This is a genomic window from Aeromonas sp. QDB17 (assembly GCF_027705305.1).
Taxonomy (GTDB): domain Bacteria; phylum Pseudomonadota; class Gammaproteobacteria; order Enterobacterales; family Aeromonadaceae; genus Aeromonas; species Aeromonas caviae.
Genome location: NZ_JAPDBP010000016.1, coordinates 1 through 56,304 on the forward strand (window position 1 = coordinate 1; position 56,304 = coordinate 56,304).

The 56,304-nt window shown below is 62.7% G+C and carries 53 protein-coding genes, 1 tRNA gene and 1 rRNA gene (1 of these 55 only partly in view); 28 read left to right on the top strand and 27 right to left on the bottom strand.

What is annotated here, in order from left to right; genetic code table 11:
- Positions 1-117 precede the first annotated feature (117 nt).
- The 9 genes from OKC41_RS13930 (at position 118) to OKC41_RS13970 (ending at position 10,115) form a co-directional block, all read left to right on the top strand.
- Positions 118-193: transfer RNA gene (locus tag OKC41_RS13930), tRNA-Thr, on the top strand.
- Between the two features lie 22 nt (positions 194-215).
- Positions 216-330 (top strand): 5S ribosomal RNA (rrf, locus tag OKC41_RS13935).
- A gap of 164 nt (positions 331-494) precedes the next feature.
- Positions 495-1,460, top strand: coding sequence for a transcriptional regulator EbgR (gene ebgR / locus OKC41_RS13940; protein ID WP_042015195.1), 966 nt, complete (start codon positions 495-497; stop codon positions 1,458-1,460).
- Positions 1,461-1,780: 320 nt separating this feature from the next.
- Positions 1,781-4,855 carry a beta-galactosidase subunit alpha gene (gene ebgA / locus OKC41_RS13945; RefSeq protein WP_270672099.1) on the top strand — a complete coding sequence of 1,025 codons (3,075 nt, stop codon included), beginning with the start codon at positions 1,781-1,783 and terminating at the stop codon, positions 4,853-4,855.
- The gene (locus OKC41_RS13950) at positions 4,852-5,307 is read left to right on the top strand and encodes a beta-galactosidase subunit beta (RefSeq protein WP_270672100.1); all 456 of its coding nucleotides are present in this window, start codon (positions 4,852-4,854) and stop codon (positions 5,305-5,307) included. The genes ebgA and OKC41_RS13950 overlap by 4 nt, the downstream gene beginning before the upstream one ends.
- 103 nt (positions 5,308-5,410) lie before the next feature.
- Positions 5,411-6,856, top strand: a complete 1,446-nt coding sequence (locus OKC41_RS13955; RefSeq protein WP_270672101.1) for an amino acid permease — start codon at positions 5,411-5,413, stop codon at positions 6,854-6,856.
- A 62-nt stretch (positions 6,857-6,918) separates the two neighbouring features.
- Positions 6,919-7,257 (top strand): tRNA-binding protein, encoded by a 339-nt coding sequence (locus OKC41_RS13960; RefSeq protein ID WP_043153594.1) that lies wholly within the window; start codon positions 6,919-6,921, stop codon positions 7,255-7,257.
- 167 nt (positions 7,258-7,424) lie between these two features.
- On the top strand, positions 7,425-8,870 hold the full coding sequence (locus OKC41_RS13965) for an amino acid permease (protein ID WP_270672102.1): 1,446 nt from the start codon (positions 7,425-7,427) through the stop codon (positions 8,868-8,870).
- Positions 8,871-9,143: 273 nt separating this feature from the next.
- Complete coding sequence (locus tag OKC41_RS13970) at positions 9,144-10,115, top strand: bile acid:sodium symporter family protein (protein ID WP_270672103.1); 972 nt, start codon at positions 9,144-9,146, stop codon at positions 10,113-10,115.
- A 59-nt stretch (positions 10,116-10,174) separates the two neighbouring features.
- Here OKC41_RS13970 and ovoA read toward each other — a convergent pair whose 3' ends face one another.
- On the bottom strand, positions 10,175-12,322 hold the full coding sequence (gene ovoA, locus OKC41_RS13975) for a 5-histidylcysteine sulfoxide synthase (protein WP_270672104.1): 2,148 nt from the start codon (positions 12,320-12,322) through the stop codon (positions 10,175-10,177).
- A gap of 298 nt (positions 12,323-12,620) precedes the next feature.
- Between ovoA and OKC41_RS13980 the strand changes: the two genes are divergently transcribed.
- Positions 12,621-13,343, top strand: coding sequence for a DUF2807 domain-containing protein (locus OKC41_RS13980; RefSeq protein ID WP_270672105.1), 723 nt, complete (start codon positions 12,621-12,623; stop codon positions 13,341-13,343).
- Between the two features lie 71 nt (positions 13,344-13,414).
- Here OKC41_RS13980 and OKC41_RS13985 read toward each other — a convergent pair whose 3' ends face one another.
- The 3 genes from OKC41_RS13985 to OKC41_RS13995 all read right to left on the bottom strand — a co-directional run bounded on the left by OKC41_RS13985 (position 13,415) and on the right by OKC41_RS13995 (position 16,012).
- Entirely contained in the window at positions 13,415-13,921 is a 507-nt protein-coding gene (locus OKC41_RS13985; RefSeq protein WP_270672106.1) for a DinB family protein, read from the bottom strand.
- A 63-nt stretch (positions 13,922-13,984) separates the two neighbouring features.
- A complete protein-coding gene (fghA, locus tag OKC41_RS13990; protein WP_201936085.1) occupies positions 13,985-14,833 on the bottom strand; it encodes an S-formylglutathione hydrolase in 849 nt (282 codons plus the stop codon).
- Positions 14,834-14,884: 51 nt separating this feature from the next.
- Entirely contained in the window at positions 14,885-16,012 is a 1,128-nt protein-coding gene (locus tag OKC41_RS13995; RefSeq protein WP_041212135.1) for an S-(hydroxymethyl)glutathione dehydrogenase/class III alcohol dehydrogenase, read from the bottom strand.
- 118 nt (positions 16,013-16,130) lie between these two features.
- Here OKC41_RS13995 and OKC41_RS14000 point away from each other — a divergent pair, with 118 nt between their 5' ends.
- Positions 16,131-17,036: a LysR substrate-binding domain-containing protein gene (locus OKC41_RS14000; RefSeq protein WP_039039541.1), complete on the top strand. Its 906-nt coding sequence runs from the start codon at positions 16,131-16,133 to the stop codon at positions 17,034-17,036.
- 63 nt (positions 17,037-17,099) lie between these two features.
- Here the strand turns inward: OKC41_RS14000 and OKC41_RS14005 are convergent, their stop codons facing one another.
- The 4 genes from OKC41_RS14005 to OKC41_RS14020 all read right to left on the bottom strand — a co-directional run bounded on the left by OKC41_RS14005 (position 17,100) and on the right by OKC41_RS14020 (position 21,939).
- Positions 17,100-18,065: an ABC transporter permease gene (locus tag OKC41_RS14005; protein WP_109112063.1), complete on the bottom strand. Its 966-nt coding sequence runs from the start codon at positions 18,063-18,065 to the stop codon at positions 17,100-17,102.
- A gap of 2 nt (positions 18,066-18,067) precedes the next feature.
- On the bottom strand, positions 18,068-19,186 hold the full coding sequence (locus OKC41_RS14010) for an ABC transporter permease (RefSeq protein ID WP_201895210.1): 1,119 nt from the start codon (positions 19,184-19,186) through the stop codon (positions 18,068-18,070).
- Between the two features lie 79 nt (positions 19,187-19,265).
- The gene (locus tag OKC41_RS14015) at positions 19,266-20,843 is read right to left on the bottom strand and encodes an ABC transporter ATP-binding protein (RefSeq protein WP_049637040.1); all 1,578 of its coding nucleotides are present in this window, start codon (positions 20,841-20,843) and stop codon (positions 19,266-19,268) included.
- Positions 20,844-20,940: 97 nt separating this feature from the next.
- A complete protein-coding gene (locus tag OKC41_RS14020; RefSeq protein WP_041212138.1) occupies positions 20,941-21,939 on the bottom strand; it encodes a BMP family protein in 999 nt (332 codons plus the stop codon).
- Positions 21,940-22,351: 412 nt separating this feature from the next.
- Here OKC41_RS14020 and uvrD point away from each other — a divergent pair, with 412 nt between their 5' ends.
- Together uvrD and OKC41_RS14030 are read left to right on the top strand one after the other, a co-directional pair.
- Positions 22,352-24,523, top strand: coding sequence for a DNA helicase II (uvrD, locus tag OKC41_RS14025; RefSeq protein WP_201895209.1), 2,172 nt, complete (start codon positions 22,352-22,354; stop codon positions 24,521-24,523).
- Positions 24,524-24,703: 180 nt separating this feature from the next.
- Positions 24,704-25,663: a hypothetical protein gene (locus OKC41_RS14030; protein ID WP_201895208.1), complete on the top strand. Its 960-nt coding sequence runs from the start codon at positions 24,704-24,706 to the stop codon at positions 25,661-25,663.
- Positions 25,664-25,755: 92 nt separating this feature from the next.
- On the opposite strand, the gene OKC41_RS14035 is transcribed toward OKC41_RS14030, so the two are convergent.
- The 3 genes from OKC41_RS14035 to OKC41_RS14045 all read right to left on the bottom strand — a co-directional run bounded on the left by OKC41_RS14035 (position 25,756) and on the right by OKC41_RS14045 (position 28,440).
- Complete coding sequence (locus tag OKC41_RS14035; protein WP_201895207.1) at positions 25,756-26,286, bottom strand: transposase; 531 nt, start codon at positions 26,284-26,286, stop codon at positions 25,756-25,758.
- Positions 26,287-26,482: 196 nt separating this feature from the next.
- On the bottom strand, positions 26,483-27,376 hold the full coding sequence (locus OKC41_RS14040; protein ID WP_201895206.1) for a LysR family transcriptional regulator: 894 nt from the start codon (positions 27,374-27,376) through the stop codon (positions 26,483-26,485).
- Positions 27,377-27,654: 278 nt separating this feature from the next.
- On the bottom strand, positions 27,655-28,440 hold the full coding sequence (locus OKC41_RS14045; protein WP_201895205.1) for a hypothetical protein: 786 nt from the start codon (positions 28,438-28,440) through the stop codon (positions 27,655-27,657).
- A gap of 237 nt (positions 28,441-28,677) precedes the next feature.
- Between OKC41_RS14045 and OKC41_RS14050 the strand changes: the two genes are divergently transcribed.
- Complete coding sequence (locus OKC41_RS14050; RefSeq protein WP_201895204.1) at positions 28,678-29,019, top strand: SH3 domain-containing protein; 342 nt, start codon at positions 28,678-28,680, stop codon at positions 29,017-29,019.
- Between the two features lie 104 nt (positions 29,020-29,123).
- Here OKC41_RS14050 and ydfZ read toward each other — a convergent pair whose 3' ends face one another.
- On the bottom strand, positions 29,124-29,321 hold the full coding sequence (ydfZ, locus tag OKC41_RS14055) for a putative selenium delivery protein YdfZ (RefSeq protein ID WP_010672483.1): 198 nt from the start codon (positions 29,319-29,321) through the stop codon (positions 29,124-29,126).
- A 290-nt stretch (positions 29,322-29,611) separates the two neighbouring features.
- Between ydfZ and OKC41_RS14060 the strand changes: the two genes are divergently transcribed.
- Entirely contained in the window at positions 29,612-30,112 is a 501-nt protein-coding gene (locus OKC41_RS14060; RefSeq protein ID WP_041212145.1) for a DUF1993 domain-containing protein, read from the top strand.
- A 60-nt stretch (positions 30,113-30,172) separates the two neighbouring features.
- Here the strand turns inward: OKC41_RS14060 and OKC41_RS14065 are convergent, their stop codons facing one another.
- The 3 genes from OKC41_RS14065 to OKC41_RS14075 form a co-directional block, all read right to left on the bottom strand.
- Entirely contained in the window at positions 30,173-30,829 is a 657-nt protein-coding gene (locus tag OKC41_RS14065; protein WP_201895203.1) for a DUF3313 domain-containing protein, read from the bottom strand.
- Between the two features lie 126 nt (positions 30,830-30,955).
- The gene (locus OKC41_RS14070) at positions 30,956-31,405 is read right to left on the bottom strand and encodes an SRPBCC family protein (RefSeq protein WP_103259322.1); all 450 of its coding nucleotides are present in this window, start codon (positions 31,403-31,405) and stop codon (positions 30,956-30,958) included.
- 92 nt (positions 31,406-31,497) lie between these two features.
- On the bottom strand, positions 31,498-32,445 hold the full coding sequence (locus OKC41_RS14075; protein WP_201895202.1) for a LysR family transcriptional regulator: 948 nt from the start codon (positions 32,443-32,445) through the stop codon (positions 31,498-31,500).
- Between the two features lie 104 nt (positions 32,446-32,549).
- On the opposite strand from OKC41_RS14075, the gene eamB reads away from it, so the two are divergent.
- A complete protein-coding gene (eamB, locus tag OKC41_RS14080; RefSeq protein WP_200163855.1) occupies positions 32,550-33,137 on the top strand; it encodes a cysteine/O-acetylserine transporter in 588 nt (195 codons plus the stop codon).
- Between the two features lie 143 nt (positions 33,138-33,280).
- Entirely contained in the window at positions 33,281-33,946 is a 666-nt protein-coding gene (locus tag OKC41_RS14085) for a chromophore lyase CpcT/CpeT (protein ID WP_201895201.1), read from the top strand.
- 53 nt (positions 33,947-33,999) lie between these two features.
- On the opposite strand, the gene OKC41_RS14090 is transcribed toward OKC41_RS14085, so the two are convergent.
- The 6 genes from OKC41_RS14090 to OKC41_RS14115 form a co-directional block, all read right to left on the bottom strand.
- Positions 34,000-34,638 (bottom strand): LysE family translocator, encoded by a 639-nt coding sequence (locus OKC41_RS14090; RefSeq protein ID WP_270672107.1) that lies wholly within the window; start codon positions 34,636-34,638, stop codon positions 34,000-34,002.
- Positions 34,639-34,723: 85 nt separating this feature from the next.
- Complete coding sequence (locus tag OKC41_RS14095) at positions 34,724-35,527, bottom strand: AraC family transcriptional regulator (protein ID WP_041214099.1); 804 nt, start codon at positions 35,525-35,527, stop codon at positions 34,724-34,726.
- A gap of 56 nt (positions 35,528-35,583) precedes the next feature.
- Positions 35,584-36,480, bottom strand: a complete 897-nt coding sequence (gene rarD, locus OKC41_RS14100) for an EamA family transporter RarD (RefSeq protein WP_010672490.1) — start codon at positions 36,478-36,480, stop codon at positions 35,584-35,586.
- A gap of 122 nt (positions 36,481-36,602) precedes the next feature.
- Entirely contained in the window at positions 36,603-36,776 is a 174-nt protein-coding gene (locus OKC41_RS14105) for a hypothetical protein (RefSeq protein WP_010672491.1), read from the bottom strand.
- Positions 36,777-36,900: 124 nt separating this feature from the next.
- Positions 36,901-38,397, bottom strand: a complete 1,497-nt coding sequence (locus OKC41_RS14110; RefSeq protein WP_270672108.1) for an aldehyde dehydrogenase — start codon at positions 38,395-38,397, stop codon at positions 36,901-36,903.
- Positions 38,398-38,647: 250 nt separating this feature from the next.
- On the bottom strand, positions 38,648-39,190 hold the full coding sequence (locus OKC41_RS14115; RefSeq protein WP_010672493.1) for a cupin domain-containing protein: 543 nt from the start codon (positions 39,188-39,190) through the stop codon (positions 38,648-38,650).
- Positions 39,191-39,361: 171 nt separating this feature from the next.
- Between OKC41_RS14115 and OKC41_RS14120 the strand changes: the two genes are divergently transcribed.
- From OKC41_RS14120 to OKC41_RS14145, 6 genes are all read left to right on the top strand, one after another.
- Positions 39,362-40,690 carry an aspartate aminotransferase family protein gene (locus tag OKC41_RS14120; protein WP_201895198.1) on the top strand — a complete coding sequence of 443 codons (1,329 nt, stop codon included), beginning with the start codon at positions 39,362-39,364 and terminating at the stop codon, positions 40,688-40,690.
- 98 nt (positions 40,691-40,788) lie between these two features.
- Positions 40,789-42,285 carry a CoA-acylating methylmalonate-semialdehyde dehydrogenase gene (locus tag OKC41_RS14125; RefSeq protein WP_053288836.1) on the top strand — a complete coding sequence of 499 codons (1,497 nt, stop codon included), beginning with the start codon at positions 40,789-40,791 and terminating at the stop codon, positions 42,283-42,285.
- Between the two features lie 83 nt (positions 42,286-42,368).
- Positions 42,369-43,097 carry a glutamine amidotransferase gene (locus tag OKC41_RS14130; protein WP_010672496.1) on the top strand — a complete coding sequence of 243 codons (729 nt, stop codon included), beginning with the start codon at positions 42,369-42,371 and terminating at the stop codon, positions 43,095-43,097.
- A gap of 153 nt (positions 43,098-43,250) precedes the next feature.
- Complete coding sequence (locus OKC41_RS14135; RefSeq protein ID WP_029313477.1) at positions 43,251-44,222, top strand: LysR substrate-binding domain-containing protein; 972 nt, start codon at positions 43,251-43,253, stop codon at positions 44,220-44,222.
- A gap of 60 nt (positions 44,223-44,282) precedes the next feature.
- Positions 44,283-45,122, top strand: a complete 840-nt coding sequence (locus OKC41_RS14140; protein ID WP_041212154.1) for a PfkB family carbohydrate kinase — start codon at positions 44,283-44,285, stop codon at positions 45,120-45,122.
- A 275-nt stretch (positions 45,123-45,397) separates the two neighbouring features.
- On the top strand, positions 45,398-45,850 hold the full coding sequence (locus OKC41_RS14145; protein WP_010672499.1) for an Rrf2 family transcriptional regulator: 453 nt from the start codon (positions 45,398-45,400) through the stop codon (positions 45,848-45,850).
- Between the two features lie 52 nt (positions 45,851-45,902).
- On the opposite strand, the gene OKC41_RS14150 is transcribed toward OKC41_RS14145, so the two are convergent.
- The gene (locus OKC41_RS14150; RefSeq protein WP_041214095.1) at positions 45,903-46,415 is read right to left on the bottom strand and encodes a ferredoxin-type protein NapF; all 513 of its coding nucleotides are present in this window, start codon (positions 46,413-46,415) and stop codon (positions 45,903-45,905) included.
- Positions 46,416-46,552: 137 nt separating this feature from the next.
- On the opposite strand from OKC41_RS14150, the gene OKC41_RS14155 reads away from it, so the two are divergent.
- Both OKC41_RS14155 and rmuC read left to right on the top strand, forming a co-directional pair.
- The gene (locus tag OKC41_RS14155) at positions 46,553-46,768 is read left to right on the top strand and encodes a hypothetical protein (protein WP_010672501.1); all 216 of its coding nucleotides are present in this window, start codon (positions 46,553-46,555) and stop codon (positions 46,766-46,768) included.
- The gene (gene rmuC / locus OKC41_RS14160) at positions 46,765-48,096 is read left to right on the top strand and encodes a DNA recombination protein RmuC (protein ID WP_160837014.1); all 1,332 of its coding nucleotides are present in this window, start codon (positions 46,765-46,767) and stop codon (positions 48,094-48,096) included. The genes OKC41_RS14155 and rmuC overlap by 4 nt, the downstream gene beginning before the upstream one ends.
- A gap of 82 nt (positions 48,097-48,178) precedes the next feature.
- Here rmuC and OKC41_RS14165 read toward each other — a convergent pair whose 3' ends face one another.
- The 5 genes from OKC41_RS14165 to def form a co-directional block, all read right to left on the bottom strand.
- Positions 48,179-49,621 carry a TrkH family potassium uptake protein gene (locus OKC41_RS14165; protein ID WP_201895197.1) on the bottom strand — a complete coding sequence of 481 codons (1,443 nt, stop codon included), beginning with the start codon at positions 49,619-49,621 and terminating at the stop codon, positions 48,179-48,181.
- A gap of 93 nt (positions 49,622-49,714) precedes the next feature.
- Entirely contained in the window at positions 49,715-51,091 is a 1,377-nt protein-coding gene (gene trkA, locus OKC41_RS14170) for a Trk system potassium transporter TrkA (protein ID WP_010672504.1), read from the bottom strand.
- A gap of 74 nt (positions 51,092-51,165) precedes the next feature.
- A complete protein-coding gene (gene rsmB / locus OKC41_RS14175; RefSeq protein ID WP_201895196.1) occupies positions 51,166-52,458 on the bottom strand; it encodes a 16S rRNA (cytosine(967)-C(5))-methyltransferase RsmB in 1,293 nt (430 codons plus the stop codon).
- Positions 52,459-52,518: 60 nt separating this feature from the next.
- Positions 52,519-53,463, bottom strand: a complete 945-nt coding sequence (gene fmt, locus OKC41_RS14180) for a methionyl-tRNA formyltransferase (protein ID WP_201895195.1) — start codon at positions 53,461-53,463, stop codon at positions 52,519-52,521.
- Positions 53,464-53,475: 12 nt separating this feature from the next.
- Positions 53,476-53,988, bottom strand: coding sequence for a peptide deformylase (gene def, locus OKC41_RS14185; protein WP_201895194.1), 513 nt, complete (start codon positions 53,986-53,988; stop codon positions 53,476-53,478).
- A 108-nt stretch (positions 53,989-54,096) separates the two neighbouring features.
- Here def and OKC41_RS14190 point away from each other — a divergent pair, with 108 nt between their 5' ends.
- The 3 genes in view from OKC41_RS14190 to OKC41_RS14200 are tightly spaced (at most 1 nt apart) and all read left to right on the top strand, a layout consistent with a single transcriptional unit that may run on beyond the window.
- The gene (locus OKC41_RS14190) at positions 54,097-55,185 is read left to right on the top strand and encodes a LysM peptidoglycan-binding domain-containing protein (RefSeq protein ID WP_042864603.1); all 1,089 of its coding nucleotides are present in this window, start codon (positions 54,097-54,099) and stop codon (positions 55,183-55,185) included.
- A gap of 1 nt (position 55,186) precedes the next feature.
- The gene (gene dprA / locus OKC41_RS14195) at positions 55,187-56,302 is read left to right on the top strand and encodes a DNA-processing protein DprA (RefSeq protein ID WP_134996691.1); all 1,116 of its coding nucleotides are present in this window, start codon (positions 55,187-55,189) and stop codon (positions 56,300-56,302) included.
- Positions 56,295-56,304, top strand: partial view of a DUF494 family protein gene (locus tag OKC41_RS14200; RefSeq protein WP_010672510.1) — the beginning only. Its footprint extends 464 nt past the window's final position; 10 of the gene's 474 nt are visible here — the first part of the coding sequence; it begins with the start codon at positions 56,295-56,297; its stop codon lies beyond the right edge, outside the window. The genes dprA and OKC41_RS14200 overlap by 8 nt, the downstream gene beginning before the upstream one ends.

Genomic DNA, 56,304 nt, shown 5'->3' on the forward strand with positions numbered 1-56,304 from the left:
TCAGAAGTGAAACGCTGTAGCGCCGATGGTAGTGTGGCATTCGCCATGCGAGAGTAGGACACTGCCAGGCACCCAATTTTAGATTACGCATTGAGCGTGGTCTTTACCGGTTAGTGTGCTGATATGGCTCAGTCGGTAGAGCGCATCCTTGGTAAGGATGAGGTCCCCAGTTCGATTCTGGGTATCAGCACCATTTTCAAGCAGTACAGCTTTTGCCTGACGGCAATAGCGCCGTGGAACCACCTGATCCCATGCCGAACTCAGAAGTGAAACGCGGTAGCGCCGATGGTAGTGTGGCATTCGCCATGCGAGAGTAGGACACTGTCAGGCACCTATTCAGAAGAGGCCTCCCATACGGGAGGCCTTTTTGCATTTCTGTCCTCCCGCCGCAATTCCCTGCTTCTATTTCAGTAAAAATGCTGGGCTATCAAGGGATTGCTCGTTACTCTTTAGCCGTTGCCCGATGAACACGTGATGCTGCCTGCGAGGTATTGATGGCTACGTTGAAGGAAATTGCACAGGAGGCGGGGGTATCGCTTGCTACCGTATCCCGTGTGCTGAACGAGGATCCCAGCCTGAGCGTCAAGGACGAGACCAGGCAGAAGATCTTCGAGATTGCAGAGCGGCTGGAGTACAAGACCAGCAGCGCCCGCAAAGGGGTGCACAAGAGCAAGCTGCAGCTCCTGGCTGTCTACGCCTATCCCCAGAGCACCGAGGTCAACGATCCCTATTACCTCGCCATCCGCTACGGCATCGAGACCCAGTGCACCCGCCTCAACATCGAGTTGACCCACTGCTACAACGGTGCCGAGGGGCGTGAGCTCTCTGCCGTCGATGGCATCCTGGTCATCGGCCATCTGCCGGAAGAACGGCTGGCCGTGCTGCGCGGCCTGTCTGCCCAGCTGGTGTTCGTGGATTGCCGCTCTCAGGGCGATTTTGACTCGATTGATGTGGATCTGGCACTCATCAGCCAGCAGGTAGTGGACTTCTTCATCGCCGAGGGCCATCAGCGCATCGGCTATATCGGTGGCCAGGATGATGGCCCGGATCTGCGGGAACTCGCCTTTCGCGATTATGGCCAGCGGCTTGGGGTGGTGCAGGAGAGCGACCTCTATCGCGGGGATTTCTCCAGCGCTTCCGGCTACCAGTTGGCGAAGGAGATGCTGGCGGGAGATTGGCCCAGGGCACTGTTTGTCGCCTCCGACTCCATCGCCATCGGCGTGCTGCGTGCCATCCACGAGAAGGGACTGGCGATTCCCCAGCAGATCGAGCTTATCAGCGTCAACGATATCCCGACCGCCAAGTTCACCTTTCCGCCGCTCTCCACGGTGCGGATCCACTCCGAGTTGATGGGCTCCCAGGGGGTCAATCTGCTGGTTGAACGGCTGCGTGACGAGCGGGATATCCCGCTGCGGGTGCTGGTACCGAGCAAATTGACTCTGCGCGGTACTACACGATAGTTTTAGTAAAACACCTCTGTTTTTAGTCGCGCCATCTTGCGGTGGCGCAACACCTCTCCCAAGCAAATCTCTTTCCCATCTCTTCCAATAAATTCATATCATATTGTTTTATAGTTAATTTAATCACATGATAGCCCGCTGTCATCAACATCCATGCCACCCATCTATTCTTGCCCTCCTTTGTCTCCCGCTTCTGATCTCGCTCACAAAACCATCCGCTCACTGTGATCAGGTTAAAACTTTACCGATCTAAAACTGATATTTAGTAAATGTTTATCTAGAGTTTACCCAGTTAACGTTGCCTTGTTCCGGGAGGACATGTGAATAACTGGGAAAACGTCCAATTCGTTGGTGAAAACAGGCTGGCCCCGCGCGCCTACTTCTTCTCTTATGCCGACCACGGGCTGGCGGCCACCATGCAGCGTGAGCTGAGCCGCCGTTTTCTGAGCCTGAGCGGCCAGTGGCAGTTCCACTACTTCGACCACCCCCTGCAGGTGCCGGAGGCCTTCTATCACAGCCCCATGGACGAGTGGGGCCAGATCACCGTGCCCAACATGTGGCAGATGGAAGGGCATGGTCAGCTGCAGTACACCGACGAGGGTTTTCCCTTCCCCATCGATGTGCCCTTCGTGCCGACCAATAACCCCACCGGCGCCTATCAGCGCAGCTTCACGCTGAGCCCGGCCTGGGACGGCGAGCAGGTGATCATCAAGTTCGACGGGGTGGAGACCTACTTCGAGGTCTATGTGAACGGCCAGTATGTCGGCTTCAGCAAGGGGAGCCGCCTCACCGCCGAGTTCGATATCAGTGCCTACGCCAAGGTTGGCGAAAACCTGCTGTCGGTACGGGTGATGCAGTGGGCCGACTCCACCTATATCGAAGATCAGGACATGTGGTGGATGGCGGGGATCTTCCGCGACGTCTATCTGGTGGGCAAACCGGCCGCCCATGTGCAGGACTTCTTTATCCGCACCGCGCTGGCGGATGACAATCAAAGTGCCACCCTGAGCTGCGACATCCAGCTCGAAAACCTGGGCGAGTCGGCCAAGGATCACCGTCTGGTCTGGTCGCTGCTGGATCAGGGCAGCGAGATCGCCAGCGGCTCGCTCGACCATCTCGCCATCGATGGCAAGTGTTATTGCCGCTTCACGCTGGATCTGGCCAACCCCCATCTGTGGAGCGCCGAAGACCCTTACCTCTATCAGCTGCAACTCTCCCTCTACAACGCTCAGGGCGAGCTGCTGGAGGTGATCCCGCAGCGGGTCGGGGTGCGTGAAATCACCGTCAAGGATGGCCTCTTCTACGTCAACGGCCACTACCTCAAGCTGCACGGGGTGAACCGCCACGACAACGACCACCTCAAGAGCCGCGCGGTCGGCATGGACCGTGTTGAACGCGATATCGTGCTGATGAAGCAGCACAACCTCAACTCGGTGCGCACCGCCCACTACCCGAACGACCCGCGCTTCTACGAGCTGTGCGACCAGTACGGTCTGTTCGTGATGGCGGAGACCGACGTGGAGACCCACGGTTTTGCCAACGTCGGCGATCTCAGCCGCATCACCGACGACCCCTTCTGGGAGCCGGTGTTCGTGGATCGCATCGAGCGCCACGTTCACGCCCAGAAGAACCACCCCTCCATCATCATCTGGTCGCTCGGCAACGAGTCCGGCTACGGCTGCAACATCAGAGCCATGTACCAGCGCTGCAAGGGGATCGACCCGACCCGGCTGGTGCACTACGAAGAGGATCGCGATGCCGAGGTGGTGGATGTGGTGAGCACCATGTACTCGCGTGTCTCCCAGATGAACTGCTTCGGCGAGTTCCCGATGGCGAAGCCGCGCATCCTCTGCGAATACGCCCACGCCATGGGCAACGGCCCGGGTGGCCTCAGCGAATACCAGCAGGTGTTCGACCGCCATCCCCACATTCAGGGCCACTACATCTGGGAGTGGTGCGATCACGGCATTCTGGATCAGGACGAGCAGGGCCGCCCCGTCTACAAGTACGGCGGCGACTACGGCGACTACCCCAACAACTACAACTTCTGCATGGATGGCCTCATCTACCCGGATCAGACCCCGGGGCCGGGCCTGCGCGAATACAAGCAGGTGATCTGCCCGGTCAAGGTGCGGGCACTGGATCTGGCGAGCGGCAAGCTGGAAGTGGAAAACCGCTACTGGTTCTCCACTCTCGACGATATCCGCCTGCTGGTCGAGGTGAAGGCCGAGGGCGAACTGCTGGCCAGCCAGCAAATCCGGCTGGAAGGGGTGGCCCCCGGTGCCATCACCGAGTTGCAACTCGAACTGCCATCCCTCGATGGACGGGAAACCTTCGTCCAGCTGCGGGTCATCAAGATCAGTGCGACCCGCTACAGCGCGGCAGAGCACGAGCTGGGCCAGTACCAGTTCCAGCTGACAGAGTCGACTCGCCAGCTGCAGCCCTTTGCCAATCCCAATGCCACAGCATTGCAGATTGCCGATGAGCGCCTCGCGCTGACCTTGAGCGGCAGCGGCTTTGCCCTGCGCTTCTCACGCCTCGACGGCAAGCTGGTGAGCTGGCAGCAGGATGGCAATGAGCTGATTGAGCGAGCCCCGCGTCTCACCTTCTTCAAGCCGATGATCGACAACCACAAGCAGGAGTACGAGAGCCTGTGGCACCCGAACCACCTGCAGATCATGCAGGAGCACTTCCGCACCTTAAGCTGGCGTCAGCTGGGCGAGGCGGTCGAGGTGACGGTGGAGAGTCTGATCGCGCCGCCGGTGTTCGACTTCGGCATGCGCTGCCGCTACGTCTACACCCTGAGCCCGAACGGCCAGCTGCACGTGGCGCTGTCCGGTCAGCCCTACGGCGGTTATGACGACATCATTCCCAAGATCGGCTTCGAGCTGGGCATTCGTCAGGATCTCGACCGGGTGCACTACTACGGCATGGGGCCGGGCGAGAACTATCAGGACAGCCGCCAGAGCAACTGGATCGACAGCTTCCAGAGCACAGTTAGCGAGATGTGGGAGCACTACCCCTTCCCGCAGGACAACGGCAACCGCCAGCAGGTGCGCTGGGCGACCCTGACCAACCGCCACGGCGCCGGTCTCTACGTGCGGCCCGATGCCCCCATCAACCTGAGCGTCTGGCCCTACAGCTGGGAGCATATCCACGGGGCGCAGCACATCAACGAGCTGGAGCCCTGCGGTTATCTCACCCTCAATCTGGATCACAAGGTGCTGGGGCTCGGCTCCAACTCCTGGGGCTCCGAGGTGCTGGACTCCTGGCGGGTGCGCTTCGAGCCGTTCAGCTTCGGCCTGACCCTGCTGCCCATCGCCCGTGGCAACCTCAATCCGGCTGCGCTGGCCGGGCTCGATCTCACCATCAACGGCGGGAGGAACCTCGCATGATCACCCTGGACAACCTGACCCTGTTCAAAAACATCTACCGGGAAGGCAAGAAGTGGGGCCGCTGCGTGGAGGCCATCAACAACCTGCCGAACATCAAGCCCGGCATCTGCCACTCCATCGGTGACTCCCTCACCTATCGCTTGCAGGAGGGGGCCAGCCCGGCCACCTCCCTGTTCGAGGGGCAACGCCGCTACTTCGACGTTCACTACTACCTGGAAGGGGAAGAGACGGTGGAGTGGGCAGCCAAGAGCGAGCTGGCGGTCGAGCAGGCCTATGACGACACCACCGACCGCGAGTGGCTGGCCGGCGAGGTGCGTGAGCGCCAGCAGGTCGGTAATGGGCAGGTGGTGATCTTCGAGAACGACGAGGCCTACCGATTCGTCGGCGACAGCCCGGTGCACAAGGTGATCATCAAGGTCACCGTCGAAGGCGGCTACTTCAAAAACAAATAACAAGCCGCCGGTTCTGCACTGACAAAAGCCGGAAGGGCGGGGCTCGCCCTACACATCATGCCCCGCCCTTTCGCGGCAATAACTACAGGTCTGGAGATGCACCATGTCTGATTCCAAACGCAATACGATAGGCAAGTTTGGTCTGCTGTCGCTCACCTTCGCGGCGGTATTCAGCTTCAACAACGTCATCAACAACAACATCGAGATCGGTCTGGCCTCGGCCCCGATGTTCTTTCTGGCCACCATTTTCTACTTCATTCCGTTCTGCCTGATCATTGCGGAGTTCGTGTCACTGAACAAAAACTCCGAAGCGGGGGTGTATGCCTGGGTGAAGAGCTCCCTCGGCGGTCGCTGGGCCTTTATCTCCGCCTACACCTACTGGTTCGTGAACCTCTTCTTCTTCACCTCGCTGCTGCCGCGGGTCATCGCCTACGCCTCCTATGCCTTTCTCGGCTACGAGTACATTCTCACCCCGGTGGCGACCACGGCCTTGAGCATGGTGCTGTTTGCCTTTGCCACCTACGTCTCCACCAACGGCGCCAGGATGCTCGGCCCCATCACCTCGGTGACCTCGTCCCTGATGCTGCTGCTGACCCTCTCCTACATTCTGCTGGCGGGTGCGGCACTGGTGGGCGGCGTGCAACCGGCTGACCCCATCACGGTAGAGGCCATGATCCCCGATTTCAGCTGGGCCTTCCTGGGTATTACGACCTGGATCTTTATGGCGGCCGGTGGCGCCGAGTCGGTGGCGGTCTACGTCAATGACGTGAAGGGCGGCTCCAAGTCATTCGTGAAGGTGATCATCGTCGCCGGGATCTTTATCGGCGTGCTCTACTCCATCGCATCGCTGTTGATCAACGTGTTCGTCCACAGCGATACCCTGAAATATACCGGCGGCTCGGTGCAGGTGTTTGAAGGGCTGGCCGCCTACTTCGGCCTGCCGGAGATCCTGATGAACCGATTTGTCGGGCTGGTCTCCTTCACCGCCATGTTCGGCTCCCTGCTGATGTGGACGGCGACCCCGGTGAAGATCTTCTTCTCCGAAATCCCGGCCGGCATCTTCGGCAAGAAGACGGTCGAGCTGAACGAGAACGGCGTGCCCGCCCGCGCTGCCTGGATCCAGTACCTCATCGTGCTGCCGTTGATGGTGATCCCGACCCTGGGCTCCAACACCGCGCAGGATCTGATGAACACCGTCATCAACATGACCGCCGCCGCTTCCATGCTGCCGCCGCTGTTCATCATGCTGGCCTACCTCAATCTGCGTCTGAAGCTCGATCACCTGCCGCGGGAGTTCAGGATGGGTTCGCGCACCACCGGCATCGCCGTGGTCTCGGTGCTGATCGTTCTCTTCTCGGTGGGCTTCCTCGCCTCCACCTTCCCGACCGGCGCCGACATCATGACCATCGTCTTCTACAACGTTGGCGGGATCGTGATCTTCCTCGGCTTCGCCTGGTGGAAGTACAACCGCTACGAAGCTTCCCTCAGCGCCGAAGCGCGCGCGCAAGAGGCCGAGCCAGCGGCGCAGGTCGTCATCCAGCCGTCATGACCCCATCAAACCGGGTGGCCGTTGGCCACCCGCAAACCGTTGAACCAGAAAAGGAAAAGTGCATGAGCGAGACGATCGAGTTTGCCGAATTCAAACGGGTCGAGATGAAGGTGGGCAAGGTGCTGGAGGTGGTGCGTCACCCCGGGGCCGACAAACTCTATATCGTCCAGATCGACGTGGGGGGCGAGCGGCCGCTGCAGACCGTCACCAGTCTGGTGCCTTACTACAGCGAAGAGGAACTGATGGGCAGCGAGGTGGTGGTGCTGACCAACTTGAAACCCACCAGGATGCGCGGCGAGCGATCCGAGTGCATGTTGCTCTGCGCCGAGACCCCGGACGAGCGCCAGAGCGTGCTGCTGCAACCGCGGGTGCCGATGGCGCCGGGCACTCCGATCGTCTGACTGGTATTGCGAGCCGGTGCGGTGAGATTGCACCGGTTCACCAGCGAGGCCGTCCACGCGGCCCGCTCATAACAAGAGAGTAAAGGGCAGGGTCGACAGACCCTTGCCGAACACATCACAGAGTCACAGCGTTACCCACAGGGAGCGCGAGTCCACTGGAGGAGACCATGTCTGAATCCGTACGCGGCACCATAGGCAAGTTTGCCCTGTTGTCGATGACCTTTGCCGCCGTGTTCAACGTGCGCAACATCGTCAACAACAACATCGAGCTGGGGCTCAGCTCCGCCCCCATCTTCCTGCTGGCGACCCTCGTCTACTTCATCCCGTTCGTCTTCATCATCGCCGAGTTTGTCTCCGCCAATAAAAACTCCGAGTCGGGGATGTACGACTGGCTGAAAAAGCCGCTCGGCACCCGGATGGCCTATCTGGGCTCGTTTCTCTACTGGTTCGTGAACCTGTTCTGGTTCGTCTCCCTGTTGCCCAACGTCATCGCCTACGCCTCCTACGCCATGCTGGGCTATGAGTACAGCTTCTCGCCCATGGTCACCTCAGTCATCTCCATCGTGCTGTTTGCGGCGGCGACCCACATCTCCACCAAGGGGGCGAGCTGGCTCGGCAAGATTGCCGAAATAGTGGCCTACGGGGTATTTGCCCTGTTCGCCATCTATGTGCTGGGCGCCCTGATGGCTTTGAGTGGCGATCATGTGCCGGCCCAGCCCATCACCCTGGAGGCGATGACTCCCACCGTCAACTGGGCGACGCTGGGCATCATGTGCTGGATCTTCCAGGCGGCGGGCGGTGCCGAGACGGCGGCGGCCTACCTCAATGACGTGAAGGGGGGCCAGAAGTCCTTCATCAAGGTGATCATCAGCGCCGGCATCGTCATCGGTGCCATGTATGCGGTCGGTTCCCTCTTGGTGAACGTGTTCGTGCCGCGCGAGAGCCTCACCTATGCCGGCGGCATGGTGGAGATCTTCACCGGTATGGCGCAGTATTTCGGGCTCTCCGAAGCGCTGGTGGGCCGCTTCGTCGGCGTGGTGCTGTTCATCGCCATGTTCGGCTCCATGATGATGTGGACCTCGGCACCGGTGAAGATCCACTTCTCCGAGATCCCGCAGGGGGTTTACGGCGAGAAGACCACCCAGCTCAACGAGCACGGCGTGCCGGTGCGCGCCGCCTGGTGGCAGTTTGTCTTCGTGTTCGTGATGCTGGTGGTCAATGGCTTCGGCTCGGAATCGGTGCAGCAGATGATGAACACCGCCATCAACCTCACCGCCGGTACCGCCATGTTGCCGCCGATCTTCATCATGGTGGCCTACTTCGTGTTCCGCTGGAAACATGACGACACCCCGCGCGAGTTCCGCATGGGATCGCGCACCTTCGGGATGGGGGTGGTGTCGGTGCTGATCGCCATCTTCGTGGTGAGCATGAGTGCCTCCGCCTTCCCGGCCGGGGTGGATCTGGTGCGCGCCTTCTTCATCAACGTCTTCATGACCGCGGTCTTCTCGGCGCTGGCCTACTGGTGGATCTCCCGCTTCGAGAAGCGTCAGGCCCGCAAGCTCGGTGGCAACGAGAAGAAAGCGGGCAGCGGCCCCCTGGCCAGCCAGCGCTGACCGGCATGTGGCAAACAGGAGACGGGCGGCCTTGGTCGCCCGTTTTTTGTTGGCCGGATCCGGGGCCGGAGGGTCAAAATCGTTTAGTTTTGCTGTGAGAATGTGCTTTATCGTTTAACAAAATGAAACAAATGAGGCTGCCGCTCAACTTTGCACCACAGGGTGTTCGGGGTAAGCTTGTCTCTTCGTATCCGGGGTCGCCGTCTGATGACGCCTTCCCCGTGCCCTGTCGTCCCCATCCCGTGCGGGACGCGCTTTCTCTGGAGACTCCCCGTGCGTCTGGATCCTTTTACCTCTGTGCTGATTGCCGTAGTGGCCCTGGCCTCCTTCTTCCCCTGCGAGGGACAGGTGGCCGTCTGGTTCGGTCTGCTGACCAAGCTGGCGGTGGCGCTCTTGTTCTTCATGCATGGTGCCAAGCTGTCGCGCCAGAACCTGCTGGCGGGCCTCGGCCACTGGCGGCTGCACCTGGTGGTGATGGCCAGCACCTTCCTGCTCTTCCCGCTGCTGGGGCTGCTGCTCACGCCCCTGGTGCCCCAGTGGCTGAGCCCGGCCATCTATCTCGGCTTCTTGTATCTGTGCGCCCTGCCCGCCACCGTGCAGTCGGCCATCGCCTTCACCTCCATGGCGGGGGGCAATGTGTCGGCGGCGGTGTGCAGCGCCTCGGCCTCCAGCATCCTCGGCATCTTCCTCTCGCCGGTGCTGGTGGGGCTGATGATCAATGTGCAGGGGGAGGGGGTCGATACCTGGCACTCCATTCAGGTCATCATGGTGCAGCTGATGCTGCCCTTCGTGGTGGGCCACCTGTCACGCCCCCTCATCGGTCGCTGGGTTGACAGCCACCGGCCACTCATCGGCAAGCTGGACCAGAGCTCCATCCTGCTGGTGGTCTATGTGGCCTTCAGCGAGGCGGTGGTGCAGGGGATCTGGCACCAGGTCGGCTGGTACGATCTCGCCAGTATCGTGCTGCTGAGCTGCGTGCTGCTGGCACTGGTGCTGGGGTGGAACGTCTGGATCAGCCGTCGCCTCGATTTCAACAGGGCGGACGAGATCACCATCGTCTTCTGCGGCTCCAAGAAGAGCCTGGCCAACGGGGTGCCCATGGCCAACGTCATGTTCCCCGCCGCCAGCGTCGGGGTCATGGTGCTGCCGCTGATGATCTTCCACCAGATCCAGCTGATGGTGTGCGCCGTGCTGGCCCGCCGCTACCGCGAGCAGGAGCCGGTGCCCCAGGTTCAGGAGGGGTAAGCGGTCCGGATAAAAAAAGAGGGAGGCCAGTGGGCCTCCCTCTTTCGTTTGCCGCGTCGTCAGCGTTTGCGCCAGACGGTGAGCTGGGCCACCGTGTGCTGGTACTTGCGGGCGGTCTCGCGGATGACGAAGGGGACGTCCCGCGGGGGCATGTGCTCCTCGAACTCCTCCGCCAGCAGCCGTTGCAGCGCCTGATAGGTGCCGAGGGCCTCGCCGTTTTCCCGGATGCCGCCGAGCCAGTTGGCCTTGGGGGTGTAGTCGGTCAGCCAGGTGTAGGGGCTGGTGAGCACCAGCAGGCCGCCGCTGCGCAGGCGCGGAGCAATGTCCCGCAGGAAGCGGGCGGGCTCCCGCAGCCGGTCGATGAGGTTGGAGGCGAGCACCAGGTCGTAGTCGCCGTACTTGGGCTTGAGGTTGCAGGCATCCCCCTGGCTGAAGTGGACCCGCTCGCTCTGCTCGCGACCGAGCTCGTGGCGGGAGAGGCGCGCCTCGCAATATTCCACCAGATCCCCTTCCACCGGCACCGCATAGCGGAAGCTGTCCTGTCTTGCCAGGGTCAGGGCCACGTCGATGAAGCGGGCCGAGTAGTCCACCCCGTCCACGTGGGCGAAGCGGCGAGCCAGTTCGAAGCTGGCGCGGCCGGTGGCGCAGCCGATATCCAGCGCCCGCTCATGGCGACCGCAGAGCTCGCTGGCAAGACCGGCCAGAGCCTCGGCGTAGTTGGCGACCCCGAAGTGGCTCGGACCGTACTGGAAGTCGAGATACTGGGCGACCAGGGTGTCGGTTTCATAGGGGTTCACGATGGCGGGCTCCTGATGGCGTGAGACCAGGTAGCGGAAGCCCGCATGCTGGAAGAAGTGGCGACGGAAGGCGTAGCGGGAGGACTTGAGCGCCTCGTTGCCGGTGCTGATCCAGCTCCCGCCCTTGATGAGGGTGTGTTTGCCGTCGAAGGTGGGGGTGGAGAAGTCGTCGTAGAGGGGGTGCACCTTGAACCCCTCGAAGCCGTCGATGGCGGTGCTGGTCCACTGCCAGACGTTGCCCACCAGATCGAAGAAGCTGCCCTGGGGGCAGGCATCCACCGGGCAGGAGGAGGCGAAGCGGGCCAGGTTGATGTTGCCGGGGGCCTCCATCCAGTCCGGCTGATCGCCGGCCAGTTGCTCCCGCAGCAGCATCCACTCCCCCTCGCTTGGCAACTGGACGGGCAGGCCGGTCTGATCCACCTTCCAGCGGCAGAAGGCGGCGGCCTCCAGCTGGTTCACCTCCACCGGCCAGTCCCAGGGCATGGGGACCTGCTCGGTCATCAGCCGCAGTTGCAACTGCTCGGGTTCATTGGGATCGCCGACCCAGAAGGTGGGCATGCGGGCGTTGGCATACTGGCGCCAGCCCCGGCCCTCGTCGTCCCACCAGGCGGGCGCTTCATATCCGCCCGCCTGCACGAAGGCCAGGTATTCGGCGTTGCTCACCAGCATGCGGCTGGCCTGGAAGGGGGCCAGCTCGATGTGGCGCTCGCCGTATTCGTTGTCCCAGCCGTAGGTGGCATCCTGCTTGCCGAGTCGCACCTGGCCGCCGGCCACCGGCAGCAGGGTGTTGACGGGGACGGCGGCGAGATCGTGGCGCGCCTCGGGGCAGACCGGCCACTGGGGCTGGCTGCGCACCCAGGCCAGGGGCAGCTGGCGGATCAGCACGCTGGAGGTCTCGAGGTGGATGCGCTCGTGCTCTATGCCCATCAGGATGATCCAGGCCGGGCTCTGCCAATGGATGGGCAGCTCGATCGGCATCCGCTCGATGAAATGACACACCAGATCCCGCACCCGGCCGCGGTAGTCACGCAGCTCGGCCACAGTGGGCCAGTCGTAGTGGGTTTCGTCCAGATCGTCCCAGCTCATCTCGTCCACCCCGATGGCGACCAGGGCCTCGATGCGTGGGTCGAGCCGACTCTCGATGAGACGGGCCGCCAGCAGCTTGTTGACGAAGAAGGCGGCGGTATGGCCGTAGTAGAAGATGAGCGGGTGGCGCAGGGGGATCGCCTTGTTGAACCAGGCCCGCTCGTCGGCCAGGCAGTCGAACAGCGAGTCGTAGAGATCGAAGGTCTGGCAGAAGTAGGCGAGCAGCTCGCGGCGCTTGTGGTCGGGATCGTCGCCGGTCAGCAGCGGGGTGCGGGTGGGGGCAGGCAGGCCCGGATGGACGAATGAGTGGCTGGCTTGGGTCACGCTCTGACTCCTTGTTGATTCTGGCGGGTGAAGCAGCGATGGAGTGCTCTATACGCACCAGGTATCACTATTGGCTCAACGAACCGGGGCGGCAACCAAAAAAATGGGTCAACACCCCCCTTCGGGTGTGGTCAGATTGACCAGATTGTGGTCTGAATGACTCTTTGTTATGGACCCTTCGAGCCTCGAAATATTGAAATGGATAGATAAATCATGATGTTAGCTATATGGCACAGGGTTTGCTGATTGCCACTCACCTGCCGCGCCGTGCGGCAAAGAGGAAACGAGGAGTAGCGGGATGAAATGGATGCTGGGAGTGGTGCTGGCCCTGGGACTGACCGGATGCAGCTGGCAGGATGACGTCAAGGTGCGCGGGGAGGGGGCCGTGGTGGAGCAGCAGCATCCCCTGGGGCATGAGGTGACCCGGGTGCTAGCGGGCGTGCCCGCCAACCTGTACCTGGTGGCCGGAGAGAGCCACACCCTCAGGGTCAAGGGGGAGGCCAACCTGCTGCCCTATCTGGTGCTCACCGAGAAGGGGGAGAAGCTGGAGATCGAGGTCAAGGATGGCTACCGGCTCGACCCCACCCAGCCGCTGGAGATCACCATCACCCTGCCGACGCTGCACGAGTTGGCACTGGCGGGGGTTGGCAACGGCGCCTTGCGCGACTTCAAGGGGGATGATCTGGTGCTCTCCCTGGCGGGCACGGGGGACATCGTCGCCAGCGGGCTGACGCTGGATCGGCTGGAGGGCAACATCGCCGGGCTGGGCAACCTGGATCTGGGGCAGGGCTCCGCCCGGGTGATGGCGCTGAACATCGCCGGCGCCGGTGGCGTCAAGGGGGCCGGGCTCGCCAGCGAGGAGGTCGAGGTGAGCATCGCCGGCAGTGGCGAGGTCGAGGTGCGGGCCCAGTCGCGGCTCAAGATAGAGATCGCCGGTGCCGGTGTGGTCAACTACTGGGGCAGCCCAGCGCTGACCAGCGAGATCGCGGGTTCGGGTCAGGTGAGCCGGTTGGGGAGCTGATCCCATCATCGCAACAATGAAAAAGGCCCCTTGGGGCCTTTTTGCAGGATGCGGCACTGTGGGACGACACCTCACTCGAGGGGAAGTGCGAGGCCCAGATCGGCGTTCAGGCGCATCAGCAGCCACTGCATGCCGGCGAGGTGCTGGTGGTCATGGCTGACGAGCAGGCGCACCAGACCGTCCAGGGTCACCTCCCCATAGCCGCCATAGCGGGCGCGGCGCTGCCAGGCGTCGGACGGTACCGTCTTCAGCCATTCGACGGTCTGCAGGCGGGCGGTGCGAAACCGGTCGAGCTGCGTGGCGGTATCCTGCCGGGGGTAATCATGGTCCAGCGCCAGCTGATAGCCATCGAGGGAGGCGAGCTCCGGCAGGCTCTCCGCCAGGGTGCGACGAAACCGCAGCTGATAGCCCAGCACCTCGATGTCCAGCAGGTGGCAGAGGTGCCCCCTGGCACTGAAACGCTCGGAGGGGATCCCGGCCCAGTTGGCGGGTTCCCAGTCCAGGTGGTCGGTGGGGACCTGTGCCAGCAGCCGCTCGAACTGGTCCGGCATGGCCAGCAATGTGGTGAAGAGAGGCATCCTTGTCTCCTGTTTCCGGGTGAATGGCCGCCCGCTGACGGGGCGGCCACGAGCGGGTCAGCCTCAGGCCGGTTTGCCCAGGTGGTTGGCGTGAAAGCGCAGGTGCGCCTCGATGAAGCTCGCCACGAAGTAATAGCTGTGGTCGTAGCCGGCATGGCGGTTGAGCGTCAGGGGCCACGCCCGGGTGGCGGCCACTTCGGCCAGGGTGTCGATGCCGAGCTGCTCCGCCAGGAAGGGGTCGTCCAGCCCCACGTCCACCAGGGTCGGCAGGGGCGGGCTGTCGTGGTGGCGCAGCAGCTGGCAGGCATCCCACTCCTGCCACAGCAGGGGGTTGTTGCCGAGGTAGGCGCCGAGGGCCTTCTGGCCCCAGGGGCAGCGGCTCGGGTGGCTGATGGGGCTGAAGGCCGACACCGAGCGGTAGCGACCCGGCTCGCGCAGGGCGGCGATGAGGGCGCCGTGGCCCCCCATGGAGTGGCCGCTGATGGCGCGCTTCGTCGAGACCGGGAAGTGGGTCTCGATGAGCTCGGGCAGCTCCCGGGTGACGTAATCGTACATCTGGTAGTGATCCCGCCAGGGGGTCTGGGTGGCGTTGACGTAGAAACCCGCCCCCATGCCGAGGTCATAGCCGGGATCGTCCGCCACCCCTTCACCGCGGGGGCTGGTGTCCGGCGCCACCAGAGCGATGCCGAGCTCGGCGGCGATGCGCTGGGCCCCGGCTTTTTGCATGAAGTTCTCGTCGGTGCAGGTGAGACCGGAGAGCCAGTAGAGCACCGGCACTTTCTGGCCGGTGAGGGCCTGGGGCGGCAGGTAGATGGCGAAGCGCATCTCGCACCCCAGCACATTGGAGCGGTGGCGATACTGCTTGTGCCAGCCGCCGAAGCTCTTGTTGCTGCTGATGATGTCCAGATTCATGTAAGGACTCCTTGCCCCGCCCATGCATCGATGGGCGGGGCGCTCATGGGATCAGTAGTGGATGACGGTGCGGATGCTCTTGCCTTCGTGCATCAGATCGAACGCCTCGTTGATCTGCTCGAGGGGCATGGTGTGGGTGATGAAGTCGTCCAGCTTGAACTCACCCTGCATGTAGCGCTGTACGTAGCTCGGCAGCTCGCTGCGACCGCGCACGCCCCCGAAGGCGCTGCCGCGCCACACCCGGCCGGTGACCAGCTGGAACGGACGGGTGCTGATCTCCTGGCCCGCACCGGCCACGCCGATGATGACGGATTCGCCCCATCCCTTGTGGCAGCACTCCAGTGCCGCGCGCATCACCTTGACGTTGCCGATGCACTCGAAGGAGAAGTCGACGCCGCCGTCGGTCATCTCGACGATCACCTCCTGGATGGGCTTGTCGAAGTCGTTCGGGTTGATGCAGTCGGTGGCGCCCAGCTTGCGGGCCAGCTCGAACTTGCTCTCGTTGATGTCGATGGCGATGATGCGGCCGGCCTTGGCCAGGCGCGCGCCTATGATGGCGGAGAGGCCGATGCCCCCCAGCCCGAAGATGGCGACACTCTCACCCTCTTTCACCTTGGCGGTGTTCATCACGGCGCCGATGCCGGTGGTGACGCCGCAGCCCAGCAGGCAGACCTCTTCCAGGGGGGCGGCCGGATCCACCTTGGCGATGGAGATTTCGGGCAGTACCGTGTATTCGCTGAAGGTGGAGGTGCCCATGTAATGGTAGATGGGCTGGCCGTCCTTGGAGAAGCGGGTGGTGCCGTCCGGCATCAGCCCCTTGCCCTGGGTGGCGCGGATCTTCTGGCACAGGTTGGTCTTGCCGGATTTGCAGAACTTGCACTCGCCGCACTCGGGGGTGTAGAGCGGGATCACGTGATCGCCGACCTTGACGCTGGTGACGCCCTCGCCGACGGACTCGACGATACCGCCCCCTTCATGGCCCAGGATGCAGGGGAAGACCCCTTCCGGATCTTCACCGGAGAGGGTGAAGGCATCGGTGTGGCAGACGCCGGTCGCGACGATGCGCACCCGCACCTCGCCGGCCTGGGGCGGCATGACCTCGACCTCTTCGATGGAGAGGGGCTGACCCGGTCCCCAGGCGATGGCGGCTTTACACTTGATGCTCTGAACCTGTGCCATGAATGACGTCCTCGTAGTGGTTGGATGAACGGAAATGAGTTCGGAGATCCAGTGTAGTTTCCCGCCGATTTGGTGATAATAACGCTAAGTATCAAATCACTTTTACACACAGGTAATAATGTTCGGCTGGGAAGGGGTCTGTGAATTTGTCAGCGTGGCGGAGCAGGGGGGCTTTACCCCGGCCGCGCGCAAGCTCGGGGTGTCGGTGGCCCAGGTGAGCCGCCAGGTGGCGCAGCTCGAAGACAGGCTGCAGGCCAAGCTGCTGCTGCGCACCACCCGTCAGGTGCGACTCACCGAACTCGGGGAGATCTATTTTCGCCACTGCCGCCAGTTGCTGGACAACCTCTACGAGGCGGAGCTGGCGGTGGGGCGCCATCAGGCGGTGCCCCAGGGCTCCTTGCGCATCACGGCCCCGGTCTCCTACGGCGAGAGCCGCATCGCCCCCCTGGTGAACGACTTCATGGTGCGCTTCCCCCAGCTGGAGGTGACCCTCAACCTCACCAACCAGTTGCTGGATCTGGTGCACGAGGGGTTCGATCTGGCGATCCGCCTCGGCCACCTCAAGGATTCGACCCTGGTGGCCCGCAAGCTGGCGCAGCGGGTACCCTATGTGTGCGCCTCCCCCGCCTACACCGCCCGCCACGGCATGCCCAACAGTCTCTCGGAGCTGGCCCGTCACACCTGCCTGGTGGGCAACGGCGACGAGTGGCACTTCACCCTGAACGGTAAACCCCACAGCGTGCGGGTACGCGGTCTGCTGCAGTGCAACAGCGGCCACGCCCTGCTGGATGCGGCCATCAAGGGGATCGGCATCATCCAGCTGCCGGACTACTACGTGAGCGACCACCTCGCCCGGGGGGAGCTCATCGAGCTGCTGCCGGAGCTGCGGGCCCCCGAGGAGGGGATCTGGGCCCTCTATCCCCACAACCGCCACCTCTCCCCCAAGGTGCGGCTGCTGGTGGACTATCTGGCCGAGCGCCTCAGCGATCCCCACCAACCCGCCCTGGTTCGGCCCATCGGTTGAGCCGTCGCCCGAAAAAGAAAAGGCCCGCATGTGCGGGCCTTTTGCATGGCATGAAGGGCGGGGCTATTCCCGCTCCTTGACGTAGGGGGTGCCGAGGGCCTTGGGGGCCACCGCCTTGCCGATGAAACCGGCCAGCAGGAAGACCGTCAGGATGTAGGGCAGCGCCTCGATGGCCTGCACCGGGATCGGGAAATCGCCGATGCTGACCCCTTGCAGCCGGATGGCGACCGCGTCGAGGAAGCCGAACAGCAGACAGGCCGCCATGGCGTTCCAGGGGCGCCACTTGCCGAACACCAGGGCCGCCAGCGCCATGAAGCCCTTGCCCGCGCTCATGTTGGGGATGAACTGGGCGGTCTGGGCCACCGCCAGATAGGTGCCCCCGATCCCCGCCAGCAGGCCGCCGATGATGAGGGCGGTGTAGCGCATGCGCACCACGGAGATACCGGCGGTATCGACCGCAGCCGGTGCCTCGCCCACCGCCCGCAGCCGCAGGCCGAAGCGGGTGCGGAACAGCACCCACCAGGCCAGGGGCACGGCAGCGAAGGCCACATACTCCAGCAGGGAGTGACCGCTCAAGAGCTCGCTGTAGAGCTGGCCGATGACGGGCACGTCATAGAGCTCCTTGGCATAGGGCAGGTCGATGGGGGCGAAGCGCGCCGCACCGGAGAGCGCCGGGGTCTGGCCCCCCTGATCGAACCAGTAGCGCCCCAGGGTCACGGTGAGGCCGGCCGCCAGGATGTTGATGGCCATGCCGCTCACCACCTGATCACCCCGGTGGGTGATGGTGGCGAAGCCGTGCAGCAGGGCGAACAGGATGGAGATCCCCACCCCGACCCCCAGCCCAATCCAGGCGGAACCGGTGACGGCGGCGGCCGCCGCACTGGCGAAGGCGGAGGCTAGCAGCTTGCCCTCCAGGGCGATGTTGACCACCCCGGAGCGTTCACAAAACATCCCGGCCATAGCGGCAAGAATGAGCGGCGGCGCGGTACGGATGGTCGCATCCAGCATCAATATCAGCGTTTCGAACATGGTCAGGCTCCTTTGACTTGCGCGGCTGAACGGTTGGCAAAGGCCAGATAGGCCTGCTCGATGCGCGGGCGCAGCATGTGCTCCAGGGCGCCGCAGAACAGGATCACCAGACCCTGCAGCACCACGACGATGTTGCGGTCCACCCCGAACTCGAAGCTGAGCTCGGCGCCGCCCTGGTAGAGGAAGCCGAACAGCAGGCTGGCGATGATGACGCCGACCGGGTGGTTGCGGCCCATCAGGGCCACCGCGATGCCGGTGAAGCCGAAGCCTTCCACGAAGTTGAGCTTGATCTGGTGCAGCTCACCCTGCAGCACGTTGAGGGCGAAGAAGCCCGCCAGCATGCCGGAGATCACCATGGCCAGGATCACCACCTTGGGATAGGAGATGCCCGCGTAGGCGGAGGCACTCTGGCTGGCGCCGACCGAGCGGATCTCGTAGCCCCAGCGGGTATGCCAGATGAAGACCCACACCAGCACCGCACAGATCAGCGCCCAGAAGAAGCTGATGTTGAGCGGGCTGTTCGGCACCGTCACGCCGACCGCCGCCAGCAGCTCGCTCATCTTCGGCAGCCAGCTCGACATGGCGAACACCTTGCTCTCGGTGGCCATGGATCCCGGCGGCTTGAAGACGTCGACCAAGAGGTAGGCCATCAGGGAGGCGGCGATGAAGTTGAACATGATGGTGGTGATGACGATATGGCTGCCCCGCTTGGCTTGCAGCCAGGCCGGGATGAAGGCCCAGGCCGCGCCGAACAGGCCGCCGGCGATGATGGCGAGCGGCAGCAGCAGGGCGAACGGCAGCACGTCCCCGAGCAGCAGACAGACCAGACCGACCCCGAGGCCGCCGATATAGGCCTGCCCTTCACCGCCGATGTTGAACAGGCCGGCGTGGAAGGCCACCGCCACCGCCAGACCGGTGAAGATGAAACCGGTGGCGTAATAGAGGGTGAAGCCTATCCCCTCGCCGGTGCCGAAGGCGCCGTACCACATGATTTCGGCTGCCTCGATGGGGCTGATGTCGAGGTAATAGAATAGGATGGCCGACACCAGGAAGGCCAGCAGGATATTGACTGCGGGCAGCACGCCCACGGATATCCAGGCAGGAACACGTGCTTGGCTCATGAATGGGCCTCCTTGATATCGTCGGGGACTGGTGTGTTGACCATCATCAGGCCGAATCCGTTACAAGTGGTTGTGACCTTCATGATGTGGCTCCTTGTGATTGGCTTGCCGCCACGTCGTCAGGAACTATGTTCGCCATCATCAGGCCGATGGTGCGTTCATCCGCCCTGGCGCCGTCCAGCTCGCCGACGATGCGGCCATCGGCGATGACCAGAATGCGGTCGGAGAGGCTCATGATCTCGTCCAGCTCCACCGACACCAGCAGCACCGCCTTGCCCTTGTCGCGCATGGCGATGATCTGCTGGTGGATGTACTCGATGGCGCCGATGTCGACGCCCCGGGTCGGCTGGCCGACCAGCAGCACATCCGGGTCCTGCTCCACTTCCCGGGCGATCACCAGCTTCTGCTGGTTGCCGCCGGAGAAGTTGGCGGTCTTGTGCTCCGGGCTCGGCGGGCGCACGTCCCACTTGTCCATCTTGGCCTGGCAATCCTGGCGGATCGCCTCCTTGTCCTGCAGCCAGCCCTTGTTGTACTGGGCACGGCGGTGATAGCCGAGGATGAAGGCCTCTTTCGCCTCGAAGCGGTTGATGAGCCCCATCTTGTGCCTGTCTTCCGGGATGTGGCCGAGGCCGAAGTTGCGCACCTGCTCCGGGTCGGCCGGGTGGCTCTGGCTCACCTCGTGGCGCTGCGCCCCGGCGATGGTGAAGCCGCCCTTGCTGGGCTTGAGGATGCCGCCGAGCATGCTGAGCAGCTCGGACTGGCCGTTGCCGGAGACCCCGGCGATGCCGACCACTTCCCCCGCCCGCACTTCGAAGCTGACGGATTTGACCCGTTCCACCCCGGCGTCATCGACGTAAGAGAGGCCCTCGACCTTGAGCTTGGCCTCGCCCGGCTGGGCGGTGCCCTTGTCGACCTTGAGGCGCACCTTGCGGCCCACCATCAGCTCGGCGAGCTGCTCCTTGTCGGTGTCTTTGGTGGCGACATGGGCCACCATCTCCCCCCGGCGCATGATGGAGACCTGATCCGTGATGGCCAGGATCTCCCGCAGCTTGTGGGTGATGAGGATGACGGTCGCCCCCTGATCCCGCAGCTTTTTCAGCACCTCGAACAGGTGATCCGCCTCTTGCGGGGTCAGCACCCCGGTGGGCTCGTCGAGGATCAGGATGCGGGCACCGCGATAGAGCGCCTTGAGGATCTCGACCCGCTGTTGCAGGCCCACCGGCAGATCCTCGACCTTCTCGTGCAGCGGCACCTCGAGACCATAGTCCCGTGCCAGCTCGCCCAGCAGCTTCTCGGCGGCCGCCAGGCTCTTGCCCAGGCGCCAGCCGTTCTCGGCGCCGAGGATGACGTTTTCCAATACGGTAAAGTTGTTCACCAGCATGAAGTGCTGGTGCACCATGCCCACCCCGGCGGCAATCGCATCTTGGGAGCCATGGGGTTTGAACGGATTCCCGTCGATCAGCATCTCGCCTTTGTCGGCGTGGTAGAAACCGTAGATGATGCTCATCAGGGTCGACTTGCCGGCGCCATTTTCGCCGACGATGCCGTGAATGCTGCCTTTACGAACCTGAAGGTCGATCTGCTTGTTGGCGTAAACCTCGCCAAAGCGCTTATCGATACCTCTTAATTCGATGGCATAGCGATCTGTCTGGTCCATGATGCAGTCCTTGCGGGTCATGAAGTAGAGACTAAAAACCGGCCCGTACGGGCCGGTCTGGATTGAGAGTCGTAGCAGAGACTCAGTACTTGCAGGATCAGTACTTACAGGAGTTGTCGCTCATGTAGTCGTGCACCTTGATCTTGCCGGCGATGATGTCGGCCTTGATGCTCTCGACCTTGGCCTTCATCTCCGGGGTGATCAGCTTGGCGTTGTTCTCGTCCAGCGCCCAGTCAACACCGCCTTCGGCCAGACCCAGGGACTGGATTCCCGGCTTCCAGCTGCCCTTGGCGGCGTCATCCCAGCTCTTGTACGCGGCCAGACCGACCGACTTGACCATGGAGGTCAGCATGGTGCCCGGTTGCAGGTGGTTCTGGTTGGAATCCACACCGATGGCCAGCTTGCCTTCGTCCTTGGCAGCCTGATAGACACCGATACCGGTGCCACCGGCGGCGGCATAGACCACATCGGCGCCCTTGGCGAACTGGGACTTGGCCAGTTCTGCACCCTTGGCCGGGTCGGCGAAGGCTGCCGGGGTGGAGCCGGTCATGTTCTGATAGACGTCGATCTTCGGATTGATGTACTTGGCGCCCTGCTCATAGCCGCACTGGAACTTGCGGATCAGCGGGATGTCCATGCCGCCCACGAAGCCGACCTTGCCGGTCTTGGAGGCGATGGCCGCCAGGGCACCCACCAGGAAGGAACCTTCATGCTCCTTGAAGATGAGGGACTGGACGTTCGGCTTGTCGACCACCATGTCGATGATGGTGAACTGGGTGTTCGGGAATTCGGTGGCAACCTTCTCTACCGCGGAACCCATGTTGAAGCCGACGGCGACGATGGGGCCGTTGCCACGGCTGGCCAGACGACGCAGGCCCTGCTCGCGCTGGGCTTCGTTCTGGGGTTCGAACTCCTTGACCTTGACGCCTTTGTCCTTGTTGTAGACTTCGACGCCGTTGCGGAACACGGCTTCGTTGAAGGACTTGTCGAATTTGCCTGCGGTGTCATAGATGACGGCGGGCTCGGAGGCTGCCTGGGCGGACAGGGCAGCGAGGGTGAGGGCGGCCACGGTGGCCAGCTTGAGCACTTTAGTCACGATCGTATCCTTGATTGTTATGTGAGGGTCCACAACCTGTCTTGGCAGGTCATAAAGCACGCTGGCTAACTGTAAGTGAGCCAGCCCGTTGGTCAAGGGGATCATAGAGGAAAAACGTTTGCGTTAACGGTTTGAAATATAAGCAAATTGCCTTATAAGTGGTTGTTTTATGGTGTTTTTGCAGAATTAAATTCCGGGATTAATAGGGCTCGATCGACATTTTTGTTTGGATTCATGACGTTAGGCGCAACCGTTTTCCTCCTCTGATGAAAAAACTGGCTTCCATCGGCACCAGCCCTGCGGCCTCATCGACGCCGCGTTGGCGGGCGGGCTGGCCCCCGGCTGCTCACGGCTTGGTCTCTGGCGGCTCAGGCCGTATAATCCCCGCCTGTATAAATAAACAGGAGTGGTGATGGACGTTTCAACCCTGCTCGACGGGCTCAATGACAAGCAAAGAGACGCGGTGGCGGCCCCCCGTTGCAACCTGCTGGTGCTGGCCGGTGCCGGTTCGGGCAAGACCCGGGTGCTGGTGCACCGTATCGCCTGGCTGATGCAGGTGGAACGCTGTTCACCCTTCTCCATCATCGCGGTCACCTTTACCAACAAGGCGGCGGCCGAGATGCGCGGCCGGGTCGAGAAGGTGATCGGCGACGGCGTGCGCGGCATGTGGATCGGCACCTTCCACGGCATCGCCCACCGACTGCTGCGGGCCCACCATCTGGATGCGGGCCTGCCGCAGGATTTCCAGATCCTCGACTCCGACGACCAGTACCGCCTCATTCGCCGGGTGCTCAAGGCGCTCAACCTCGACGAGAAGCACTGGGCCCCGCGCGCCGTGATGGGCTACATCAACGGCAAGAAGGACGAGGGGCTGCGCCCCGGCGATATCGACCTCTACGGCGACCCCGTCACCCGCACCTATCAGCAGATCTACAAGACCTATCAGGAGACCTGCGATCGCTCCGGGCTGGTGGATTTTGCCGAGCTCCTGCTGCGCGCCCACGAGCTGTGGCTGAACAAGCCCCACATCCTCGAGCACTACCGCGACCGCTTCCAGAACATCCTGGTGGACGAGTTTCAGGATACCAACGGCATCCAGTACGCCTGGCTGCGCATGCTGGCCGGCGACACCGGCAAGGTGATGATCGTCGGTGACGATGATCAGTCCATCTACGGCTGGCGCGGCGCCAAGATTGAGAACATCCAGCGCTTCCTGACCGACTATCAGGGGGCGCAGACCATCCGTCTCGAGCAGAACTACCGCTCCACCGCCAATATCCTGAAAGCCGCCAACAGCGTCATCGCCAACAATGCGGAGCGCCTTGGCAAGGAGCTGTGGACCGAGGGGGCCGAGGGCGAGCCGATTTCGCTCTACGCCGCCTTCAACGAGGTGGACGAGGCCCGCTTCGTGGTCGGCCGCCTCAAGGACTGGAAAGAGAAGGGGGGTCTGCTCGCCGACTGCGCCATCCTCTATCGCTCCAACGCCCAGTCGCGGGTGCTGGAAGAGGCGCTGATGCAGGACGCCATGCCGTACCGCATCTACGGCGGCCTGCGCTTCTTCGAGCGCCAGGAGATCAAAGACGCCATGGCCTACCTGCGCCTTATCAACAACCGTGGCGACGACGCCAGCTTCGAGCGGGTGGTCAACACCCCGACCCGCGGCATCGGCGATCGCACCCTCGAGATCCTGCGCAACAACGCCCGGGATCAGGGCCAGAACCTGTGGCAATCGGCCAAGGCACTGCTCAATGACAAGGTGCTGACCGGCCGTGCCGGCAACGCGGTGCGCGGCTTTGTGGATCTCATCGACGTGCTGGAGGAACAGGTCTCCCTGCTGCCCCTGCACCAGCAGGCGGATATCGCCATTCAGCATTCCGGCCTCAAGGCCATGTATCTGGCGGAAAAAGGCGAGAAATCCCAGGCGCGGGTAGAGAACCTGGACGAACTGGTCACCGCCTGCCGCCAGTACCAGCGCCCGGACGAGCTGGAGGACATGAGCGATCTCTCCGCCTTCCTCGCCCACGCGGCGCTGGAGTCCGGCGAGAATCAGGCGGACGAATATGCCGATGCGGTGCAGCTGATGACCCTGCACAGCGCCAAGGGGCTGGAGTTCCCGCTGGTGCTGCTGGTCGGCGTGGAGGAAGGCATGTTCCCCAGCCAGCAATCCACCGAGGAGTCGGGGCGGCTGGAGGAGGAGCGGCGCCTCTGTTACGTGGGCATGACCCGCGCCATGGAGAAGCTCTACATCTGTTATGCGGAGAGCCGCCGCATCTATGGCCGCGAGATGTTCCACAAGCCGAGCCGCTTTATCCGCGAGATGCCCGCCGAGTGTCTGGAAGAGATCCGGCTGCGCACCCAGGTGAGCCGCCCCACCCAGTACGGCCGCTTTAGCCAGAACGAGGTGCAGCAGAGCTTCGACGCCAGCGGCATCAAGCTCGGCCAGCGGGTGCTCCATCCGAAATTCGGGGAGGGAATCGTGCTCAACTTCGAAGGGGTCGGCCAGCAGAGCCGGGTGCAGATCCAGTTCGACGACGTCGGCGCCAAGTGGCTGGTGACGGCATATGCCAGACTGGAAGCACTCTGATTTTTCCCGCCTTTTGATACAACCAACCCGGCTTAGGCCGGGTTGATTTTTATATGCCCCATCGCGACAACTTTAAATACGCGATCGTCCGAATACGCTTCGCTATTCGAACCTACGATGCTGGCATCAGGTTACAACAAGTGTTATTAATGCATTCAAATTAATTACCAGGCAACGCTAATGAATAACGTTTATTTTTTAGGTTTTACACCAAAACCATATGTTTGGGTTGTAGTAGATGCTGATGAGCATTGGTATGACTTTAATGCCAGGAAAAATAAATCTCTTTTTATAAGAGAGGTGGTTTTTGCTGCTAAAGGGAAAGATCTTTCTATAATAGTAACAAGACCGGGTATGGTTTGGATATCAAGCAACACAAAGAGACTAGCAACAACACAAGAGGATGACTTTTTCAAAACTGTTGAATTACGTAAAAATTTAATTAAGGTCGCTAATGTCTTTAACTATCTACTAGCTTTGACATCAAAGGATTACACTTCAGGCTGTGCCACGCCAATTATCCCAATAGAAATCACCCTTCATGAAACCATGTGCATGAAATTCTTCGGTGAAAGCGGTCAAAACCTCGATGAACCAACAACATTCATCCCGACATGCCCTAATGTAACCTCAGCTATGAATCTTGAGTTCAAAGAATTAGAAAGTCGAGATGGCCAAATTTATATTGATGCATACAAAAAGGCTTTTGATGTTTTAGAACGTTTAGATGAGAAGGGAATTGAATGCTTAAACACTCTATCAAAATCTGAAAGCGAGTATTTAAATAGTGACTACAGCACCTCATTAATTCTCTCTTGGTTTATCATAGAGCATATCATACTTGATATTTTCTTAAGAGAAGCAAATGGCAGCATGAATAAAAATGGGAACTCACCGAAGTTCGATGACATGCTATCAAAAGTGCAAAGCACTGCTAACTATCGTGAGTATTCATCTGTTATTGCATTGATAACGCAAGCTAAGAATGCACGTAATGGTTTTGCTCATCGAAATGAGAAAGTGGATAAGGATTCAGCAGAAAAGTCCTTGAATGCAGCATTCGCTTTAGCTTCCTACAAATTAAAGATCGATTTGAAGCACAGTATTTATGTACCCCAGATTCTTTCTTACGGTAGGTAGGACCGTAGGTTCGATTAGCGAAGCGTAATCGGACGATCGCGTAAGACGTTCGCGTAATCGGACGCTTACAACGGAACAACCCTTTTAGGTGTTCACTCCAATCCCCCCAACGCCCCATCCACCGACCCGCACCAATCCGGCGGATAGACGCCACTCGCCACATAACGATGGAAGGTGGAATACGGCCAATCGGCCACCCGGGTGACATGACCATGCTTGAGGGGGTTGATATGGACGTAATCCATATGGTGGCGGTAGTCCTGCTCATCCCGGATCAAATGTTCCCAATAGTGGCGTTGCCAGATGCCCCGCTCCCCGTGGCGTAGCCGGGTCTGGCTGCGGCGCTCGTTGACCGGCAAGGCGCGGGAGAAATGGCTTTTAATGAGCCGCCACCGCAGGGGGAAATCGGTGTCCCCTTCCGGCAGAGAGAGAATGCAGTGGAGATGGTCGGGCAACACTACCCATGCATGAATGGCGAAGGGGTGAGCCTGTTGCACCTTGGCAACGCTATGGCGCAGCAGGTCGATCTGCTCCACCAGCAACCGGTTGTTGCGCCGCTCCAGCAGGTTGACGGTAAAGAACCAGGTTCCTCCGGGCCACCATGCCCGCCGCCAGTTGGCCATTCCTTGCCCCTTGCCTCAGTCGAAAAGCCAAGCATAGCCTTGTTGTCTATATAGCCAATCACGCGAACGTCTGATGACACGAACGTCCGATTACGCAATCGTCCAATTCCGCGATCGTCCGATTACGCTTCGCTAATCGAACCTACATGCAGGCGGGTTCCAACAGGTGAATGCCTCACACTCCCGCCTGTCGGGCTCACCGCAACTGAAACGCCTTGACGAGAAATTCGATAAAGAGTCGCACGTTGCGGGACTGCTCCTTGTGGAAGGGGTAGACGGCGAACAGGGTGTGGGGGTCGGGTTGCCAGTCGGGGAGCAATCTGACCAGGGTGCCGTCCGACAGGTCGTTCGACACGAATTCATCCGGTACCAGGATCACCCCGAGCCCCTGCACCGCCGCCTGTTTCAGGGCGATGCCGTTGTTGGCGCAGAAGCTGGCGGGGGGCAGCTCCACCGCCACACTTTCAGCGTCCCGGGTGAAGAACCACTTGTTGGGGGAGGAGGAGAGGCTGTAGCGCAGGCAGTTGTGGCCCTTGAGATCCGCCGGGTGGGCAGGCTGGCCCGCCTCCTTCAGGTAGTCGGGGGCGGCGCAGAGCACCCGCTGCACCTCGCACAGGGGTTTGGCGCGCAGGGTGGAGTCCTCCAGGGTGCCAGCCCCCCGGATCACCACGTCCAGCCCCTGATCCACCAGATCCATGTAGGCGTCGCTCAGGATCACCTCGATGCCGATTTCCGGATAGCGGCGTTGGAATTCGCAGACAAGGGGATTGAGGCGGATCAGCCCGTAGGACATGGGCATGCCGATCCTCAGCCTGCCCCTGGGGGTGAAGGAGGCGGCCATGATGGACTGGTCGGCGGCCTCCAGGCTGTCCAGCACGGCGCATATCTGGCCGTAATAGGCCATGCCCGATTCGGTGACGCTCAGCCGCCGGGTGGTGCGGTTGATGAGGGCAATGCCGAGAAAGGCTTCCAGCTCGTTAATGTTCTTGCTGACCGCCGCCTGGGAGAGGCGCAGGTCGTCCGCCGCCGCCCTGAAGGTGCCCATTTCCACCACCCGGCGAAAGACGTTCAGCGCCGTGATCTTGTTCATCCTGCCCCCGTTAATTCACTACTGGTAAATGATGGCGCCATCATTGCGCACTTTTATCACAATAGTGCGGTTCCCCGGGGTGTCCACCCCCCATCCCCCGCCAGACAGAGAGCTGCCCGTGGCAGACCGGCCCGGATCATGGCCCTCCGGGCGTGGCAGAGACGCAGACGAAAGAGAGGCGATGGGCCCCGGGCACCCCGGCCCCGAGGTGGCAGGCGTAGCAGGCATAAAAGCAGGCGGCAGGGCCCGGGCCCCGCCGCCAGATGGCACGCACCGGCTTACTGCACCTTGCCGGGGGCGGGGGGCAGGGTGATGCCGACATCGGCCCAGGGGTTGGTGCCAAGCAACTGGGCGTGGGGCACGTCCGCCTGGTAGCGCATGGTGAACGCTCTGGGTCCGTGGGCGAAGGCCACCAGCAGCCCCTGTTTTGCATCCATCAACCCGGCGTGCATGCCGAGCCCGTGATAGCTGACTCGCACCGCCTTGTCCTCAAGGCCCACCTTGTCTATCTGGAAGCGGGCGATGCTGCCGTCTTTGAGGGTAAAGCCCCAGCGGAAGGGGCCGCCGCTGACCACCGTCATCACCTCGTCAATGTCGGTGCCGTCCTCGGCGGAGTTGACGTGCATGCGGCCGTATTTCCCCAGCACGGCGCTGCGGGTGCGCTCGTCCAGCGCCATCAGGTCATAGACCTTGGGGTAGGGGCCGACGCCGGTCTCTTCGGTGGCGACGCCGCCCCCTTGCACCGCGGGCGCACGCCCTGCGAGCCTGGCCTGCTCCAGCAGTTCCCCCTGACTCAGGTTGAAGGCCGAGATCAGGGCGCGGTGCTCCGCTTTGGTCAACGCGCGGCGGTGGGAGGCTTCAAGCAGCGGCCTGGCGGCCTCGGGAATGTCGACGGTGACCACGTTGACGCCGATGGGGTTGAGCGCGTTGTTGACCGCTTCGACGCCGGTCACGGCCGGGCGGCCATCGCTGAACTGCACCGAGACGATGTCACCGGCGAAGGTGTTGAAAGAGAAGGCCGAGGCGAGGGTGCCGGCCAGCAACGGGATAGGGGTGAGTTTCATACAAGACTCCTCGTTAAGGTTCGAGAAGCAGTCTAGGGCGGCGATGTGTTCACTGAAATGACACTTGGATGATATGAAAATTCACTGACAGTAATGAATCGTGGGGATCAGGGTCGTCGGCCCGCCCCGGGGGAGATCGCCCTCTGCCAGAGGGTGTGAGCCCGGTTGACGCAACGGGGCCCGGCTTGTGGTATGACTCGGGGCGTCACCAAACAGAACCTGTCGGAGGAAGAGACAATGCTGGCGTTGATCACCACGGCGCACCACACCTGCTACCCCAATCCCATCGCCTTTCGGGCCGGAGAGCGGGTGCGCATCGGCCACGAGGACGACGAGTTCCCGGGCTGGGTGCGCACCTTTACCGCAGACGGCAACGAGGGGTGGGCGCCCCTGTCCCTGCTGACCCCGATCGGCGCCGGGGAGGCGCAGGCGCGCCAGGACTATACCGCCCGGGAGCTGGACGTGGCGGCGGGGGAGCGGGTTCGAGTGGATCGGGAGCTGGCAGGCTGGCTCTGGGTTCACAACGAAGCGGGGCAATCAGGCTGGATCCCGGCCAGCTGCATCGCCTCGCCCTCATAAGGTGGCAGCGGCTCGGAGAAGGAGTAGAGAGCGGAGAGAGAAACCCGGCCAGCGACGGACGTGCGGCCGGGTGAATTGTAAAGAGTAGGGTGACGGAAAACGGATCAGCCTAGTCTAATCAACTCGATGGGGGCGTAGCGCTCCTGGCTGTTCGTCAGCAGCACGCACTTCTCATGTTCCGCCTCATAGGGGGTCAGGTTGTCGGTGTGCGCCTCCTTGAGGGTGTCGACCGCGCCGGTGGCGGCAATCATCACCCGTTGGCCCAGGGTCAGCACATTGCGGTTTCGATCGTAGATCTTCATGGCATTCTCCTTGTGGGATGGGTGCCCCGGCCCGTGCCGGGGCAACGGGCTCCAGACTACGCCCCTCGAAAAACGAGATGCCTGTCACAGATCAAAAAAAGGGGAAAGAGGGACTCGGTGCGGCGACGGGGCGCGGCGCTCTGGTCTCGCTGCCCGCCGGTGATGGCCACTGCCTGTCGCAGGGCAAGGAGGACGCCCTCGCTTTTCATCCCCTCGGGCTCGAACTGCAAGGGGGATGCGCTATAGTGGAGCCGCTCGTTTTACTGCCTTCAACCAACCGAGAGTGCATTATGAATCGTGATATCGCAGCCCAGTTCATCAAGATGCTGACCAACCTGGACCAGTGTCTGGCCAAGGCCGAGGCCCACGCCGAGGCGAAGAAATTCAACGTGGACAACTTCTTCAATGAGCGCCTCATCGTCGACATGCTGCCCCTGAGCAAGCAGGTGCTGATCTGCTGCGACAGCGCCCGCGCCGTGGTGGCCACCGCCAGCCTGAGCGAGCCGCCGGTGCTGGGGGATGATCCCAAGACCATGGCGGATCTGCGCGCCCACGTGGCCAAGACCATCGCCTACCTGCAAGGCAAGCTGGACGCCGATTTCAGCCAGTATGCGAGCGGCCACTACTACCCCTACTGGGCGGGCGGCAAGGGGATGGACGGCCACAGCTGCGTCCACGAGTACGGCATCCCGAACTTCTACTTCCACCTCACCATGACCTATGCCCTGCTGCGCCAGGCCGGGGTGGATCTGGGCAAGCGGGATTACCTGGGCGGTCTGAACCTGCAATAAACTGCGCTTCAGCGACGACAAAGCCTGCCCCCTGGCAGGCTTTGTCGTTTTCGGCCCGGCTCAGCGCCCCAGGTTGTCGGCCAGTTGTTTGGCGCGACTTGCGGCCCACTGATCGATCATCTTCTCCATCTCCAGGGCGGTGATGGGGGAATCCTTGTGGGTGGTGTCCGGGCTCTCGCGAGCGTCCATCACCCGCACCAGCAGCTTGCCGCTCTGGGCGTCGAGCAACTGGGCCATGCTGCCCACCTTGAGCAGATAGGGCTCCTTGCCTATCACCTCGCGGGTGACGTTGATGGCGATCTTGGCGGGCAGCAGATCCCGCAGCTTGGGGTCGGGCCGGGTCAGGTCGAAGTTGGTGATGGCCGCCTGCACCCGCATCACGCCGGGGCCGGGTTCGGTAGCCATCTTGACGCCCTGCTTCATCAGCTCCCGCTGGAAGGTGGCGTGGTAGTAGCGGCCTATCTCGTTCTGCTCGTTGGCAGTCAGCAGATACCACTGGCCGTTCTCCTGGCGGATGAATTGCAAGGGATCGAGCAGTACCGCGTGGTACTGGCGCAGATCCACGCCGGGCTCCTTGTAGATACGCTGGTTGGGGTTGCTTTCACTCTGCTGGAAGGCGGTCAGCGGGATCGCCTGCAGGCTGTGGGAGACCTGGTTCTTCGCGGCGCACCCGCCCAGCAGGGCGGCGGCCATGGTCATCATCAAGACTCGTTTCATGGGGGCTCCTGGCGGTGGATGGTCGCTGCAAGAACGCAGCCCGCCCTGCCCACAGAGATACCTGATCAGGCCCCTCTCTCACAAGGGGTATCTGTGCGGGGCCACCGGGGGAGCCCCCGTGTCGGGTCACTCGGCGGGGATCTCGGGCTCCACCAGGGTGGCGAGCTGCATCAGGGACTCCTGCCAGCCGAGGTAGCACATCTCCACCGGGATGACCGCCGGAATACCCGCCTGTTCGATGGCGAGATCGGTGCCGCACAGCACCTGGGTGAGGGTGATGGTGACCTGCATCTCCCCCGGCAGGTTGGGGTCGTCGAAGCGGTCGGTATAGCGGATGCGCTTGCCCGGCTCCAGCGCGAGATACTCGCCGCCGAAGGCGTGGGTGTGGCCGCTGGCGAAGTGGGTGAACGACATCCTGAACTGGCCGCCGACCCTGGCATCCAGCGCCGCCACCTTGCAGGTGAAGCCATGGGGGGGCAGCCATTTGGCCAGGGCGTCCGGCTCGATAAAGGCCTGGTATACCCGCTGTGGCGGGGCCTTGAGTACGCGATGCAGAGTGACTGTTCCTGTGCTCATCTTGGGTTCCTTCTCGGCTGTATCCGAGCAAGGATAGTCGCTCGGGGGAAGGACAACCGAGGGTCAGGAGTCGTGGCGCTCCCATTGAAGGGCTAGGTTGTCATCAGGCGGCGCGCGTCCTGGTCGCCATGAGCGGCCGCATTTGCCGCTGGCGACGCCTCCTCTGTCAGGCACGTCTGCACGCACTCCATAAACACCCGCATGGCGGGGCTGACAAACTTGCTGGCGTGGTGGGCGCACAGGGCCGTGATGACGAGGGGCGTGGGGGAGAAGGGCAGCTCCTGCAGCTCCCCCGAACTCAGCTCCCGCTCGACGGCGAAGCGGGGCAGGAAGGAGACGCCGAGGTTGCTGGCCACGCAGCGCTTGATGCTCTCTATGCTCCACAGCTCTATGGTGCCGTCCAGAGTGATGGCTCGCTGGCGTAATGTGCTCTCGAAAATCTGACGGAAGATGCACTGGGGTTCGTTGATGATGAAGCTGACCGGCAGGTGCTGATCCGGGCGGGTGAAGTCGATATCACCGCTGAGGGCGGGGGAAGCTACCAGCACCAGGGGTTGCTCGCCAAAGCTCTCCATCAGCAGGGCGGCATCGTTGCCGACCCGATAGAAGATACCGAGATCGGCCTCGTCCGCCAGCAGCGCATCGCGAATGACGTAGCAGTTCAGGGACCGGAGCGACAGTCGGACCCCGGGAGCCAGCCGCTTGAAGCGCTCGAGCACCGCCGGCATCTTGTAGGCCAGCAGAGTTTCGCCGATGGCGACCCTGAGCTCGCCGCTCGGCTCGGCGTCCTGCTGCGCCGCCTGGCGCAGACCCGACATCACCCGGATCATCTCGTGCACATGCGGCATGATGTTCTGTCCGGCCTTGGTCAGGCACATGCGACGCCCTATTTTTTCGAACAGTTGTAGCGAAAGTTCCTGCTCCAACTGCTGGATATGGAAGGTTACCGTCGACTGGGTGCAGCAGAGCTTGCGGGATGCCTTCACGAAGGAGCCCTCCTCGATCACCGTCTTGAGGGTAATGAGACGTCGCAGATCCATGGGGACTCCAATTCATCGAAATGGTTGAATTTAGAATGCTAAAACATTCGATTTTTTGATGCCAGTGGCCGCGTTAAGGTATCACTCCCATTTGGAGAAACACCATGACCACGACCCTTGTCAGCGCATTTTTGACTTACACCCTGATCACGGCCATGACGCCGGGACCGAACAACATACTGGCTCTGAGCGCCGCCAATCAGCATGGTCTGCGCCGCAGTAGCCGGGTGCTGGCGGGCATGAGTGCGGGCTTCCTGCTGATCATGCTGCTGTGTGCCCTGTTCACCTTCACCCTCATCAGCCTCTCCCCCGCGCTGGTTGGCTGGCTCAGCTGGGCCGGGGCGGCTTATGTGCTCTGGCTGGCCTGGCGCATTGCGGCCAGCGGCTACAACCTGTCGAGCACAGATGGAGCCTTGCCCGGCTTCTGGACCAGCTTCTGGCTGCAGTTCGTGAACGTGAAGATCATCCTATACGGCATCACGGCGCTCTCCACCTTCGTGTTGCCCCACACCACAGAATTCGTCTGGGTGCTGGGCGTCAGCCTGCTGCTGGCGCTGATCGGCACGCTGGGGAACCTCTGCTGGGCCCTGGCGGGTCATCTGCTGCAGCCCCTGTTCCAGCGCCACGGCCGCATTCTGAACCTGACGCTGGCGGGCTTGTTGGTTTACTGTGCGCTTCGGATGCTGATCTGACGGAACGCAGGCCGGGGGGCGTCGCCTCCTTTCGCCTGCAGAGAGGATTTTTCGTTTTCTCTTCAAGGAGTTGATCAAGATAGAGGTTATTGTCACCGTTCGCTCATATAATCGCCGCCATGCAAGCGACTCGGAAGGATTCGATGACACAGCTGATGGCGGCCCTGCTGGGGCTGTTTTACGCCAGCCTGATCTGGGCGGCGCCCGTCCCCTTCGTGACGGCCCCCGGCCCCCATGCCACGCAGGGGAGGCTGGAGCCCCTGCTCTCCTGGTTCTCGGGGGAGTTTTCCAGCCAGGAGCAGGCCACCTTCGATGCCCGCTTCACCAGTGCCGAGCTGCGGCTGGTGGAGATCTGGCCCGGGGAGGGCCCCTTTCGCTGGGTCTATGCGGAGCAGTTTCTGACCGAGCGGGCGCAGCGGCCGTTTCGCCAGCGCATCTACCGCTTCTCCTCCCTGCCCGATGGCCGCATCCTGATGGCCGAACTGACCATGCCGAGGGCCACGGATTTTGCCGGCGCCTGGCGTCGGCCCGCGCTGCTCGACTCCCTCACCCCCCAGCAACTCTCCCTGCGCGAAGGGTGCGAGATCTGGCTGACCCGCCAGCCGGGCGGGGAGTACAAGGGGCAGACCCGGGTCGGGCACTGCGCCACCGATTTTGGCGGTGCCACCACCCTGGTGCAGTACCTCTGGATCGGCCCGGACAGCGTCCGGTTGCTGGACAGGGCCTATGACAACGGCGCCCATCAGCGCTGGGGCAGCCCGGGGGAGGGTTACGTCTACCTGCGCAAGGGGATGCGGCGCGGGGAGTAGTCGCGCCGTCCGTCAAGGCCCCTCCCTGCTTGCCGCCAACAAGGACGTGCCGGTCAGGCTGCTGGCCAGTGCCCCTGCAGATCCACCAGGATGGAGAGGCTGACCGCGCCAAACAGCAGGCCCGTCATCAGGTTGAGCGGGCGCTGGATGCGGCCGAGCAGGTGCTGGGCGCGGGGAGTGGAGAGGCTCCAGGCCAGGGCGCTGAACCAGACGAGGGAGAGCAGGAACAGCTCCAGGATCAGCAATCCCCGGGTCAGGCCATCCACCAGGGGCGTCACCATGGCGGCCAGCAGTCCCATGAAGAACAGCATCGCCTTGGGGTTGAGCAGATTGGTGGCCAGCCCGCTCTTCACCCCCTTGCGCCAGCCCGGCCGCTCGCCTCCGGCGCGCAGCGCCAGATCCCCGCTTCCCTGCCAGGCCGCCTTCAGCGCCCCCCAGCCCAGCCAGCCCAGATAGAGGGCACCCACCAGTTTCACGGCGAGAAAGAGCCAGGGCTGGCTTGCGATCAGCAGGCTGATGCCGGTCAGGCTCAGGGTGGCGTGGAGCAGGATGGCGAGGGCGATGCCAAGGGCCGCTCCGAGGGCGGTGGGCCTGTGCAGGCTGGTGCGCAGGATGAGCGCGAAATCCGGGCCCGGGCTCGCCAGGGCGACGAGGTGGACGAGACCCAGGGTCAGAAACAGGCTGGTGAACATAAAAGACCTCCGACAGCGGTATGGAGGTGACAGCATGGGGCAGGACGGGGGACGGGAGATTGTAAAAGATTGCAGCGGCGGTGATTCAGGCGGGCAGCATCTGCTGGCGATACTCCGCCGGGGTGAGCCCGAAGGCCTGACGAAAACCGTGGTGGAAGTGGCTCTGATCGAAGAAGCCCACCGCCAGTGCCACCTCGCTCACCGGCAGACCGCTGCCGAGCAGGCGCTTGCCCTGTTCGAGGCGCAGCCGCTTGAGCCAGGCATAGGGGGTCATGCCGGTTTTCTTCTTGAACTGACGGAGGAAGGCGAAGCGATCCAGCCCGAACAGGGCGGCCAGGTCCTCCAGGGTGTGGCGCTCGTCCAGTCGGGCCAGCAGATGGTCGCGCAGGAACCTGAGCTGGGGATCCGCCAGGGCGTGGCGCTCGGGGGCGAGCCGGAACAGTTCGCCCAGCAGGGCCAGCAACTGGCTCTCCGCCAGCAGGCCGTCGGGGGAAGGGCCGTCCAGGTGCATGTGCAGGCGGGCAAAGCCCTGATAGAGGTCGGGGCGGCTCTGCAATCCCTGGTGGAAAAAGGGCTCGGGGTGCTCCGGCAGCCAGCGGGCCAGCTGCTCGGGGGCGATGGAGAAGACCCGCACCTCGTACCCTTCCGGCAGCAGGCTGAGGCCGTCGTGCATCTCGTCCGGGTTGACGGTGGAGAGTTCGCCGCGCACCAGGTGGTGGCTGTTCCCCTTGTGGATGAACTTCTGGCCGCCCCGCTGCACCAGACCGATGTGGTAGTCCAGATGCACGTGGCGGCCATAGCTGAACTCCCTGTGGTGGGAGTGGGAGAGTTCAACCCCCGGCAGCAGCCGGGATTGCCAGTAGTGGATGCGGGAGTGGGGTGCGTTCATCCCCTATTGATACCCCGAAAGCGGCCCCTTGGCTTGTAGATTATTGCGCCGGCGCCTCAGCCGGCCTCCTGGCGCCGCTTGCCGCTGCGCAGGCCATCCAGGCTGAACAGCACCAGGGCGCTCCAGATGCAGCCAAAGGTGATCATCTTGTCCAGCGCCAGCGCCTCGCCATAGAGGGTCACCGCCAGGATGAACATCAGGCTGGGGCCTATGTACTGGAAGAAGCCCAGGGTGGAGAGCTTGAGCCGGGTGGCCGCCGCGGTGAAGCAGAGCAGGGGTGCCGTGGTGACGGCGCCCGCGGCGATGAGCAGCAGGTTCAGGTGCCAGTCATTCTGGGTGAGGTGGCTGGTGGGGCTGTCGGCGATGCCCCACAGATAGAAGGCGGCCGGCGGCAGCATGATCAGGGTCTCGATGAGCAGGCCGGTGAGGGCGTCCAGGGCCAGCTTCTTGCGAATGAGGCCGTAGATGGCGAAGCTCGAGGCCAGCACCAGGGCTATCCAGGGCAGGGAGCCGAAGGCGATGAGCTGGACGGCGACACCGACAAAGGCGAGCCCCACCGCCCACCACTGCAGGCGGCGCAGCTTCTCGCTCAGAAACACCATGCCGAGCAGCACGTTGAACAGGGGGTTGATGTAGTAGCCCAGGCTCGCATCCAGCATGTGGCCATTGTTGATGGCCCAGATGAACAGCAGCCAGTTGCCGCCGACGGTGACGGAGGTGAAGGCCAGGGTGAGCAGCACCTTGGGCTGGCGCAGCACCGCCTGCACCTTGTGCCACTGGCGTCCGAGCAGCACCAGCACCATCAGCAGGGCGCAGGACCAGATCATGCGGTGGGTCAGGATCTCGGCGGCCGGCACGGCGGAGAGGGACTTGAAGTAGATGGGTGCCAGGCCCCAAAGGGTGTAGGCGCCGAGGGCATAGAGGACGCCCTGGCGCTGGATCTGTTGTTGCATGCGGATAACCTTCACTGGAGTGCGGATGTCGGGAAACATCGCAAAAAGTCAGTGTAGCGATCCTTTTGCAGGGAAAGAAGACAATAAATGGGTCTGACGGGATTTTAACAGCAGGAGCGACTTCAGCGACCGCCCCCGCGGCGGATCTTCTCCACGTCCATCAGCAGCCACAGCATGAGGGCGATGGCGGAGATCCAGGGGCCCCAGGTGACATAGGCTTCCCCCTGACCCAGCACGAAGAACAACAGCGGCAGTCCCACCACCAGAAACAGTACACTTCCCAGAAAAAAAAGCATTTTTATCTTTAAATTTAATGGCTTGCTATTTGACGATTATATCGATTGAGCGAGGGGATAAAAGAGTAAAAATGAGAAAGGGGGATTTCTCCCCCTGTTTTGTTGATAAGCGTCATTTATGACGTTATTCGAGCTGGATCCAGGTGCTTTTCAGCTCGGTGTACTTCTCCAGGGCGTGCAGGGACTTGTCGCGCCCGTTGCCGGACTGCTTGAAACCGCCAAACGGCATGGTCATGTCGCCGCCATCCCAGTTGTTGACGAAGACGGTGCCGGCGCGCAGGGCGCGCGACCCCTTCACCGCCTGGTTGAGATCCGCCGTCCAGATGGCGGCCGCCAGGCCGTAGTCGGTGTCGTTGCCCAGCGCAATGGCCTCTTCCAGGGTGTCGAAGCCGGTCACCGCCAGCACGGGGCCGAAGATCTCCTCGCGGAAGATGCGCATCGTCGGGGTCACGTCGTCAAAGATGGTGGGTTCGATGTAGTAGCCGCCCTCCTCGGGCTGGGTGCGCTTGCCCCCCAGCAGCAGCTTGGCGCCCTCCTGCTGGCCGATGGCGATGTAGTTGAGCACCTGCTCCATCTGGATGTGGTCCACCATGGCGCCGATGCGGGTGGTGGGGTCGAGCGGGTTGGCCGAGATCCATTCGCGGGCGTGGGCCAGCAGCCGCTCCATGAACTGGGGCTTGATGCTGTTTTGCACCAGCAGGCGGGAGGCGGCGGTGCACACTTCCCCCTGGTTGTAGAAGATGGCGCCGACGGCGCTTCTGGCGGCGGCATCCAGATCCGGTGCATCCGCCAGCACGATGTTGGGGCTCTTGCCGCCGCACTCCATAAAGGCGCGTTTCAGATTGGATTTCCCGGAGCACTGCACCAGATGCTTGCCGATCTTGGTGGAGCCGGTGAAGGTGATGCAGTCGACGTCCATGTGCATGGCCAGCGCCTCGCCCACGGTGTGACCAAAGCCCGGCAGCACGTTGAACACGCCGTCGGGGATGCCCGCCTCCTTCGCCAGACCCGCGATGCGTAGGGCGGTGAGGGGGGATTTCTCGGAGGGTTTGAGGATCACCGAGTTGCCGGTGGCGAGCGCCGGGCCCAGCTTCCAGCAGGCCATCACCAGAGGGAAGTTCCAGGGCACGATGGCGGCCACGACACCGAGGGGCTCGCGGGTCACCAGGGCCAGGGCGGACTCTTCCACCGGGGCGACCTGATCGTAGATCTTGTCTATCGCCTCGGCGTTCCAGGCGATGCAGTTCGCGGCGGCGGGGGCGTCATACCCCATGGCGTCGCCGATGGGCTTGCCCATATCCAGCGACTCCAGCAGTGCCAGCTCCACCAGGTTCAGGCGCATCAGCTCGGCGAAGCGCTGCATGATGAGCTTGCGCTGCTTGGGAGAGAGGCCGCACCAGCGCTTGTCGTCGAAGGCGGCACGGGCCGCCTTGACCGCCAGCTCGGCATCGGCGGCGTCGCAGGAGGCGACCCTGGTCAGCAGTTGGCCGTTGGCCGGATTGATGCAATCGAAGGTGGTGCCGTTGACGGCATCCCGGTAGGTGCCGTCGATAAAGGCTTGCGAGGGCAGGGTCAGATGGGCGGCCTTGTGTTGCCACTGGGCCAGGGTCAGGTCACTCATGTTCACTCCTTGAACCGGCAGAAAGTCAGTCTCCGCGTATCAATATGCTAAACATCCTGCCGCTTGTAAATCCATCTTGTAACAATTCATTAAACACTGACCCCGAACAACCCGGGCCAACGGCGGGGCAAACCGGGCGCCCTGGCCTGTGGTGTCTGGGGTCGCGCGGCGGGGCGGGAGCCCGTGTCGCGGGCCTGATCCCTGGGCTGGGCAGGGGGGATCCCGGCGGGCTGTTCCGGGAGAAGGCCCGTCAGAAGCTGGCGGGCGTGTTGGCGGAGATCAGCACGCACTCCTGATCCCCCACGTTGCGAAAACGGTGGGGAGTGCGGCTATCGAAGTAGTAGCCATCCCCCGGTGCCAGCAGGTGAACCTGCTCGCCTACCGTGACTTCCACCTGACCCCGGATGACGATGCCGCACTCTTCCCCTTCGTGACTCAGCATGTCGTCACCGGTGTCGGCGCCCGGGGGCAGTATCTCCTGCATCATGCCGATGGCGCGGTTGGCGCGGCTGTGACCCACCAGACGGTAGCTGATGGGGTGGGTGCCGAGATCCGGCATGTCGTCCGCACGGAAGATCACCTCGGAATCCATCTCCGTCTCGTCGGTGAAGAAGCTGGCCAATGACATGGGGATGCCTTCCAGCACCTTGCGCAGGGAGGCCACCGAGGGGCTCACCTGATTTTTCTCGATCTGGGAGATAAAGCCGTTGGTCACACCGGAGCGTTTTGCCAGCTCGCGCTGGGAGAGGGCCGCCTTGGTGCGAACCGCCTTGAGGCGGTGACCGATATCCATCGATAGACACTCCTTGACTGTTTACTATTATTAAAATTGTGTTAAATATCTTATACCACCCCTGAGGGGTGACACCAAGCCGGGCGATAAAAGCCCTTTTTTATGGATTCAGGTGTTTAATTTAATAGGCATGAGCCGGGTGTTACTAAACGCCTTAAGGATGAGGTGACCATGAAACCTGTCAGCGACATCAATACCCCCGACATGTCCGCATTCTGGATGCCGTTCACCGCCAACCAGCAATTCAAGGCGGCGCCGCGCATCCTGAAGTCGGCAGAGGGGATGTATTATCACTCAGAGGATGGCCGCAAGATACTGGATGGCACTGCCGGACTCTGGTGTTGCAACGCAGGCCATGGTCGGCGCGAGATCGCCGAGGCGGTCTCCCAGCAGATCTCCCACCTCGATTTTGCCCCCACCTTCCAGATGGGCCACCCCTTGCCGTTCGAGCTGGCCAACCAGCTGGTGGAGATCGCCCCCAAGGGATTCGGTCACGTCTTCTATACCAACTCCGGATCGGAGTCCGTGGACACCGCGCTCAAGATTGCGCTGGCCTGGCAGCGGGCTCGCGGCCAGGGGACCCGTACCCGGCTCATCGGCCGCGAGCGCGGCTACCACGGGGTGGGTTTTGGCGGCATCTCGGTGGGGGGCATTCCCGGCAACCGCAAGTGGTTCGGCTCCCTGCTGACCGGGGTGGATCATCTGCCCCACACCCTCAACATAGGGAAAAATGCGTTCACCAAGGGATTGCCAGCAGAAGACCTCACCCTGGCCGATGAACTGGAGAAGATTGTCTTCCTGCACGACGCCAGCAACATCGCGGCGGTCATCGTCGAGCCCATCGCCGGCAGCACCGGGGTCATCATGCCCCCCAAGGGCTATCTCAAGCGGCTGCGGGAGATCTGTACCAAATACGGCATCTTGCTGATTTTTGACGAGGTGATCACCGGTTTCGGCCGCCTCGGCTCCCCCTTCGCCGCCCAGGAGTTCGACGTCATCCCCGACATGATCACCTGCGCCAAGGGGCTCACCAACGGCGCCATCCCCATGGGGGCCGTGCTGGTGCAAAACCATATCTATGACGACATGATGGCGGCGGGCAAGGGGGCCATCGAGCTGTTCCACGGCTACACCTACTCGGGTCACCCGGTGGCGGCGGCGGCGGGTCTGGCGACCCTCGAGATCTATCGCAACGAGAACCTGCTCAGCCGCGCCGCCGATCTGGCAGGCTACTGGGAGGAGGCGGCCCATTCCCTCAAGGGCTGCAAGCACGTGAAGGACGTGCGCAACTACGGCCTGGTGGCGGGCATCGAGCTCGAATCCATGCCCGATGCGCCGGGCAAGCGGGCCTACGAGGTGTTCGTACGCTGTTTCGAGAAGGGGGCGCTTATCCGGGTGACCGGCGACATCATCGCCCTGTCGCCTCCCCTCATCATCGAGCGCAGCCAGATAGACGATCTCTTCACCCTGCTGCAGGACGCCCTGCAGGCCCAGGACTGACCCCCACATCACACAGGATGGCGCTCGTCCCGGGCGTCATCCCCCTGTGCTGCCCCGGCGCGGCGAGGGGAGGACGGATGACCCATCACGGAGGATTTATGAGTTACAGGATCGACAACTTCATCGACGGCGAGACGACCGAGAGTCGCAGCGAGCGTTTCGGTGCCATCTTCAATCCGGCCACCGGCCAGCAGCAAGGCTCCGTCGTTCTCAGCACGGCCGACGAGTGTGCCGAGGCGATTGCCTGCGCCGAGCGCGCCTTTGGGGAGTGGGCCCAGACCCCGCCGCTGGTGCGGGCCCGGGTGCTGTTTCGCTTCAAGGAGCTGATGGAGCAGCACAGGGACGAGTTGGCCCAGCTCATCAGCCGTGAGCACGGCAAGGTCTTCTCCGACGCCCAGGGGGAGCTGACTCGGGGGCTGGAGGTGGTGGAGTTTGCCTGCGGCATTCCCCATCTGCTCAAGGGGGAGCACTCCCTCAACGTGGGCCGCGGGGTCGACAGTCACTCCATGATGCAGCCGGTGGGGGTCTGCGCCGGCATCACCCCGTTCAACTTCCCTGCCATGGTGCCGCTCTGGATGTTCCCGGTGGCCCTGGCCTGCGGCAACACCTTTATCCTCAAGCCCTCGGAGAAGGATCCGTCCCTCTCCCTGCGCATGGCCGAACTGCTCAAGCAGGCGGGCCTGCCGGACGGGGTGCTCAATGTGGTCAACGGCGACAAGGAGGTGGTGGACGTGCTGCTGACCGACCCGAGGGTCGGTGCCGTGTCGTTTGTCGGCTCCACCCCCATCGCCCAGTACATCTATGCCACCGCTTCGGCCCACGGCAAGCGGGTGCAGGCCCTGGGCGGCGCCAAGAACCACATGGTGGTCATGCCGGATGCCAATCTGGATCAGGCGGTTTCCGCCCTGATGGGGGCCGCCTATGGCGCGGCGGGCGAGCGTTGCATGGCGATCTCGGTGGCCGTGGTGGTGGGTGACGAGACCGCCGATGCCCTGGTGGCGAAGCTCTCGCCCCTGGTGGCGGCCCTGCGGGTCGGCCCCGGTCTCGGTCAGAGTCCGGAGAACGAGATGGGGCCCCTCATCAGCCGGGAACACCTGGCCAAGGTGCGCGGCTACGTGGATCAGGGGGTGGCCGAGGGGGCCGAGCTGGTGGTGGATGGCCGGGGCCTGAGCCATGGCGAGGGCTACTTCATCGGGGGCAGCCTGTTCGATCGGGTCGGCCCCGAGATGCGCATCTACCGGGAGGAGATCTTCGGCCCCGTGCTCGCCATCGTGCGGGCCCCGGACTACGAGACGGCCCTGCGTCTCATCAACGAACACGAGTATGGCAACGGCACCGCCATCTTCACCGGTGACGGAGATACCGCAAGGGACTTCACCACGCGGGTTCAGGTCGGTATGGTAGGGGTGAACGTTCCCATTCCGGTGCCCATGGCGTTTCACAGCTTTGGTGGCTGGAAACGGTCCATCTTCGGGCCGCTCAACATGCACGGGCCGGATGGGGTGCGCTTCTACACCCGGATGAAGACGGTGACCGCCCGCTGGCCCCAGAGCCTGCGCGCCGGCGCCGAGTTCTCCATGCCGACCATGAAGTGAGCCGCCGGCTCGCTGCCATGGCTTTAATCTCTTGCCCCCGCAGGCCGCCGGTCTGCGGGGGCGCTTCTGTCAAGGAGTAACAGATGCGACTGGGTATTCTCGATTGTGACCGGCTGGACCCCGATTTGGTGGGGGATTTTGGTCCCGTTTACTCCGAGATGTTTATCAAGGGTTTCCGGGCGTTGGCCCCCGAGCTGGAATTTCGGGTCTGGTCCGCCCTCGACGGCGATCTGCCCCCGGATCTGACCGAATGCGATGCCTGGCTCATCACCGGCTCGCGTCACGATGCCTACAGTGACATCCCATGGATCCTGGCGCTGCGCGACTGGATCCGCCGGGCCCACGATGCCAACGTCAAGCTGGCCGGGGTCTGCTTCGGCCATCAGGTGATCGCCCAGGCGCTGGGAGGGGAGGTAATGAAGTCCACCAAGGGGTGGGGTCTGGGGGTGTCGGTCCATGCCATGCAGACGACAAAACCCTGGATGGCGCCGGGGCTGGACACTATCCGCATCCTGGCAAGCCACCAGGATCAGGTGGAGCAGCTTCCGCCGGGGGCGACCCTGCTCGCGGGCAACGACTTCTGCCCCAACTTCATGTTCCTGCAGGGGGATCACATCGTCGCCATCCAGGGGCACCCGGAATTCTCGGTGGCGTACAACCGGGCCCTGATCGAGCGGCGACGGGACAGGCTGCCCGATGCACATTACCAGAGCAGTCTCTCTTCCCTGGAAGGGGAGGTGGATTCCGCCACCATGATGCAGTGGCTGCTGCAGTTCCTCGGCATCCTGCCGATCGGGGCCGACGCGCGCTGAACCCCGTTTGTCATATCCACCGCGCTGATGCTAGATTTTGTAGCAAAATGAAGGATCAAGCGGCGATATGCCCAGTCCGGATGATACACTGGCCGCCATTTTTGGCGGCCTAGTCCATCGACGAGCGCCGCGTCAGTCTGTGAGGGGGCAACCTTGAAACTACAGCAGTTGAAGTATCTGATCGCGGTGCGGGACCACAATCTCAACGTCTCCGTTGCCTCCGATGCGCTCTATACCAGCCAGCCTGGGGTGAGCAAGCAGATCGGCTTGCTGGAGAGCGAGCTGGGGGTGCGCATCTTCGAGCGCCGCGGCAAGCACCTGCACCGGATCACCCCGGTGGGGGAGGAGATCATCAAGTGTGCCGAGGCCATGCTCAATATCGAGAGCAAGATCAAGGCCATCTCCCGGGAGTACCTGGATCCGACCGTGGGCACCCTCAACATCCACACCACCCACACCATCGCCCGCTACCTGCTGCCGAAAAGCGTCACCTACTTCACCAAAAAGTACCCCAAGATCTCGTTCCACCTGCATCCTGTGATGTCCGCCACCAAGGAGCAGATCAGCAAGGGATACTCGGATTTTTCCATCGTGGCCCATGAGATAGGCTTCGACAAGGAGCTGATCGCGCTGCCCGCCTATCTCTGGACCCTCTCCCTGGTGGTGCCCCAGGAGCACCCCCTGGCCAAGGTGAAGAAGCCGACCCTGGAGCAGCTCTGCCAGTATCCCATCCTGAGCTACGAGAGCGGCGCCACCGGGCGTCAGGTGCAGGACAAGGTGTTCCAGGCGGCCGGCCTTACTCCCAACTACTACATGACGGTGATGGATGCCGGCGTCATCAAGCGCTACGTGGAGCTGGGCTTTGGCATCGGCATCATCTCCTCCCTGGTAGCCAACGATAGCGATGCCCCCGGCCTCGTGGCCATCAATCTGGAGCACCTGTTCGAGCCCTGCCCGGCCCAGATCTGCTTCAGCAAGAGCATCCTCTTGCAGAACTACATGTATGACTTCATCAGCTCCTTCTCCCCCCATCTCACCAAGGAGATGATCCAGAACGTGATGCAGCAGCCGACCCAGGCTCGTATCGACGAGCTGTTGTCAGGGGTGGAGCTGCCCGTCTACTGATCCCGCTTCCGTTTCTGTGCCGGCACCCCGGGGTGCCGGCTTCCTCCCGCCGAGGTTTCCATGTCCCGCATCCTGCTGCTCGCCAATCTCAACTGTGATCATGTGCTCTCCCTGGCCGAACCCCTGGTGGCGGGGGCGCGGCTGCAATACGTGGATCAGGGGCGCAGGCTCGGCGGCGGCGCCGCCAATACCGGCATCGGATTGGTGTGGGCGGGGCACGAGGTGATCATCGCCTCCCGGGTCGGGCTGGACGACACCGGTGACTGGCTGCTGGAGCAGGCGGCCTCATACGGCCTGGATTGCAGCCATGTGGAACGCTTTGGCGGCGAGACCGGCGAGTTGCTGGTGCTGGTGGACGCCACCGGTGAGCGCACCATCCTCAGGCGCCCACGTCGTCCGGATCTGCCGGGGGATCTGCCGACCGAAGGGGTGGACTGCCTCTATGTGAACTATCCGGGCACCGCCATCGTGGGCTACATGCGCCAGATGCTCGCCAAGAGTTTCGTGGTGGCCCAGTATCCCAAGGGGGGGCAGGCCCGCCGCCCCTGCCACGTACTGGTGGCCTCCCGCTCCGATCTCGGCGAGGTGAGCGATCCCTGGCAGCATGCCCGCCAGCTCGCGGGGGAGCAGCTCGAATGGCTGGTGCTGACCGAGGGCAAGGCGGGAGCCGTGGCCATTCACGGGGAGGAGCAGGTCAGGGTGGCGGCGCGACCGGTCTCCGTGGTGGATACCACGGGGGCAGGGGATGCCTTCGCGGGTGGCCTCATCCACGGTCTTGCGCGGGGCATGGCCATGGCCGATGCGTTGCAGTGCGCCGTGGACTGGGGCGCCTTCGCGGTAGCCTCCGAGAGCTCCATCCCCTCCCAGGCGCTGCGCAACTGGCTGAAACAGCCCCACTGAACTCGCCGGACATCGGCTCCGGCGATGGCAGAGGAGGTGGGGATTTGTCGACGGAAACCGCCAAAACCCCTCGCCGAGGCGGCAAGTTTGCGATCAATCAAAGAAAGTGTCGATTTATGTACATCTTCGTCGACACCCGCCCGGGCTGCTCTTACCCTTGTGACTTCACGACTCGGTCGAAGAAGCCCATCCCGTGCGCACGCATGTGCAGACCCCCTCTTTGGCCACCGGCTGTCGTCCTGATTTCTGGCTTGTAGTAAGAGGCAAGTGCGACCATGCAACTGACACGATTTACCGACTACGCCCTGCGTACCCTGACCTTCCTGGCCATCCAGCCCGGTGATCGCCTGTCGACCATCACGGAAGTGGCCGACACCTTCGCCATCTCCCGCAATCACGTGGTCAAGATAGTGCATCAGCTCGGCATCAAGGGTTACATCGAGACGGTGCGTGGCAAGCATGGGGGCATCCGCCTCGGCCGTGCCGCCGTCTCCATCAACCTGCGCGATGTGGTGATGGACATGGAGCACGTGCTCTGCCCGGTGGACTGCAAGCGCGAAAACTGCCGTCTCTCCGGGGGCTGCCGTATCCAGGGCATTCTGCGCCGCGCCATGCACGCCTTCCTGGAGGTGCTGGGGGAGTACACTTTGGCGGATGCGGTGCGGGATCCCACTCGTCTGTGCCACCTTCTCGGCATAGAGCAGGATAATATTCTGACCATGGCATGATGCCACGGTGAATGACAGAGGGGCCTGCGGGCCCCTCTGTCATTGCCGGCGGTCAGAGCTGGGGCACAAGGGTGATGGCTCCGTGCAGACAGGCGAGGCCGCAAGCGCCGCAGCCATCGCAGGCGGCCATGTTGACGGTTACTCCCTCGTTGCCGACCTTGATCGCCTGCTGGGGGCAGGCATCTTCACACAGCAGGCAGTAGTAGCCCTGACGGGCCTGGCAGCTCGCCTCTATCCTGACCCGGGTCTGCACCTGACGGCCGAGGCAGAGATCCAGTGCGCCCGTGGGGCAGGCTCTGGCGCAGCTGCCGCAATAGCTGCACTGGCCACAGGCGAGATCCAGCACTGGGGTACCGGCGATGGGGCTGCCGTCATATTCGGGGCGATCGGCGGGCTTGATGAGGCCGTTGGGACACGCCTTGAAGCAGTCGCCACAACGGGTGCAGAGGGTGAGGAACTGGGACTCGTCGATGGCCCAGGGCGGGCGTGCCTCATGGCAGACCACCTCGGGTCTGCGGGGGCTCCCCCATGCGTGTGCCAGCCAGCGACAGAAAAAATGCGTCATGCCCACCCCTATACCTATTAGGGGTTAATTTTATCCAGTTTTGGGCCGGCAAGCCAGAGAATAGCGGCGGGCAGGATCGCAAGCCGGGTTGCCCTTGTGTAAGCTAGGCGGGTCTTTTTGCGGGATTGAATGAACTCATGTGGCTATTTCTGTGGCGTGCTTCTCTGCTCTATGTCTTCCCCCTGCTGATGTGGGCCTACTGCCATCTCAAGGGTATCGAGTTCAGTGAACTGGATACCGGGGTCAACAGCCACAAGTGGGTGGTGCTGGCGGCCTATCTGCTCTATGTGCTGATCTGGTTGCTGCTCAACCGCTATCTCGAACTCTTCCTGCGCCAGCGGGGGCGCCGATGACCCCGCTGCTGACCTGGTGGCCTGCCATGCTGGCTGGCGGGCTGGCGCTGCTGTTCGGCTGGTGGTGGGGGCGGCGCAGCGGCCGTGAAGAGGCGCTGCTGCTGGAGGAGCGTTATCAGGGGTTGCAGGATCGCTGGGACGCGCTGCAGGACGAGAAGATGCTGGCTCAGCAGAAACTGGATCAGCAGCAGACCCTGCTGCTCAAGCTCACCGCCCGTCTCAAGGAAGCCGAGGCGACCCTGCGCAGCGAGCGCATCGCCAGCGCCGAGAAGTTGCAGTTGCAGCAAGAGGCTGAGCAGCGCCTCAGCCAGCAGTTCGAGAACCTCGCCAATCGTATTTTTGAACAAAATGCCGGCAACTTCCGCGAACTGAATCAGAACAGCATGGATCTCCTGCTGACTCCACTCAAGGAGCAGCTCGAGGGCTTTCGCCGCCAGGTGGGAGAGACCCACGCCCAGGAGACGGCCCAGCGCCACAACCTCAAGTTCGAGCTGGAGCGCCTTGCCGAGCTCAACGCCCGCATGACCGAAGAGGCGGCGGCGCTGACCCGGGCCCTCAAGGGCGACAGCAAGCAGCAGGGCAACTGGGGGGAGGTGGTGCTGGCGCGGATCCTCTCCGAGTGCGGCCTGCGCGAGGGGCATGAGTACCACACCCAGGTCAACATCGAGGTGGACAAGGGCAAGCGCTACCAGCCCGACGTCATCGTCCATCTGCCCCAGGAGAAGGACATCATCATCGACGCCAAGGTGTCGCTGACCGCCTATGAGCGCTGGTACAACGCCGCTGACGATCTGGAGAAGGCGGTGGCGCTCAAGGAGCACGTCGCCTCGGTGCGCAACCATATCCGCGAGCTGGGCCGCAAGGATTACCAGCAGTTGCCCGGGGTGCGCACCCTGGACTATGTGCTGATGTTCGTGGCGGTGGAGCCTGCCTTCCTCGCTGCCCTTGAAGCGGACCCTTCCCTGGTGCGCTACGGGCTGGAACACAACATCCTGCTGGTGAGCCCCACCAACCTGATGGTGGCGCTGCGCACCATAGAGAACCTGTGGCGCTACGAGCGGCAGAACCAGAACTCGCGCCAGATAGCGGAGCGGGCCGGCCGCCTCTACGAGAAGCTGCGGCTGTTCGTGGAGGAGATGCAGCAGATGGGGGGCAGCCTGCACAAGGCGCAGGAGAGCTACGACAAGGCGATGGGTCGGCTGGTCAACGGTCGTGGCAACCTGATCGCCCAGGCCGAGCGCTTTCGCGAGCTGGGGGTCGAGGTGACCAAGCCCTTGCCGGACGCGCTGGTGGACAGGGCGCTGGAGCGGGAGGAGTCGGCGGACTGAGGGGAGTCGTCATTCGCCGGGACAACGAAAAGGGCAGCCATTGGCTGCCCTTTTCGTTTCATGCAACAGCCTGGACGGCTGCTTATTGCTTCCAGAAGGAGGGGAAGAAGAGCACCGCCACCGTCAGGATCTCGAGGCGTCCCAGCAGCATGCCGAACGACAGTATCCACTTGGCCGCATCCGGCAGACTGGCGAAGTTGGTGCTGGGACCGATGACAGGCCCCATGCCCGGGCCCACGTTGGCCACGGCGGTGATGGAGCCCGAGATGGCGGTCAGGGGGTCCAGCCCGATGGCGGCGAGCAGGGCGGCGATCAGCAGGATGATGGCGAAGTAGACCAGCACGAAGGAGATCAGGGAGCGGATGATGGCGTCGTTGACCGGACGGCCGTTGTACTTCTGGGGAAACACGGCGGAGGGGTGCATCAGCTGGCGCATCTGTTTCTTGAACAGGGCGAAGGCCACCTGGACCCGAAAGATCTTGAGCCCGCCCGACGTGGAGCCAGAGCAGGCGCCGAGCGCCAGCAGGATGATGAAGATAATGGTGGTGAGCGGGCCCCAGGTGCCGAAGTCGCCGAGGCCGTAGCCTGTAGTGGTGAGCACGGAGACGATATTGAAGCTGCTGATGCGCAAGGCATCCATGAAGCCGTAGATGTCTCTCACCCAGAGATAGAAGGTGACGACCAGGGTCACCCAGACGATCAGCCAGAAGAAGCCCTGCACCTGGGCATCCTTGAACAGGCTGTTGTCACGGCGGGAGAGAGCCTGCACATAGAGCAGGAAGGGCAGGCCACCGAGGAACATGAAGAGGGTGCCTATCCAGTGCGCCGCGTGGGAGAAGTGGGACATGGATTGGTCCGAGGTGGAGTAGCCGCCCGTGCTGAGGGTCGTCATGGCGTGGTTGACCGCCTCGAACAGGTTCATGCCGCTCACCCAGTAGGCGAGGAAGCAGAGCATGGAGAGCACCAGGTAGACCAGTACTATGTTGTTGGCCACCGTCTTGGCGCGGGGGGCGCTCTTGTCTGACCAATCGGAGCTCTCGGTCTGGAACAGCTTCATGCCACCGACGTTGAGGTAGGGCAGCACCGCCACCGCCATCACGATGAAACCGACCCCGCCCAGCCACTGCAGGATGGATCGCCACAGCAGAATGCTGTGAGCCATGCCGTCAAGCCCCGACAGTACGGTGGAGCCCGTGGTGGTGACCCCCGACATGGTCTCGAAGTAGGCATCGGCAAAGCCGATATGGGTGATGAAGACGAAGGGCAGGGCCCCGAAGACGCAGGCGACCACCCAGACCGAGGTGGTGAGCAGGAACATCTCCCGCACCCCGAGGTGAAACTCCGCCTTGCGACCGTAATGGAGGCAGAGCAGTGCGGCGCCATGGGTGATCAAGACCGACTTGAGAAATTCGACGAAACCTTCCGAACCGGTCAGCAGGGCCAGCAGGGTGGGCAGCCACATGAAGAGCGCCAGCTTGGAGAGCACCAGCCCGAGCGTGAAGACGATGGGATGCAGCTTGATCATGCAAGATAACCTGGTCGTTGATTGAAAAAAGACCCGGACCTTTCCTGAGAAAAGGGGCCGGGTCCGGATACCGTTGCCAGAGACATGGCCGGCTTACAGGAAGAAGGGACTGGGCTGGAACAGACGCTCCACTTCCGGGATGTACTTCTTGTCCACCAGGAACATCACCACGTGGTCATCCTGCTGTATCTGGGTGCGATCGTGGGCGATCAGCACCTCATCACCGCGCACCACTGCGCCTATGGTGGTGCCCGGGGGCAGCTTGAGCTCGCCCACTGTCTTACCCACCACCTTGGAGGTGTTCTCGTCCCCGTGGGCGATCGCCTCGATGGCTTCGGCCGCCCCGCGGCGCAGGCTGTAGACGTTGGCGATGTCGGCACGGCGCACATGGGTCAGCAGGGCAGAGATGGTGGCCTGCTGGGGGGAGATGGCGATGTCGATGGAGCCGCCCTGTACCAGGTCCACGTAGGCGCCGCGCTGGATCAGCACCATGGTCTTCTTGGCCCCCATCTTCTTGGCGAGCAGGGCCGACATGATGTTGGCCTCATCCTCGTTGGTCACCGCGATGAAGACGTCGATCTGGTCGATGTGCTCCTCCGCCAGCAGCTCCTGATCCGCCGCATCGCCGCAGAAGACGATGGTGTGTTCCAGGTGCTCGGAGAGCTGCTCCGCCCGCTTCTGGTTGCGCTCGATGAGCTTGACGCTGTAGCGCTTCTCTAGCTGGCGGGCAAGGCCGGCGCCGATATTGCCGCCGCCGACGATCATAATGCGCCGGTAGGGGCTCTCGAGGCGTTGCAGTTCAGACATCACGGCGCGGATATGGCCCGCCGCGGCCACGAAGAACACCTCGTCATCGGCTTCGATGATGGTGGTGCCCTGCGGGCGGATGGAGCGCCCCTGGCGGAAGATGGCGGCGACCCGGGTTTCGATGTTGGGCATGTGTTCCCGCAGGGTGGAGAGCGCATTGCCCACCAGGGGGCCGCCGTAATAGGCCTTGACCGCCACCAGGCCCACCTTGCCGTCGGCAAAATCCACCACCTGCAACGCCCCCGGATACTCGATCAGGCGACGCACGTAGTCGGTCACCAGCTGCTCCGGGGCGATCAGGTGGTCCACGGGGACGGATTCGGGCAGGAACAGGCGATCCCGCTCCACCAGATAGGCGGGGGAGCGAATGCGCGCCACCTTGTTCGGGGTGTTGAACAGGGAGTAGGCGACCTGGCAGGCGACCATGTTGGTCTCGTCGCTGTTGGTGACGGCGACCAGCATGTCGGCATCCTGGGCGCCGGCTTCGCGCAGCACCCTGGGATGGGCGCCGTGGCCATTCACCACCCGCAGGTCGAATTTGTCCTGCAGTTCGCGCAGGCGCTCGCTGTCGGTGTCGACGATGGTGATGTCGTTGTTCTCGCCGGCGAGGTTCTCGGCCAGGGTGCCACCCACCTGACCTGCGCCCAGAATGATGATTTTCATAAGGCCATCTTACTCAAGGTTGTTGCTTCGTAATGAGGCGGCCCGTCACCGGGCCTGCCATCCGCCGGTTCGGCCTACAGCTTGATGAGCTTGGCATAGTAGAAGCCGTCCATCTCCGCCTCGCCGGGCAGGAACTGGCGACCCGGACAGGCCGGGGTGTCTTTGGCATGCAACGGCACCAGGCGGGCATCCGGGGTATCGACCAGGAAGGCGCGGATCTGCTCCCGGTTCTCTTCCGGCAACACGGAACAGGTGGCGTAGAGCAGGGTGCCGCCCTGCTTCAGCTTGCCCCAGAGGGCGTCGAGAATGCGGCGTTGCAGCTCGGCCAGCTCGCGGATGTCCTGATCCCGGCGCAACCACTTGATGTCGGGGTGACGGCGGATGACGCCGGTGGCGGAGCAGGGGGCATCCAGCAGGATGCGGTCGAACTGCCCCTGTGGCCACCACAGATCCGGCGTGCTGGCATCACCGTGGATCACTTGGGCCTGAAGGCCGATGCGATCCAGGTTCTCCTGCACCCGCTTGAGGCGGTTGTCGTCTGCGTCGACGGCAACCACGCCGGCAAGGGCCGGCTGGCGTTCCAGCAGGTGGGCGGTTTTGCCGCCGGGGGCGGCGCAGGCGTCCAGCACCCACTCGCCCGGCTGGGGATCGAGCAGGGCGGCGGCCTGCTGGGCGGCCCCGTCCTGCACCGAGCAGTCACCCTGCTCGAAGCCGGGCAGCTTGGTCACGTCGCAGGGGCGCTCCAGCAGGATGCAATCTTCCCCTTCCACACCGGCCATGGCCGGGATGCCCGCCTCGCTCATGCGGATCAGCATGGCCTCGCGGCTCTGGCGCTGGCTGTTGTTGCGGATCCACATGGGCGGGCGCTGGTTGTTGGCCTCCATGATGAACTCCCAGTCATCGGGATAGGCCTGACGCAGGCGCTTGGTGAGCCATTCGGGGTGGCCGAGGCGGACGCTGGGGACGCGGTCGATGCGCAGCAGGATCACTTCGGCGCTGCGCTGGAAGTTGCGCAGTACGCCGTTGATGAGGCCGCGCAGGGAAGAGCCCTTGAGCAGCTTGACGGCGTTGACGGTCTCGGCCACGGCGGCGTGAGCCGGAATGCGGGTATAGATGAGCTGGTAGAGGCCGACCAGGATGAGGTAGTGGAAGATGCGGCTTTTGTTCTTGAGCGGCTTGTCCATCATCTCGCTGACCGCCGCATCGAGGCGGGGCAGCCAGCGCAGGGTGCCATAGCAGAGTTCTTGCAGGAGGGCGCGATCGCGAGGGGCGATCTTCTCCTGGGCAGCAGGCAGAACGGCGGAGAGAGATTGACCCTGATCCAGCACCTGTTGAATGACGAGAGCAGCCTGTGCGCGTGTTTTCATAGCGTTACCTTAGATGCACAAGTCGGGGCCAGGGCCCCGCTTGTGTCAATTCAATCCAGATCAAATCAGTTGCGTGCCGGGTTCAAACCAGTCGCGGCGAGAGTTGAGCAGATCCGAAACGGACATGGCCTTCTTGCCGGGAGGTTGCAGGGTCAGCAGGCGCAGCACGCCCTGACCGGTGGCAACCTCGATCCCCTGCTTGTCGGCCTTGAGCAGGGTGCCGGCTGCCTGGCCGTGATCCTGTGCGACGACCTCGGCCTGCCACACCTTGACGGTCTGTCCGGCGACGTCGAACCAGCTGATGGGCCAGGGGTTGAAGGCACGGATGCAGCGCTCGATGGCAACGGCGTCCATCGACCAGTCGATGCGGGCCTCTTCCTTGGAGAGCTTCTCGGCGTAGTTGGCCAGCGCATCGTCCTGGGGCTCGGCGGCGGTGCCGCCGGCAGCCATGGCGTTCAGGGTATCGACCAGTGCCTGCGGGCCCAGACCGGCCAGCTTGTCATAGAGGCTGGCAGAGGTCTCATCACTGGCGATGGGGCAGGTTACCTTGCGGATCATGGCACCGGTGTCCAGCCCCACGTCCATCTGCATGATGGTGACGCCGGTTTCGGCATCCCCCGCCCAGATGGAGCGTTGAATCGGGGCGGCACCGCGCCAGCGCGGCAGCAGGGATCCGTGCACGTTGATGCAACCCAGACGCGGCGTATCGAGCACCGCCTTGGGGAGGATGAGGCCATAAGCCACGACGACCATCAGATCGGCACCCAGAGCGGCCAGTTCGGCCTGCGCCGCTTCATTGCGCAGGGAGGCAGGTTGATAGACCGGCAGATCGTGGGCCAGCGCCAGCTCCTTGACCGGGCTGGCGGTGAGCTTCTGGCCGCGACCGGCGGGCTTGTCCGGCTGGGTATAAACGGCGACGACCTCGTGGCCGGAAGACAACAACGCCGCCAGATGACGGGCGGCGAAGTCGGGGGTACCGGCAAAAATCAGTTTCAGCTTGTTCAATGGAGCGGATCCTCAGAGGGCTTTGCGATCTTCACGGGCCATCTTTTCCAGCTTCTGACGAATGCGCTGGCGCTTGAGCGGGGACAAGTAATCCACAAACAGCTTGCCGACCAGATGATCCATCTCATGTTGTATGCAGATGGCGAGCAGATCGTCCGCTTCCAGCTCGAAGGTGTTGCCGTGGCGATCTTGCGCCCTGACCTTGACCCACTCGGCGCGCGGAACCAGAGCACGGTTGCCGGGCACGGAGAGGCAGCCCTCTTCGATGCCGGTGCTGCCGGACTGTTCCAGGATCTCCGGGTTGATCAACACCAGCTGTTCTTCGCGGTTCTCGGAGACATCGATGACGATGATGCGCTGATGAATGTCGACCTGGGTCGCGGCCAGGCCGATGCCTTCCTCCGCGTACATGGTTTCGAACATATCATCTACAATGTGTTGTAACTCGGGTGTAAAGGCTTCGACAGGGGCCGCGACTGTGCGCAGACGCTCATCGGGGAAACGCAATACATCTAGAATGGCCATAATTTTTTCTTTAGTTTCATATAAACGCAGTCAATATTGACGTAATTCTAGTCATTTACGCCGACAAAAAACAGCAACACTTTGCGTGCAGAAGTAACAGGGAGTGTTATGTATCTGAAGCAAATCGTCGTCGCCTGCCTGGCGACAGCCCTGGCCGGTGGCGCCATGGCACAGCAGTTGACGCTCAAATCCGGTTACCCCGAGACTTATGTGGTGCAAAAAGGGGACACCCTCTGGGATATCTCGGGCCAGTATCTGGCCGAACCCTGGCTCTGGCCACGCCTCTGGAACATCAATCCGCAGATCGCCAATCCCCACTGGATCTATCCCGGTGACGTGCTGCACCTGAGCTGGGTCAATGGTGAGCCTCGGCTCGGCAAAGCCAGTCAGGGGGGCAAGCAGGTCATCCGTCTCTCGCCCAAGAACCGCTATGAAAACAAGGCCAATCCCATACCGACCCTTCCTCTGAGTGAGATAGCGCCCTTCCTGCAGACCGACCACATTCTGGCCAACAGCCAGCAGAGCAAGGACCTGCCCTATGTGCTCGGCAACAATGACAAGCATGTCGGGATGCTGGAGGGTGACATTCTCTATGTGAAAGGAGCCCTGAACCCGGGCCAGAGTTATGGCCTCTATCGTCCGGGAGTGGCATACAAGGACAAGCATACCGGTGAGTCGCTCGGTCAGGAGGCGATTTTTGTCGGCACGGTGCGGGCAGAGGAGTACCTTGCCCACGACACCACCAAAGTGACGCTGACCCATAACCGGCGTGAGGTGTATCAGGGCGACAAGGTGATGCCGCTGCCGTCGCAGGAGAGCATCTCTGCCGTGTTCATGCCAAAGGCGGCACCTTCCATTTCCCCCGGCTATGTGATCGAGCTGCCGAGCAAGGTTCATGGTGGGGGCAAGTTTGATGTGGTACTCATCAACAAGGGGGAGCGTGATCAGGTGGCCCCGGGCGATGTGCTCGAGATCCTGCGCCCGGGAGCCGAGATGGTAGACAAGAATGGCAAGGTGTCATATCGGGAACATTCATCCGTCTATGACAAGGCGTTCTATTCTGCCGGCAAGTCATCGCTGCCTGCCGAGGCCGTTGCCAGAGTCATGTTGTTCAAGGTCTACGACAAATTGAGTTACGGTCTTATCCTGCAGAGTCAGGATCTGGTCGGCTCTGGTTATCAGGTCAGTAATTTCTGACGTGTCCTTGCCACTGGAGCGGTTGTCGCTATGGCTGACGCTGGATGCCGTTACAGGCATAGGCCCGGTCACCGCCGCTCGCCTGCTGGCTCATGTGGGTGGTGACATCACAACTCTGTTTGACTCAGACGATGGCGCCCTGCGAGTTCTTGGTCTGCAGAGTGCCCAGATTCAGCAGATGAGATGGCCTCTTCCTGTCGTGGAGCAGGGATTGAGCTGGGCCGCCGAGCCCGGCAATCACCTCCTCTGTCCCGATGACCCCGCATATCCTGCCCTGCTCAAAGAGATCCCCGGCGCCCCGCTCTTGCTCTACTGCCGCGGGAACGTCTCATCCCTCTCCCTGCCACAGTTGGCGATGGTGGGTACCCGCCACCCCACCTATGCCGGCAAAGACAATGCGACACGCTTGTGTGCCGAGTTGGTGGGCTGTGGTCTGGCGATCACCTCCGGCCTCGCGTTGGGCATCGATGGCGTCTGCCATCAGCAGGCGCTGGCATCGGGCGGAATCACCCTGGCGGTGCTGGGATCCGGTCTGGATTGTCTCTACCCCAAGCGTCATCAGGGGTTGGCGATGCAAATCCTCGAGCAGGAAGGTCTGCTTGTTTCCGAGTTGGCGCCCCAGCAAGGCCCCCTGGCTGAACACTTCCCTCGCCGCAACCGTATCATCAGTGGCCTGTCGCTGGGGACACTGGTGGTGGAAGCGGCAGAACAGAGTGGTTCGCTCATCACGGCCCGTTATGCGCTGGAGCAGGGCCGCGAGGTCTTTGCCGTTCCCGGCGCTCCGCAAAATGCACAGGCAGCAGGGTGCAACCGTCTGCTTCAACAGGGTGCCAAGCTGGTCTTGAATGCCGCCGATATCCTGGAAGAGTTTCCAAGGCTGGTCTTGCCCCCTGGACCCGCCAACGGTTCTTCCGAGGCGCAGCATAATAGCGAATTGCCTTATGCCGATTTGTTGGATAACGTAGATTATGAGACCACGAGCGTGGATACCGTTGCCGAACGGGCCCGGCTTCCTGTCGATGTCGTACTGGGCAGGTTGGTAGAGCTGGAGCTGGTTGGTGCAGTGATGGCGGTAGCCGGTGGATACGTCAGAGCGAGGAGGGCGAATCATGTTTGATG

Bases quoted from the DNA above. Each gene is read 5' to 3' on its own strand.
- ebgR (WP_042015195.1), top strand. From the start codon at position 495: ATGGCTACGTTGAAGGAAATTGCACAGGAGGCGGGGGTATCGCTTGCT.
- OKC41_RS13950 (WP_270672100.1), top strand. From the start codon at position 4,852: ATGATCACCCTGGACAACCTGACCCTGTTCAAAAACATCTACCGGGAA.
- OKC41_RS13955 (WP_270672101.1), top strand. From the start codon at position 5,411: ATGTCTGATTCCAAACGCAATACGATAGGCAAGTTTGGTCTGCTGTCG.
- OKC41_RS13960 (WP_043153594.1), top strand. From the start codon at position 6,919: ATGAGCGAGACGATCGAGTTTGCCGAATTCAAACGGGTCGAGATGAAG.
- OKC41_RS13965 (WP_270672102.1), top strand. From the start codon at position 7,425: ATGTCTGAATCCGTACGCGGCACCATAGGCAAGTTTGCCCTGTTGTCG.
- OKC41_RS13980 (WP_270672105.1), top strand. From the start codon at position 12,621: ATGAAATGGATGCTGGGAGTGGTGCTGGCCCTGGGACTGACCGGATGC.
- OKC41_RS13985 (WP_270672106.1), bottom strand. From the start codon at position 13,921: ATGCCTCTCTTCACCACATTGCTGGCCATGCCGGACCAGTTCGAGCGG.
- fghA (WP_201936085.1), bottom strand. From the start codon at position 14,833: ATGAATCTGGACATCATCAGCAGCAACAAGAGCTTCGGCGGCTGGCAC.
- OKC41_RS13995 (WP_041212135.1), bottom strand. From the start codon at position 16,012: ATGGCACAGGTTCAGAGCATCAAGTGTAAAGCCGCCATCGCCTGGGGA.
- OKC41_RS14000 (WP_039039541.1), top strand. From the start codon at position 16,131: ATGTTCGGCTGGGAAGGGGTCTGTGAATTTGTCAGCGTGGCGGAGCAG.
- OKC41_RS14005 (WP_109112063.1), bottom strand. From the start codon at position 18,065: ATGTTCGAAACGCTGATATTGATGCTGGATGCGACCATCCGTACCGCG.
- OKC41_RS14010 (WP_201895210.1), bottom strand. From the start codon at position 19,186: ATGAGCCAAGCACGTGTTCCTGCCTGGATATCCGTGGGCGTGCTGCCC.
- OKC41_RS14015 (WP_049637040.1), bottom strand. From the start codon at position 20,843: ATGGACCAGACAGATCGCTATGCCATCGAATTAAGAGGTATCGATAAG.
- uvrD (WP_201895209.1), top strand. From the start codon at position 22,352: ATGGACGTTTCAACCCTGCTCGACGGGCTCAATGACAAGCAAAGAGAC.
- OKC41_RS14030 (WP_201895208.1), top strand. From the start codon at position 24,704: ATGAATAACGTTTATTTTTTAGGTTTTACACCAAAACCATATGTTTGG.
- OKC41_RS14035 (WP_201895207.1), bottom strand. From the start codon at position 26,286: ATGGCCAACTGGCGGCGGGCATGGTGGCCCGGAGGAACCTGGTTCTTT.
- OKC41_RS14040 (WP_201895206.1), bottom strand. From the start codon at position 27,376: ATGAACAAGATCACGGCGCTGAACGTCTTTCGCCGGGTGGTGGAAATG.
- OKC41_RS14045 (WP_201895205.1), bottom strand. From the start codon at position 28,440: ATGAAACTCACCCCTATCCCGTTGCTGGCCGGCACCCTCGCCTCGGCC.
- OKC41_RS14050 (WP_201895204.1), top strand. From the start codon at position 28,678: ATGCTGGCGTTGATCACCACGGCGCACCACACCTGCTACCCCAATCCC.
- ydfZ (WP_010672483.1), bottom strand. From the start codon at position 29,321: ATGAAGATCTACGATCGAAACCGCAATGTGCTGACCCTGGGCCAACGG.
- OKC41_RS14060 (WP_041212145.1), top strand. From the start codon at position 29,612: ATGAATCGTGATATCGCAGCCCAGTTCATCAAGATGCTGACCAACCTG.
- OKC41_RS14065 (WP_201895203.1), bottom strand. From the start codon at position 30,829: ATGAAACGAGTCTTGATGATGACCATGGCCGCCGCCCTGCTGGGCGGG.
- OKC41_RS14070 (WP_103259322.1), bottom strand. From the start codon at position 31,405: ATGAGCACAGGAACAGTCACTCTGCATCGCGTACTCAAGGCCCCGCCA.
- OKC41_RS14075 (WP_201895202.1), bottom strand. From the start codon at position 32,445: ATGGATCTGCGACGTCTCATTACCCTCAAGACGGTGATCGAGGAGGGC.
- eamB (WP_200163855.1), top strand. From the start codon at position 32,550: ATGACCACGACCCTTGTCAGCGCATTTTTGACTTACACCCTGATCACG.
- OKC41_RS14085 (WP_201895201.1), top strand. From the start codon at position 33,281: ATGACACAGCTGATGGCGGCCCTGCTGGGGCTGTTTTACGCCAGCCTG.
- OKC41_RS14090 (WP_270672107.1), bottom strand. From the start codon at position 34,638: ATGTTCACCAGCCTGTTTCTGACCCTGGGTCTCGTCCACCTCGTCGCC.
- OKC41_RS14095 (WP_041214099.1), bottom strand. From the start codon at position 35,527: ATGAACGCACCCCACTCCCGCATCCACTACTGGCAATCCCGGCTGCTG.
- rarD (WP_010672490.1), bottom strand. From the start codon at position 36,480: ATGCAACAACAGATCCAGCGCCAGGGCGTCCTCTATGCCCTCGGCGCC.
- OKC41_RS14105 (WP_010672491.1), bottom strand. From the start codon at position 36,776: ATGCTTTTTTTTCTGGGAAGTGTACTGTTTCTGGTGGTGGGACTGCCG.
- OKC41_RS14110 (WP_270672108.1), bottom strand. From the start codon at position 38,397: ATGAGTGACCTGACCCTGGCCCAGTGGCAACACAAGGCCGCCCATCTG.
- OKC41_RS14115 (WP_010672493.1), bottom strand. From the start codon at position 39,190: ATGGATATCGGTCACCGCCTCAAGGCGGTTCGCACCAAGGCGGCCCTC.
- OKC41_RS14120 (WP_201895198.1), top strand. From the start codon at position 39,362: ATGAAACCTGTCAGCGACATCAATACCCCCGACATGTCCGCATTCTGG.
- OKC41_RS14125 (WP_053288836.1), top strand. From the start codon at position 40,789: ATGAGTTACAGGATCGACAACTTCATCGACGGCGAGACGACCGAGAGT.
- OKC41_RS14130 (WP_010672496.1), top strand. From the start codon at position 42,369: ATGCGACTGGGTATTCTCGATTGTGACCGGCTGGACCCCGATTTGGTG.
- OKC41_RS14140 (WP_041212154.1), top strand. From the start codon at position 44,283: ATGTCCCGCATCCTGCTGCTCGCCAATCTCAACTGTGATCATGTGCTC.
- OKC41_RS14145 (WP_010672499.1), top strand. From the start codon at position 45,398: ATGCAACTGACACGATTTACCGACTACGCCCTGCGTACCCTGACCTTC.
- OKC41_RS14150 (WP_041214095.1), bottom strand. From the start codon at position 46,415: ATGACGCATTTTTTCTGTCGCTGGCTGGCACACGCATGGGGGAGCCCC.
- OKC41_RS14155 (WP_010672501.1), top strand. From the start codon at position 46,553: ATGTGGCTATTTCTGTGGCGTGCTTCTCTGCTCTATGTCTTCCCCCTG.
- rmuC (WP_160837014.1), top strand. From the start codon at position 46,765: ATGACCCCGCTGCTGACCTGGTGGCCTGCCATGCTGGCTGGCGGGCTG.
- OKC41_RS14165 (WP_201895197.1), bottom strand. From the start codon at position 49,621: ATGATCAAGCTGCATCCCATCGTCTTCACGCTCGGGCTGGTGCTCTCC.
- trkA (WP_010672504.1), bottom strand. From the start codon at position 51,091: ATGAAAATCATCATTCTGGGCGCAGGTCAGGTGGGTGGCACCCTGGCC.
- rsmB (WP_201895196.1), bottom strand. From the start codon at position 52,458: ATGAAAACACGCGCACAGGCTGCTCTCGTCATTCAACAGGTGCTGGAT.
- def (WP_201895194.1), bottom strand. From the start codon at position 53,988: ATGGCCATTCTAGATGTATTGCGTTTCCCCGATGAGCGTCTGCGCACA.
- OKC41_RS14190 (WP_042864603.1), top strand. From the start codon at position 54,097: ATGTATCTGAAGCAAATCGTCGTCGCCTGCCTGGCGACAGCCCTGGCC.